The organism is Pseudomonas sp. PVC-3-1 (genome assembly GCF_057444315.1).
In genome coordinates, this window is sequence record NZ_CM172023.1 from 1825803 (window position 1) to 1881175 (window position 55373).

General features: G+C 66.6%; 53 protein-coding genes and 1 riboswitch (2 of these 54 cut by a window edge). Of the genes, 18 read left to right on the forward strand and 35 right to left on the reverse strand.

Annotation, left to right across the window (positions count from 1 at the left end):
* From prmA to AC2T4A_RS08455, 6 genes are all read right to left on the reverse strand, one after another.
* On the reverse strand, positions 1–326 hold the 5' end (the start) of the coding sequence (gene prmA / locus AC2T4A_RS08430) for a 50S ribosomal protein L11 methyltransferase (protein ID WP_416750292.1). It extends 553 nt beyond the left edge of the window; only the first 326 of its 879 coding nucleotides appear in the window; the start codon lies at positions 324–326; its stop codon lies off the left edge, out of view.
* A gap of 183 nt (positions 327–509) precedes the next feature.
* The gene (accC, locus tag AC2T4A_RS08435) at positions 510–1859 is read right to left on the reverse strand and encodes an acetyl-CoA carboxylase biotin carboxylase subunit (protein ID WP_045216407.1); all 1350 of its coding nucleotides are present in this window, start codon (positions 1857–1859) and stop codon (positions 510–512) included.
* A 17-nt stretch (positions 1860–1876) separates the two neighbouring features.
* Positions 1877–2344, reverse strand: coding sequence for an acetyl-CoA carboxylase biotin carboxyl carrier protein (gene accB, locus AC2T4A_RS08440; protein ID WP_045216410.1), 468 nt, complete (start codon positions 2342–2344; stop codon positions 1877–1879).
* 24 nt (positions 2345–2368) lie between these two features.
* Positions 2369–2812, reverse strand: a complete 444-nt coding sequence (gene aroQ / locus AC2T4A_RS08445) for a type II 3-dehydroquinate dehydratase (protein WP_015479055.1) — start codon at positions 2810–2812, stop codon at positions 2369–2371.
* Positions 2813–3218: 406 nt separating this feature from the next.
* Positions 3219–5072 (reverse strand): protein-disulfide reductase DsbD, encoded by a 1854-nt coding sequence (locus AC2T4A_RS08450; protein WP_478379296.1) that lies wholly within the window; start codon positions 5070–5072, stop codon positions 3219–3221.
* Between the two features lie 161 nt (positions 5073–5233).
* The gene (locus AC2T4A_RS08455; protein ID WP_486743085.1) at positions 5234–6142 is read right to left on the reverse strand and encodes a LysR family transcriptional regulator; all 909 of its coding nucleotides are present in this window, start codon (positions 6140–6142) and stop codon (positions 5234–5236) included.
* A 115-nt stretch (positions 6143–6257) separates the two neighbouring features.
* Here AC2T4A_RS08455 and AC2T4A_RS08460 point away from each other — a divergent pair, with 115 nt between their 5' ends.
* Together AC2T4A_RS08460 and speB are read left to right on the forward strand one after the other, a co-directional pair.
* Entirely contained in the window at positions 6258–7349 is a 1092-nt protein-coding gene (locus tag AC2T4A_RS08460) for a polyamine ABC transporter substrate-binding protein (protein WP_486743086.1), read from the forward strand.
* 200 nt (positions 7350–7549) lie between these two features.
* Entirely contained in the window at positions 7550–8512 is a 963-nt protein-coding gene (gene speB, locus AC2T4A_RS08465) for an agmatinase (RefSeq protein ID WP_486743087.1), read from the forward strand.
* Positions 8513–8722: 210 nt separating this feature from the next.
* On the opposite strand, the gene AC2T4A_RS08470 is transcribed toward speB, so the two are convergent.
* Together AC2T4A_RS08470 and AC2T4A_RS08475 are read right to left on the reverse strand one after the other, a co-directional pair.
* Entirely contained in the window at positions 8723–9487 is a 765-nt protein-coding gene (locus AC2T4A_RS08470) for a substrate-binding periplasmic protein (RefSeq protein WP_486743088.1), read from the reverse strand.
* Positions 9488–9592: 105 nt separating this feature from the next.
* Positions 9593–10675 (reverse strand): endonuclease/exonuclease/phosphatase family protein, encoded by a 1083-nt coding sequence (locus AC2T4A_RS08475; protein ID WP_416750278.1) that lies wholly within the window; start codon positions 10673–10675, stop codon positions 9593–9595.
* Positions 10676–10828: 153 nt separating this feature from the next.
* Between AC2T4A_RS08475 and AC2T4A_RS08480 the strand changes: the two genes are divergently transcribed.
* Entirely contained in the window at positions 10829–11665 is an 837-nt protein-coding gene (locus AC2T4A_RS08480) for an SDR family oxidoreductase (RefSeq protein WP_478379242.1), read from the forward strand.
* Between the two features lie 120 nt (positions 11666–11785).
* On the opposite strand, the gene AC2T4A_RS08485 is transcribed toward AC2T4A_RS08480, so the two are convergent.
* Positions 11786–12217 carry a VOC family protein gene (locus tag AC2T4A_RS08485; RefSeq protein ID WP_486743089.1) on the reverse strand — a complete coding sequence of 144 codons (432 nt, stop codon included), beginning with the start codon at positions 12215–12217 and terminating at the stop codon, positions 11786–11788.
* A gap of 88 nt (positions 12218–12305) precedes the next feature.
* A complete protein-coding gene (locus tag AC2T4A_RS08490) occupies positions 12306–12956 on the reverse strand; it encodes a YciC family protein (protein WP_416750272.1) in 651 nt (216 codons plus the stop codon).
* 159 nt (positions 12957–13115) lie between these two features.
* Here AC2T4A_RS08490 and AC2T4A_RS08495 point away from each other — a divergent pair, with 159 nt between their 5' ends.
* The 9 genes from AC2T4A_RS08495 (at position 13116) to AC2T4A_RS08535 (ending at position 22927) form a co-directional block, all read left to right on the forward strand.
* Entirely contained in the window at positions 13116–13859 is a 744-nt protein-coding gene (locus AC2T4A_RS08495) for a DUF2076 domain-containing protein (protein ID WP_486743090.1), read from the forward strand.
* Positions 13860–13935: 76 nt separating this feature from the next.
* Positions 13936–14412, forward strand: coding sequence for a LabA-like NYN domain-containing protein (locus tag AC2T4A_RS08500; protein ID WP_416750267.1), 477 nt, complete (start codon positions 13936–13938; stop codon positions 14410–14412).
* A 50-nt stretch (positions 14413–14462) separates the two neighbouring features.
* Entirely contained in the window at positions 14463–15845 is a 1383-nt protein-coding gene (gene rhlE1 / locus AC2T4A_RS08505) for an RNA helicase RhlE1 (protein WP_416750265.1), read from the forward strand.
* Positions 15846–16014: 169 nt separating this feature from the next.
* A complete protein-coding gene (locus AC2T4A_RS08510; protein WP_478379245.1) occupies positions 16015–16833 on the forward strand; it encodes a helix-turn-helix transcriptional regulator in 819 nt (272 codons plus the stop codon).
* Positions 16834–17251: 418 nt separating this feature from the next.
* Positions 17252–18367, forward strand: a complete 1116-nt coding sequence (locus tag AC2T4A_RS08515; protein WP_416750363.1) for an ABC transporter ATP-binding protein — start codon at positions 17252–17254, stop codon at positions 18365–18367.
* 60 nt (positions 18368–18427) lie between these two features.
* A complete protein-coding gene (locus tag AC2T4A_RS08520; protein WP_486743091.1) occupies positions 18428–19570 on the forward strand; it encodes an ABC transporter substrate-binding protein in 1143 nt (380 codons plus the stop codon).
* A 127-nt stretch (positions 19571–19697) separates the two neighbouring features.
* Entirely contained in the window at positions 19698–20609 is a 912-nt protein-coding gene (locus tag AC2T4A_RS08525; protein WP_486743092.1) for an ABC transporter permease, read from the forward strand.
* A 1-nt stretch (position 20610) separates the two neighbouring features.
* Positions 20611–21429 (forward strand): ABC transporter permease, encoded by an 819-nt coding sequence (locus AC2T4A_RS08530; protein WP_138212064.1) that lies wholly within the window; start codon positions 20611–20613, stop codon positions 21427–21429.
* Positions 21430–21454: 25 nt separating this feature from the next.
* Positions 21455–22927, forward strand: coding sequence for an aldehyde dehydrogenase family protein (locus AC2T4A_RS08535; RefSeq protein ID WP_486743093.1), 1473 nt, complete (start codon positions 21455–21457; stop codon positions 22925–22927).
* Between the two features lie 135 nt (positions 22928–23062).
* Here the strand turns inward: AC2T4A_RS08535 and AC2T4A_RS08540 are convergent, their stop codons facing one another.
* From AC2T4A_RS08540 to AC2T4A_RS08550, 3 genes are all read right to left on the reverse strand, one after another.
* Complete coding sequence (locus AC2T4A_RS08540) at positions 23063–23431, reverse strand: VOC family protein (RefSeq protein ID WP_486743094.1); 369 nt, start codon at positions 23429–23431, stop codon at positions 23063–23065.
* 88 nt (positions 23432–23519) lie between these two features.
* The gene (locus tag AC2T4A_RS08545) at positions 23520–24125 is read right to left on the reverse strand and encodes a GNAT family N-acetyltransferase (RefSeq protein WP_486743095.1); all 606 of its coding nucleotides are present in this window, start codon (positions 24123–24125) and stop codon (positions 23520–23522) included.
* A gap of 60 nt (positions 24126–24185) precedes the next feature.
* The gene (locus AC2T4A_RS08550; RefSeq protein ID WP_486743662.1) at positions 24186–25361 is read right to left on the reverse strand and encodes a TIGR03862 family flavoprotein; all 1176 of its coding nucleotides are present in this window, start codon (positions 25359–25361) and stop codon (positions 24186–24188) included.
* Between the two features lie 449 nt (positions 25362–25810).
* Here AC2T4A_RS08550 and AC2T4A_RS08555 point away from each other — a divergent pair, with 449 nt between their 5' ends.
* Positions 25811–26239: a hypothetical protein gene (locus AC2T4A_RS08555; protein WP_478379248.1), complete on the forward strand. Its 429-nt coding sequence runs from the start codon at positions 25811–25813 to the stop codon at positions 26237–26239.
* Here AC2T4A_RS08555 and AC2T4A_RS08560 read toward each other — a convergent pair.
* Together AC2T4A_RS08560 and AC2T4A_RS08565 are read right to left on the reverse strand one after the other, a co-directional pair.
* Positions 26224–27147 carry a histone deacetylase family protein gene (locus AC2T4A_RS08560; RefSeq protein WP_486743096.1) on the reverse strand — a complete coding sequence of 308 codons (924 nt, stop codon included), beginning with the start codon at positions 27145–27147 and terminating at the stop codon, positions 26224–26226. The two genes, AC2T4A_RS08555 and AC2T4A_RS08560, sit on opposite strands and share 16 nt — an antisense overlap.
* A 65-nt stretch (positions 27148–27212) precedes the next feature.
* Positions 27213–28418 carry an MFS transporter gene (locus AC2T4A_RS08565; protein ID WP_478379250.1) on the reverse strand — a complete coding sequence of 402 codons (1206 nt, stop codon included), beginning with the start codon at positions 28416–28418 and terminating at the stop codon, positions 27213–27215.
* Positions 28419–28628: 210 nt separating this feature from the next.
* On the opposite strand from AC2T4A_RS08565, the gene AC2T4A_RS08570 reads away from it, so the two are divergent.
* Genes AC2T4A_RS08570 through AC2T4A_RS08585 form a run of 4 tightly spaced genes read left to right on the forward strand, consistent with a single transcriptional unit; the run spans position 28629 to position 32275 of the window.
* Positions 28629–29171: a GNAT family N-acetyltransferase gene (locus AC2T4A_RS08570; protein ID WP_486743097.1), complete on the forward strand. Its 543-nt coding sequence runs from the start codon at positions 28629–28631 to the stop codon at positions 29169–29171.
* On the forward strand, positions 29168–30784 hold the full coding sequence (locus tag AC2T4A_RS08575; protein WP_486743098.1) for a SagB/ThcOx family dehydrogenase: 1617 nt from the start codon (positions 29168–29170) through the stop codon (positions 30782–30784). The genes AC2T4A_RS08570 and AC2T4A_RS08575 overlap by 4 nt, the downstream gene beginning before the upstream one ends.
* 13 nt (positions 30785–30797) lie before the next feature.
* Entirely contained in the window at positions 30798–31667 is an 870-nt protein-coding gene (gene tesB, locus AC2T4A_RS08580; RefSeq protein WP_416750240.1) for an acyl-CoA thioesterase II, read from the forward strand.
* A complete protein-coding gene (locus tag AC2T4A_RS08585) occupies positions 31664–32275 on the forward strand; it encodes an HAD family hydrolase (RefSeq protein ID WP_486743099.1) in 612 nt (203 codons plus the stop codon). The genes tesB and AC2T4A_RS08585 overlap by 4 nt, the downstream gene beginning before the upstream one ends.
* Before the next feature lie 282 nt (positions 32276–32557).
* On the opposite strand, the gene AC2T4A_RS08590 is transcribed toward AC2T4A_RS08585, so the two are convergent.
* A complete protein-coding gene (locus tag AC2T4A_RS08590; RefSeq protein ID WP_478379253.1) occupies positions 32558–34414 on the reverse strand; it encodes a TonB-dependent receptor domain-containing protein in 1857 nt (618 codons plus the stop codon).
* A 90-nt stretch (positions 34415–34504) separates the two neighbouring features.
* A riboswitch (cobalamin riboswitch) is annotated at positions 34505–34823 on the reverse strand.
* Between the two features lie 37 nt (positions 34824–34860).
* Positions 34861–36771 (reverse strand): 1-deoxy-D-xylulose-5-phosphate synthase, encoded by a 1911-nt coding sequence (dxs, locus tag AC2T4A_RS08595; protein WP_416750234.1) that lies wholly within the window; start codon positions 36769–36771, stop codon positions 34861–34863.
* Positions 36772–37017: 246 nt separating this feature from the next.
* Here dxs and AC2T4A_RS08600 point away from each other — a divergent pair, with 246 nt between their 5' ends.
* Positions 37018–38022, forward strand: a complete 1005-nt coding sequence (locus AC2T4A_RS08600) for an Ldh family oxidoreductase (protein ID WP_486743100.1) — start codon at positions 37018–37020, stop codon at positions 38020–38022.
* A gap of 176 nt (positions 38023–38198) precedes the next feature.
* Here the strand turns inward: AC2T4A_RS08600 and AC2T4A_RS08605 are convergent, their stop codons facing one another.
* From AC2T4A_RS08605 to ppa, 18 genes are all read right to left on the reverse strand, one after another.
* The gene (locus tag AC2T4A_RS08605; RefSeq protein ID WP_416750230.1) at positions 38199–39776 is read right to left on the reverse strand and encodes an aldehyde dehydrogenase (NADP(+)); all 1578 of its coding nucleotides are present in this window, start codon (positions 39774–39776) and stop codon (positions 38199–38201) included.
* 277 nt (positions 39777–40053) lie between these two features.
* The gene (locus tag AC2T4A_RS08610) at positions 40054–40971 is read right to left on the reverse strand and encodes a dihydrodipicolinate synthase family protein (protein ID WP_015475498.1); all 918 of its coding nucleotides are present in this window, start codon (positions 40969–40971) and stop codon (positions 40054–40056) included.
* A 105-nt stretch (positions 40972–41076) separates the two neighbouring features.
* On the reverse strand, positions 41077–42108 hold the full coding sequence (locus AC2T4A_RS08615) for a trans-3-hydroxy-L-proline dehydratase (protein WP_486743101.1): 1032 nt from the start codon (positions 42106–42108) through the stop codon (positions 41077–41079).
* Between the two features lie 177 nt (positions 42109–42285).
* Positions 42286–43008, reverse strand: coding sequence for an amino acid ABC transporter ATP-binding protein (locus tag AC2T4A_RS08620; RefSeq protein WP_045216990.1), 723 nt, complete (start codon positions 43006–43008; stop codon positions 42286–42288).
* Entirely contained in the window at positions 43001–43651 is a 651-nt protein-coding gene (locus AC2T4A_RS08625) for an amino acid ABC transporter permease (protein ID WP_416750225.1), read from the reverse strand. Before AC2T4A_RS08625 ends, AC2T4A_RS08620 begins: the two co-directional genes overlap by 8 nt.
* A gap of 11 nt (positions 43652–43662) precedes the next feature.
* Entirely contained in the window at positions 43663–44328 is a 666-nt protein-coding gene (locus AC2T4A_RS08630) for an amino acid ABC transporter permease (RefSeq protein ID WP_024764661.1), read from the reverse strand.
* The gene (lhpI, locus tag AC2T4A_RS08635) at positions 44328–46046 is read right to left on the reverse strand and encodes a cis-3-hydroxy-L-proline dehydratase (protein WP_486743102.1); all 1719 of its coding nucleotides are present in this window, start codon (positions 46044–46046) and stop codon (positions 44328–44330) included. Before lhpI ends, AC2T4A_RS08630 begins: the two co-directional genes overlap by 1 nt.
* A 70-nt stretch (positions 46047–46116) precedes the next feature.
* Complete coding sequence (locus AC2T4A_RS08640; protein WP_486743103.1) at positions 46117–46923, reverse strand: ABC transporter substrate-binding protein; 807 nt, start codon at positions 46921–46923, stop codon at positions 46117–46119.
* A gap of 414 nt (positions 46924–47337) precedes the next feature.
* Complete coding sequence (locus tag AC2T4A_RS08645; protein ID WP_486743104.1) at positions 47338–48117, reverse strand: AraC family transcriptional regulator; 780 nt, start codon at positions 48115–48117, stop codon at positions 47338–47340.
* Between the two features lie 199 nt (positions 48118–48316).
* Positions 48317–49564 carry an FAD-dependent oxidoreductase gene (locus AC2T4A_RS08650; RefSeq protein ID WP_486743105.1) on the reverse strand — a complete coding sequence of 416 codons (1248 nt, stop codon included), beginning with the start codon at positions 49562–49564 and terminating at the stop codon, positions 48317–48319.
* Positions 49561–49797 carry a 2Fe-2S iron-sulfur cluster-binding protein gene (locus AC2T4A_RS08655; RefSeq protein ID WP_416750217.1) on the reverse strand — a complete coding sequence of 79 codons (237 nt, stop codon included), beginning with the start codon at positions 49795–49797 and terminating at the stop codon, positions 49561–49563. Before AC2T4A_RS08655 ends, AC2T4A_RS08650 begins: the two co-directional genes overlap by 4 nt.
* Positions 49790–50902: an NAD(P)/FAD-dependent oxidoreductase gene (locus tag AC2T4A_RS08660; RefSeq protein WP_486743106.1), complete on the reverse strand. Its 1113-nt coding sequence runs from the start codon at positions 50900–50902 to the stop codon at positions 49790–49792. Before AC2T4A_RS08660 ends, AC2T4A_RS08655 begins: the two co-directional genes overlap by 8 nt.
* A complete protein-coding gene (locus AC2T4A_RS08665; RefSeq protein WP_478379263.1) occupies positions 50899–51843 on the reverse strand; it encodes a 4-hydroxyproline epimerase in 945 nt (314 codons plus the stop codon). Before AC2T4A_RS08665 ends, AC2T4A_RS08660 begins: the two co-directional genes overlap by 4 nt.
* A 112-nt stretch (positions 51844–51955) precedes the next feature.
* A complete protein-coding gene (locus AC2T4A_RS08670) occupies positions 51956–52630 on the reverse strand; it encodes a GntR family transcriptional regulator (protein WP_416750211.1) in 675 nt (224 codons plus the stop codon).
* 131 nt (positions 52631–52761) lie between these two features.
* Entirely contained in the window at positions 52762–53649 is an 888-nt protein-coding gene (ispA, locus tag AC2T4A_RS08675) for a (2E,6E)-farnesyl diphosphate synthase (RefSeq protein ID WP_416750209.1), read from the reverse strand.
* Entirely contained in the window at positions 53646–53891 is a 246-nt protein-coding gene (locus AC2T4A_RS08680) for an exodeoxyribonuclease VII small subunit (protein ID WP_024764669.1), read from the reverse strand. The genes ispA and AC2T4A_RS08680 overlap by 4 nt, the downstream gene beginning before the upstream one ends.
* Before the next feature lie 127 nt (positions 53892–54018).
* Positions 54019–54648, reverse strand: coding sequence for an START domain-containing protein (locus tag AC2T4A_RS08685; RefSeq protein WP_486743107.1), 630 nt, complete (start codon positions 54646–54648; stop codon positions 54019–54021).
* Between the two features lie 324 nt (positions 54649–54972).
* Positions 54973–55373, reverse strand: partial view of an inorganic diphosphatase gene (ppa, locus tag AC2T4A_RS08690; RefSeq protein ID WP_017521720.1) — the 3' portion only. 130 nt of this gene lie beyond the right edge of the window; 401 of the gene's 531 nt are visible here — the last part of the coding sequence; its start codon lies off the right edge, out of view — the gene reads right to left on this strand; the stop codon is at positions 54973–54975.

Here is a 55373-nt window from a genome sequence, read left to right on the forward strand (position 1 = left end):
CGGCCAAAGCGCATTGGCTTGAAGTTGTCCATCCAGCTGCGCTCCCAGTCCTGGTCCTCGATGCGCTCGATCTGGTGCTCCGGCAGTGCGCCGCCGGTGAGCAGGGACAGGTGGGCGACCAGGGCGGTCTCGTCAGTGTCGGCCTCGAACAGCGCGAGCAGGTGGGTGTGGCTCCACAGCGGAGTGGTGCCCAGGTCCGGCTCGAAGATCGGCTGGTCTTCGGCGTCCATGAAGGTCACGGAGACGGCGCCGACTTCCAGCAGCGCATCTTCATAGGTTTCCGCCTGATCCGGGGTGATGGCGAGTCGGACTTGGAGCCAGGGCATGGGGCGGGACCTCGATAGTGCTGGGATGCTGCTGGAAAAGACAACGGACCGCCTGGGCGGCCCGCCGATAAAGGCGGCAAGCTTACTGCACGGCACCTTGCCATGCCAGCGTGCAGGGGGCGCAAAGCACAAGGGCCGCCCGGAGGCAGCCCTTGTGGTGGAGCGAGGCGGAGCGGAACAGGCTTAGTGCTTGTCCATGCCCAGCTTCTTCTCCAGGTAGTGGATGTTCACACCGCCTTTGCAGAACTCCTTGTCGCGGACCAGCTCCTTGTGCAGCTCGGTGTTGGTCTTGATGCCATCGACGATCAGCTCGTCCAGCGCGTTACGCATGCGCGCCATGGCTTCATCGCGGTCCTTGCCGTAGGTGATAATCTTGCCCACCAGCGAGTCGTAGTTCGGCGGTACGGCGTAGCCGCTGTACAGGTGCGAATCCACACGCACGCCGTTGCCGCCCGGTGCGTGGAAGTGCTTCACCTTGCCGGGGCTGGGCATGAAGGTCTTCGGGTCTTCGGCGTTGATCCGGCATTCCAGCGCATGGCCACGGATGACCACGTCTTCCTGCTTGATCGACAGCTTGTTGCCCGAGGCGATGCTGAGCATCTCCTTGACGATATCGATACCGGTGACCATCTCCGACACCGGATGCTCCACCTGGACGCGGGTGTTCATCTCGATGAAGTAGAAGCGGCCGTTCTCGTAGAGAAACTCGAAGGTGCCGGCGCCACGGTAGCCAATTTCCACGCAGGCCTGGACGCAGCGGGCCAGCACTTCGGCGCGGGCCTTCTCGTCGATGCCCGGGGCTGGAGCTTCTTCCAACACCTTCTGGTGACGACGCTGCAGGGAGCAGTCGCGGTCGCCCAGGTGGATGGCGTTGCCCTGGCCGTCGGAGAGGACCTGAACTTCCACGTGACGCGGGTTGGTCAGGAACTTCTCCAGGTAGACCATCGAGTTGCCGAAGGCCGCGCCCGCTTCGGTGCGGGTCAGCTTGGCGGACTTGATCAGGTCTTCCTCTTTATGCACGACGCGCATGCCGCGACCACCACCGCCACCGGCAGCCTTGATGATCACCGGGTAGCCAACCTCGCGGGCAATCGCCAGCGCGGTCTCTTCGTCTTCGGGCAGCGGGCCGTCGGAGCCCGGTACGGTCGGCACGCCGGCTTTCTTCATGGCGTCCTTGGCGGACACCTTGTCACCCATCAGGCGGATGACGTCGGCGCTCGGGCCGATGAAGGTGAAGCCCGAGCGCTCGACCTGCTCGGCGAAGTCGGCGTTCTCGGCGAGGAAGCCGTAGCCGGGGTGGATACCCACGGCACCGGTGACCTCGGCCGCGGCGATGATCGCCGGGATGTGCAGGTAGGACTGCGCAGCCGGGGCCGGACCGATGCAGACCGCTTCGTCGGCCAGCGACAGGTGCATCAGCTCACGGTCGGCGGTCGAGTGCACGGCCACCGTCTTGATGCCCAGCTCCTTGCATGCGCGCAGGATGCGCAGCGCAATTTCGCCGCGGTTGGCGATCAGTACTTTTTCCAACATCGCAGGCTCCCCGCGCTTTAAACGATGGTGAACAGGGGCTGGTCGAACTCGACCGGCTGACCGTTCTCCACGAGGATCTGACCGATCACGCCGCTGGTCTCGGCCTCGATGTGGTTCATCATCTTCATGGCTTCGACGATGCAGAGGATGTCGCCTTTCTTCACGCTCTGGCCGACTTCGACGAAGTTGGCGGAGGTCGGCGAGGCGGCGCGGTAGAAGGTACCGACCATCGGCGAGCGCACGGCGCCAGCGAGGTTCTGGGCAGCCGGGGCGGCTTCAGCGGCCGGGGCGGCAGTGGCAGCGGCGGCGACCGGAGCAGCGGCCGGGGCCGGAGCGTAGGCCGGAGCGGCAGCGTAGATCGGCTGGGCGGCGGTCTTGCTGTGACGGCTGATGCGTACGGACTCTTCGCCCTCTTTGATCTCCAGTTCGTCGATACCGGATTCTTCGAGCAGTTCGATCAGTTTCTTGACTTTACGGATGTCCATCAGTGTTCGCTCTCCCAGGTGAGGTCACGGGCGTTCAAGTTGTTCAAGGGCGGATTCCAGGGCCAGGCGGTAGCCTGTGGCTCCCAGACCGCAGATCACCCCTACCGCCACGTCGGAAAAGTAGGAGTGATGCCGGAAAGGTTCACGTTTGTGCACGTTGGAGAGGTGCACTTCGATGAATGGGATGCTCACTGCGAGCAATGCGTCACGTAGAGCGACACTTGTATGCGTGAAAGCGGCCGGATTGATCAGGATGAAGTCCACGCCTTCGTTGCGTGCGGCGTGGATCCGGTCGATCAGTTCGTACTCGGCGTTGCTCTGCAGGTGCATCAGGTGGTGGCCGGCTTCGCGGGCGCGGCGCTCCAGGTCCTGGTTGATCTGCTCGAGGGTGACGGAGCCGTATTTGTCGGGCTCGCGGGTGCCCAGCAGGTTGAGGTTCGGCCCGTGCAGTACCAGTAAGGTCGCCATCTGGATGCTGTAGTCCTTGTTCTTGGCGGGAAAAGATAGGGCGGGACTATGCCGGAAAGCCGGCGTGACTGTCCAGTCATGCGGGTTTTGCCGTAGATGTCAGCATGTTGCCAGCTGATTACGGCAGAACCGTTGCAGTCAAACTGTGATCAGAACCGGCTTGCAACCTGCTGTGCGTCGGCATGGCCGCGTTAAAAACGGGGTCGGAAGCCGCTTGCGGCTAACGCACTTCAGTGCGGCCCCGAAGGGGCGAGTGCAGCGAGTCATGCTCATTTACTACTCGTAAACTCCGCTTCCTCGGCCGTTTTGACTCGCTACGCTCGCCCTTCGGGCCAGCCTTCGGCTGTTACTCCTGTTGGTCGTTGCGCCTTGCCCTGCTCTAGCTCGCGAGATTGCAAACAGGGTCTCAGGAGCGCGTTCCAGCCTGCTTCAGGCGGTCGGCGAGGGTGGCGGCGTCGGTTTCGCCGATGATGCGCAGGTCCGACCATTCGTCGCCTTTGGGCGAGAAGAACAGCAGCGCGGGTGGGCCGAACAGGTTGTAACGGTCGAGCAGGGCGCGCTGCTCCTCGGTGCTGGCGGTCATGTCGAAGCGCAGCAGGACGAAGCCGGGCAGTTGCGACTGGACTTCCGGCGCCGGCAGCACCTGGCGCTCGATGATCTTGCAGCTGATGCACCAGTCGGCGTACCAGTCCAGCAGCACCGGGCGGCCGGCGGCCTGGGCACTGGCCAGTGCGGCGTTGAGTTGCGCCGGGGTGGTGATGTTCTGCCAATCGCCAGGGGTGGCGCTCGGTGGGCCGGCGTGGCTGCTGACGCCGCTGCGGCCCAGCGGGTGCAGCGGGTCGGATTCGCCGCGCAGGGCGCCGGTCCAGGCGGCCACGGCGTAGACCAGCAGCATCAGGCCCAGCAGTTGGCCGAGTCGTTGCAGCGGCTGCTTCGGCCCCAGTTCCAGCGTGCCGATGGCCAGGGCGACGCCGCCAGCCAGGGTGCCCCAGAGGGTCAGGGCTACCGGCCCCGAGACCAGTCGCTCGAGCATCCAGATGGCTACTGCCAGCAGCATCACGCCGAAGACGTTGCGTACGCCGTTCATCCAGGCGCCGCTCTTGGGCAGCAGCGCGCCACCGCCGACGGCGAAGATCACCAGCGGCGTGCCCATGCCCAGGCCCAGGGAGAACAGCAGCAGGCCGCCGCCCACTGCGTCGCCGGTGCTGCTGATATAGAGCAGCAGGCCGGCCAGCGGAGCGGTGACGCAAGGCGACACCAGCAGGCTGGAGAGCACGCCCAGGGTCGCAGCGCCGGCGATCGAGCCGCCGCGGGTGTTGTTGGCCATGTTGTCCAGGCGCTCGCGCAGGAAGCCCGGCAGGCGCAGCTCGAATGCGCCGAACATGGCGATGGCGAAGACCACGAAGAAGGCCGCGAAGGGGATCAGTACCCAGGGCGACTGCAGCATCGCCTGCAGGTTGAGCTTGGCGCCGAACAGGCCCATCAGGGTGCCGAGCACCGCGTAGCAGGCGGCCATCGGCAGCACGTAGGCCAGCGACAACGCCAGGCCGCGCATGCCGCCCGGCCGGCCGCGCAGGACTACGCCGGAGAGGATTGGCAGCATCGGCAGCACGCAGGGGGTGAAGGTCAGCGCCAGGCCCAGCAGGAAGAAGATCACCAGCGCGCGGCCGAGCTTCTTGATCTTGCCCGGCTCGTGGTCGCCCAGCAGGCTGGCCAGCGGGTTGCTCGAAGCAGCGGCGGACTTGGCGGCAGAAGAGGGGGCGGGGCCCGCCACCACGCTGGCGGCCTGGCCGTCGGCGATCTGCAGGCGGGTGGTTTCCGGCGCGTAGCACAGTCCCTTGTCGGCGCAGCCCTGGTAGCTGACGACGAGGGTGAAGGGCTTGTGCTGCGGATTGACCAGGGGCACGTCGATGTCGGTGATGGCGTAATAGACGACGGTGTCGCCGAAGTAATCGTCGTGGTGCTGCTTGCCTGGCGGCAGCTTCACGTCGCCGACGCTCACGCCGCTGTCGGCGGGCTCGACCTTGAAGCTGAAACGATGCTGGTAGAGGTAGTAGCCATCGGCATTGATGAAGCGCAGCTTCACCTGCTGGCTGTCGCTGTCCTCGACGCTGACACGGAAGGCCTCGGCCACCGGCAGGAAGTCGCCCTTGGCCGGTTGCCCGACGGCGAAGCCGGCCTTGTCGGCGGGTTTGTCGAACAGGCCGGCGGAAGCGGGCAGGGCGACGAGGAGCAGGAGCAGGGTGAGCAGGCGGCGCATGGACATCTCGCGGACTACGTAATTGGCGGGCATATGGCTGGCGGGCATGATAGCGGAAAGCTTCCGACGCGGCCCGAGGCGTTGCCCGATGAGCTGTCACAAGAAGTGATAGACGCTGTGGGACTGCACCTGGGAGCCCCGGTTCCCGTTGCGCCGCTGCGTCAATCCGCCGCGTGCCGGCCGAAGGCTGCCAGCAGGTCGCTGACGAAGGCCTGCTCGGCGTCGCCGGGGTGGCGGCCGCGATGCCGGGTGAGGCTGAAGGCTACGTCGAAGCCCAGTTCGCCCGGCAGCAGTTCGCGCAACTGGCCGCGCTCGATCCACGGCTGGGCGACGTGCTTGGGCAGGTAGCCGATGTGCGCGCCGGAGAGGATGAATGCCAGGCTGCCGTCGACCTGCTCGCAGCGCGCGCTGCTGCGGCTGGTTTGCAGCGGCTCGTCGGCGGCGATGAAACGGTACGGGTGCAGCACCTGATCGGCGTCGGCCAGGGAGTCGCGACTCGGTTTCTTTTCCTTGAAGGCCGGATGACCGGCGCCGCAATACAGGCCCTGGGGTTCGACGAACAGGGTGTGATGCTCCAGCGCGGCCTGGGTGCCGGCGAAGTAGCCGACCGCCAGGTGCAGGCGATCCTGCAGCAGCAGGCGCTCCAACTCGGCGGGCGTCGCCGTGATCAGTTCCAGGTTGACCGCCTCGTTGCGTTGACGGAAACGCCGGATCGCCCCGGACAGCTGCGCCAACACTTCCACGTCCAGCCCTTCGGACAGACCGATGCGCACCTCGCCGAGCAACTTGTCGGCCACGCCCCGCGCCTCGTCGCGGAAATCCTCGATGGACAGGAACAGCCGCCGCGTCGCCTGCAACAGGTGCTCGCCCTTGGGTGTCAGGCGGAAGCCGCCCTTGCCGCGCTCGCACAGGCGGTAGCCCAGGCGCGTCTCCAGCTTGGCCATCTGGATGCTGATGCTCGGCTGGCTCAGGCCCAGCTCGCCCTGCGCCGCACTGAAGCCGCCGCACTCCACGACGGTGACGAACAGGCGCAGCAGTTGCAGGTCGAGGTCGCGCAATTGGGTGAGCAAAGTTGTCTCCAAACATTGTTCTGAAGAAATGCCAAAGTAATTAACTTTGTATTTTTACAAAGTAAAGCCCGCTCCATGCTCGCCCCATAACCACAACAACTTCGAGGCGATGATCATGCGTGTGTTCTTCCGGGCGACTCTCGCGATGCTGGCCGTGGCACTGGCCGTGCCCCTGCACGCACAGGAGCGGGTGCTCAACCTGTACAACTGGGCGGATTATGTCGGCGCGGATGCGCTGCAACGCTTCCAGAAGGAAACCGGCATCCGCGTCAAGTACGACACCTTCGACAGCGCCGAGGTGCTCGACAGCAAGCTGATGACCGGCCGCAGCGGCTACGACGTGGTGTTCCCGGCCAGTAGCGGGCTGGCTCGCGCGATTCAGGCCAAGGCCGTGCAGCCGGTCGACGAGGCGCAGTTGAAGAACTTCGCCAACCTCGATCCGGAACTGCTGGCCAAGCTCGCCGCCATCGATCCGGGCAACCGCTTCGGCGTGCCCTACACCTGGGGTACCGTGGGCCTGGCGATCAACAAGGACGAAGTGCTCAAGCGTATCCCCGACGCGCCGCTGGACAGCCTGGACCTGTTGTTCAAGCCCGAGTACGCCAGCCGCCTGGCCGATTGCGGCATCTCGCTGATCGACTCGCCCCAGGAGGTGATCAGCGTCGCGCTGAACTACCTGGGCAAGTCGCCGTACAGCACCGATGCGGCTGATCTCACCCTGGTTCGCGAGCTGCTGACCAAGCTACAACCCAACGTGCGCTACATCGCCAGCGGCAAGCACATCAATGACTTGGCCAATGGTTCGCTGTGCGTCGCCCTGACCTACACCGGCGATGCGCTGATGGGCGCCGCACAGGCCAAGCAGGCGAACAAGCCGTTCGAGGTGATCTACCGGATTCCCAAGGAAGGCACGCTGATCTGGTTCGACACCATGGCCATCCCGGTGGACGCCCCGCACCCGCAGGAGGCGCGCGCCTTCATCGACTTCATGCTGCGCCCGGAGTCCATCGCCGAGCTGACCAACACCCTGTACTTCGCCAATGCCAACCTGAAGGCGACGCCGCTGCTGAACGCCGATGTCGCCGGCGACCCGGACATCTACCCGGCGCCGGCCATGCGCCAGAAGCTGTTCGGCGAGCAATTGCTGACGCTCAAGCAGCAGCGCGACCGCACGCGACTGTGGTCGGCGTTCCGTACCCGTAGCTGATTCGCGTGCGCTTGCCCTCTCCCTAACCCTGGCTGCGCGCCCCGCTCCGAAGGGAGAGGGGACCGTTCGGTGCAGGTTGAAGCTGTAGCGTCAACCGGCACGGGCAGCTCCCTCTCCGTTCAGGGAGAGGGCGGGGGAGAGGGGGGCGCGCAGACACCGAACTATCAGAACAACACTACAAAGCCATTGATGAGGAAGCCATGGATCTCGCTAACGACAACGACCAGGCCATCACCCGCGACAGCCTTTATGGCACCGCTGCCGAATCCACCTACGCCGGCATCACCAGCTTCATGCGGCGCCGCTACAGTCGCGACCTGCGCGGCGTCGACCTAGTGGTCAGCGGCGTGCCCTTCGACACGGCCACCACCAACCGCCCCGGCAGCCGCTTCGGGCCGCGTGCGATCCGCGCCGCCTCGGTGCAGATGGCCTGGGCCCGGCACTTCCCCTGGGAGTTCGATCCCTTCGACCACCTGGCGGTAATCGACTACGGCGACTGCTCCTTCGACCACGGCGTGCCGCAGGAAACCCCGGAAGTCATCGAAGCCCACGCCGCGCGCATCCTCGATGCCGGCTGCGCGCTGCTGACCCTGGGCGGCGACCATTTCATCAGCTACCCGCTGCTCAAGGCCCACGCGAAGAAGCACGGCGCGCTGTCGCTGATCCACTTCGACGCCCACAGTGACACCTGGCCGGACGAGGACTGCCAGCGCATCGACCACGGGACCATGTTCTACCACGCGGCCCGCGAGGGGCTGGTCGACCCGTCGCGCTCAGTGCAGGTCGGCCTGCGTACCACCAATGACGACGTCATGGGCTTCCAGGTGCTGGACGCCCGCGAAGTACACCGCAACACGCCGCAAGCCATCGCCGAGCGCATCCGTGCGCGCGTGGGCGATAACCCGGTGTACCTGACCTTCGACATCGACTGCCTCGACCCGGCCTTCGCGCCCGGCACCGGCACGCCGGTGTGCGGTGGCCTGACTTCGCACCAGGCGCTGGAAATCCTCCGCGCGCTGCGCGGCATCAACCTGGTGGGGATGGACGTGGTGGAAGTGGCGCCGCCCTACGACAACGCCGAGATCACCGCCCTGGCCGGCGCGACCCTGGCGATGGAGATGGTTTGCCTGTATGCGGCGCGGCACAAGCTGGGCGAGCGCTGAGTTCGGCCTGAGCAGCGGAAGAGACGGAGGTCGAAGCTCGACCGGTGGGCTCCGCTGATCGCCGAATCGACGGTGCCGGCGAAGCCCCGCCGGAACTGCGGTTCGTGCGGGCTCCGGCTTTTGTAGGAGCGGATTTATCCGCGATGTTTTCGCGTGGCGACGAGTCGATCGCGGACATAGTCCGCTCCTACGCAATCCCATCTTCACGGCTCACGGCAATTTCATCTCGTAGCCCGCCGCCTGCAATTCGTCATAGGCATGATCCAGTTGCGCGCGCAGGCCTTCGGCATCGGGCGCGTGGCGAGAGACGATGAGCTTGGTCGGCACGCTGTACAGCTTGTCGAAGGCCAGCGGCGCCATGTTCAGCTCCCGGCGTGCCTGCTCCACCGGGGTCTGGTAGTCGATCAGGAAGTCTCCCCTACCGCGCTCGAGCATCTGCAGGGCGGCGGTGTGGGTGCTGGTGCGGTGCAGTTCCAGCTTGAGCGTCGGGTCGGCCAGCATCTCGGTTATCGGCCGCCAGTAGCTGTAGCCGCTGATCAGGATCATCCGGCTGCCGGTCAGTCCCTCGGGCATCTTCGGCGAGGATCGCGAAGCCAGGCGATACAGGTTCAGTTCGACATGCCCCAGCACGCGCTCGCACTCCAGCGTGCTGCCCTCCAACTCCTGCTTGCCCGGCGCACCGGCCCAGAGCTGCACGCTGCCATCCTGCAGGCCGAGGTACAGGCGGGCGCTGGGCAGCGGGCGGAAGTCGGCACGGTAGCCGGCCTTGAGCAGGATGCGCCGCACCATCTCGGCGCCGCTGCCGCGGGTGCTGCCATCCGGGGCGGTGTAGGTGTAGGGCGGGAATTCGTAGTAGCCCACTGTCAGCGCCGGTAGCGGATGCGGTAGGCGGTCGGCCAGGGTTGGGCGTTCGACGGCGCTGGCGCTGAAGCAGAGGAGAGCGAGGATCAACCCCGCGAGGCGGCTCAAATGCATGGATGGCCTGGAGTGCTCGTTATCGTTTTTGTTCGAAGCGAGCCGAGCATGCGTCCGTGGAATCGCAGTTGTCCAGTTTCCGCCGGTGGCGATGTGCCATAGCGCTCAGTGGGGCAGCAGGAAGCGCGCGGACAGCGGCAGGTGGTTGGAGATGCGCAGGGTGTCGTGGCTGCGCACACCGGCCTCCAGGCGGTTCAGGCTGGGGCTGTGGAACAGGTAATCCAGAGTGCGGTCGGGCTTGTGCACGCGGGGGTCGTTGGGGAAGTGGGTGTACCACTTCTCCTGGTCGGCGCCGCTGGACTCCTCCACCGCCGGCACGACGGGGAAGCGCGCTGCCAGCAGGTTCAGTTCGCTGTTGGCGCGGTAGGGCGCGCGCAGCACCTCCGGCAGGTAGGGATATTGGCCCAGCGGCAGCAGGCCGAGGTCGCCGCCCAGCAGCCAGGGGCGGCCGCTGGCCTGCAGGCTGTTCAGGTGGGCCTCGACGGCTTCGACCTGGCGCTGCGGCGTATCGTCGCCGTCGGGGCGCTCCAGGCGCGTGTTGATCACGCTGAGCTGGCCGCCGCCGCGGATCGGCAGGTCGCTCTGCAGCATCGCCGGCTGCGGGGCGAACAGGTGCAGCAGCGGGATGGACGAGCGCTGCGGCAGGGCGATGCGCTCGCCGCGGGTGATCTGGAAGCGGCTGAAGGTCACCAGCTTGCGCCCGGCGCTGCCGAACACGTGGGGATTGGGGTCGAAGCGCGCCTTCCAGTCGAAGGCGGCGGTGGAGCAGGGGTAGATATCGGTCAGGCGATCGCCGATCAGCGCCTGCTGGTCCTGTTTGCCAGTGGCGGCTGCGCCGTCGTCGACTTCCTGCAGCAGGACGATGTCCGGCGCCTCGTCGCGGATCACCCGCACCACTTCGTCGAGGCTATAGGCGATGTCCTCGGGGCTGGGGCTGTCGTCGGGGCCGGTGGTATCGGGCAGGTCGTCCCAGAAGATGTAGCGCTTGCCGGCCAGGTACTGGACGTTCCAGGTCATCACCTTCAGCGCCTGGCCCGGCTGCAGTTGCGGCGCGGGCGCGCGGCACTGCGCGGCGACAGCCTCGCGCTCGGCGGGGTGCCAGGCCAGCAGCCAGGCGGCAGCGGTGACGGCGAGCAGCAGGGCGATGAACAGCAGGAACAGGGCGCGGCGGCGAAGCGAGAGGCTCATGGGTGACCAGGGGCTATGCTTGTTGGGTCCAGAGGATAGTGGCTGTGACTTTGTATTTCACCTCTGTGTTTGATGTGGGAATTATCCTGAAACCTTGTGGGATGTAGTTCGCACGACGCTGCACTCGCGCCCTGCGGGCTTTGGGAGATCGCCATGCCCCGCACGCTCTTTTCGCATTCCGTCTACCGGCGCAAGGTCGTGCTGGTCAGCGGCGGCTGTTCCGGCATCGGCCGCGCCCTGGTGCTGCGCTTCGCCCAGGCGGGTGCCCATCCGGTAATCCTCGACCTCGACCAGGCGGGGCTGGACAGCCTGGTTCAGCACTTGCGCGAGCACCTGAACGTCGAGGCCCTCGGCCTGCGCTGCGACATCGCCGATGCCGAGGCGGTGCAGCGCGCGGTGGCGCTGGCGGTAGAGCGCTTCGGTGGCATCGACGTGCTGGTGAACAATGCCGGCATCACCCACCGCAGCCTGTTCATCGAGACGGAGCTGGCGGTGTTCCGGCGGGTAATGGCGGTGAATTTCTATGGCGCGCTGCACTGCACCCAGGCGGCGTTGCCCAGCCTGCTGGCGCGGCACGGGCAGATCGTCGTGCTCAGTTCGCTGACCGGCTTTGCCCCTTTGCTCTATCGCAGCGCCTACAACGCCAGCAAGCATGCGCTGCACGGGCTGTTCGATACGCTGCGCATGGAGTTGGACGGCACGGGGGTGGCGGTCACCCTGGCGTGCCCGGGTTTCACCGCTACCGATCTGCGCAAGAACGCGCTGGTGGGCGACGGTTCGGTGATCCGTCAGCCAGCCGTGGTGCTGGGCGCCGAGGTGGCATCGCCACGCGATGTGGCCGAGGCGATCTACCAGGGCGCGTTGCGCCGCCGGCGTTTGCTGGTGCTGTCCAACGTCAATTGGCGGGCGCGCCTGCTGGCGCGCTTCTTCCCGCGGCTGTTCGAGAAATTGCTGGTGCCGAAGATGTCGGGGCTCAAGCCCGGCCATTAGCTTCTCGTAGGAGCGAGCTTGCTCGCGAACCGCCCTGGCAGCGGAGCTGAGCAGGGTTCGCGAGCAAGCTCGCTCCTACAGGTTCCTTGCTGGCACGGCGCGCGGAGCCCGCTCTTGCGATCAATGCGAGTGCGTGTCGAACCCACCACCTGCCAGCGCCATGTCCCAGAACGATGCCTCGATCTTGTGCCCGTCCAGGTCGCGGATGAAGCAGCCGTAGTACGGATCGCCATAGAGCGGGCGCGGGCCGGGGGCGCCTTCGTCGGTGGCGCCGGCGGCTATCGCGGCGCGGTAGAAGGCGTCCACTTCCTCGCGGGAGTTGGCCATGAAGCCAAAGTGCGTGCCGTTGCCGACGCTGGCCGGGCGCCCGTCGATGGGCGTCTGCACCCAGAACTCTGGGAAGACGCGACCGTAGGCCACGGCGCCGGGGTGTTCCATGATCTGCTGGCAACCCAGCGTTGCCAGCACCTCGTCATAGAAGGCCTTGGCGCGCGGGTAGTCGTTGGTGCCGATGGAAATGTGTGAAAGGCAGCTGGGCGGGAAGTCGCTCACGGCGAGTCTCCATACTCGGGGAAAGGAGACTCCAGCGTAGAACCCCGGCCCGCGATGTGCCGGGGTATTTGTTGCGACTTGCTGCCGCTCAGGCGGCCTCGCGGCCGAGCAGGATGAAGATGCGGTAGGCGGCCACCGTCAGCAGCAACTGGAAGAACCCGCTCAGCGAGTGCAGCGCCACGCTGAGTACCGGCGCGTCCTGGCCGGCCTCGGTGATCCAGCCTTCGGCGATCCACACCGGCGCGAGGATGGCCAGGGAGGTCATCAGCAGCAGGAAGAAATGCCCGGTGGTCAGGGCGAAGCTTTCGCGCATCGCATCGATGGGCGCGCGGCCGCGCTGCACCAGGAGGAATTCGGCGAAGGCCAGCTTGATCATCACGAAGATGCCCGGCAGCACCATCAGGGACAGGCCGAGCACGATCAGCAGCGAGGTGATCGCCGAGAGCAGGGCAAAGGCGGGCCACAACCGCAGGGCCGCGCTCCACAACTCGCGCACGCTGCGCTCGACGCCTTCGCCGGCGTCGATCATGTAGAGGATCAGGCTGGCGGTGTAGATCGGGTAGAACACCAGGCCCGCGGCCATGCCCCAGGGCGCGAAGTTCTGCGAACCGGCAGCGACGTTGATCTGCTGCTGCACCAGCGTCTCGATGACGATCCAGGGCAGGCACAGCGGCACGAGGATGCCGAGGTGACGGGAGAAGAAGAACCAGGTGTCGCGGAGGATGGAAAGGGGATTCATCAGTAACCCGATACTGTCCGAGGGCTTCGACTCTAACTTAAGCAAACCCTCAGGTAGAAGGCGCAAGAATTCTGTGATCGGAACTTGTTTTTTTCCGACCCGATCCAATGTTTCGTAGCAGCGATCCGTTGTGAACCACCCGCTCAATCGAGGCCCGTCATGAATTCCGAAGAGCAATCCCTGATCGATGGTCTGTTCACCCGCCTGCGTGACGCCGAGGCGCAGACCGCCCCGCGCGACGCCCAGGCCGAGGCGCAGATCAACAAGCACCTGGTGCAACAGCCCGCCGCGCCGTATTACATGGCCCAGGCGATGCTGATCCAGGAGGCGGCGATCAAACGCCTGGACCAGCGCGTCAAGGAGCTGGAAGCGCAGCAGGCCAGGGCTCAGGAACAGCGCCCGAGCAGCGGCGGCTTCCTCGCCGGGCTGTTCGGTGGCGGCCAGAGTCAGGAGCAACGCCAGGCGCAACCGCAGCAGCGCCCGGACGGTTGGGGCCAGACACGCTTCTCGCAGCCTGCCGGCAACGCGACTTACGCCAATAGTCCTGGCGCCAGCAACCCCAACGACTTCCGCCCGGCACAGCCTGCGCAGGCCGCGCCCCAGGGCGGCGGCTTCCTGCGCGGGGCCTTGCAGACCGCAGCCGGTGTGGCCGGCGGCGTGATGGTGGCGAATGCGCTGACCAGCCTGTTCCACAGCAGCCAGCCGCAGGAAATCGTCGAGGTGATCCAGGAGCAGCCGGTGCAGCCTGAGCCTTCGAACTTTGGCGACTCGCCGTCGGACGACTCCTTCGGTGGCGACCGTTATGCCGACAACACATTCAGCGATGCCAATTACGATGATGGCGGCAGCTTCGGCGACGACTCCGGCTTCTTCGGCGGTGACGACGGCGACATGTTCAGCTGAGCCGCCCGCCGGGACTGGCGGGGGCGCGTCGCTGTGCCGATAATGCGCCCCCGCTGTTCGAGTCCCGGAGTCACCGTTGAAGACCATCGCCCTGTTCGCCGACGTGCAGAACCTCTACTACACCGTGCGTCAGGCCTACGGCTGCCACTTCAACTACGCCGCCCTGTGGGCCGAGCTGAGCGCCCAGGGCACCATCGTCCAGGCCTACGCCTACGCCATCGACCGGGGCGATGCCAGGCAGCAGCAGTTCCAGCAGATCCTGCGCAAGCTCGGCTTCACCGTGAGGCTCAAGCCCTACATCCAGCGCGCCGACGGCTCGGCCAAGGGTGACTGGGACGTGGGTATCACCATCGACATCCTCGACGCCGCGCCGAACGTGGACGAGATCGTCCTGGCCTCCGGCGATGGCGACTTCGACCTGCTGCTCGACCGCGTCCGTGCCGGCGGTACTGACGCCACCGCCTACGGCGTGCCGGGCCTTACCGCCCAGGCGTTGATCCGCGCAGCCAGCCGCTACGTGCCCATCGAAGGCGCGCTGCTGCTGCGTTCCTGACCCGTGCGGCTACAATGCCGCCCATTCTGATTCGTTTTCGCGAGCGCTCCATGACCTTCGCCACCCTCGGCCTGATCGATCCTCTCCTGCGCGCCCTCGACGGGCTCGGCTACCAGAACCCGACGGCGGTGCAGGCTCAGGCCATCCCGGCCGTGCTCAAAGGGCGCGACCTGCTGGCCGCCGCCCAGACCGGCACCGGCAAGACCGCCGGCTTCGCCCTGCCGTTGCTGCAGAAGCTGTTGCAGGAAGGCCCGCAGGTGGCAGCCAACTCGATCCGTGCGCTGGTGCTGGTGCCGACCCGCGAGCTGGCCGAGCAGGTGCACGAGAGCTTCCGCGCCTATGGCCAACACGTACCACTGCGTACCGCCGTGGCGTACGGCGGTGTCAGCATCAACCCGCAGATGATGAAGCTGCGCAAGGGCGTCGACGTACTGGTGGCCACGCCCGGTCGCCTGCTCGACCTGTACCGGCAGAACGCCCTGAAATTCACCCAGCTGCAGGTGCTGGTGCTGGACGAAGCCGACCGCATGCTCGACCTGGGCTTCGCCCGCGAACTGGACGAAGTCTTCGCCGCGTTGCCCCGGCGCCGGCAGACCCTGCTGTTCTCCGCGACCTTCTCCGACGCCATCCGCCAGATGGCCCGCGAGCTGCTGCGCGACCCGCTGACCATCGATGTGGCGCCGCGCAACACGGCAGCGAAGACGGTGAAGCAGCACCTGCTCACGGTGGACAAGAAGCGCAAGGCCGAGCTGTTCCTGCACCTGCTGCGCGAGCAGGGCTGGCGCCAGGCGCTGGTATTCGCCAAGACCCGCAAGGGCGTCGACGAACTGGTCGATGTGCTGCACAAGCAAGGCATTCGCGCTGATTCGATCCACGGTGACAAGCCGCAGCCATCGCGCCTGCGAGCGCTGGCGCGGTTCAAGGCCGGCGAGGTCGATTTCCTCGTCGCCACCGATGTTGCCGCCCGTGGACTGGACATCCAGGAGATGCCGCTGGTGGTCAACTTCGACCTGCCCATCGTTCCCGAGGACTACGTGCACCGCATCGGCCGGACCGGCCGCGCCGGCGCCAGCGGCCAGGCGATCTCGCTGGTCTGCGCCGATGAAGTTCAGCAACTGGCAGCCATCGAAACGTTGATCGGCCAGACTTTGCAGCGCCACGAGGAAGATGGCTTCGAGGCGGAACATCGGGTGCCCGTCACTGCCCCCGGCGGCCAGATCACGAAAAAGCCGAAGAAGCCCAAGCCACCCAAGGTGCCGGAAGGCAAACCGGGCAAGGTGCACCTGGGCTCGCTGCTGGACGACAAGCCGCAGGTCAAGGCGGTGCGCAAGGCGCCGGGCTTTGCCCTTGGTGGTAAACCAGCAGGTGGCAAGCCATCCTCCGGAAAACCCTCTGCTGGAAAGCCGGGTGGCAAGGGCGCTCGTCGTCCCTGAGCCGTTAAGGCGCGCGCCTGCTTCATCGCAGTGCGCGGCCGGGGCTTGAGTCGGGGCGCTCTCCAGGTGTGACGGGGCCTTGCGCGGTGTGGCGCAAAAGCTGCATTTCCGTGTGGAATCCCGAACGCCTATAGTGTGCACATCGCGCACACAACAAGAACGACAGCCCATGCGCCACAAGGAACTCAAAGCCTGGACCGGCGGAGTCGCCCATCTGCTCCCGCTGGCCCCCGGTCGTCCGCGCCTGCTCGGCCTCAGCCAATGGCTGCAACAGGTCTGTGCGGTGGATAACTTCGTGCTCTTCGTCTACGAAGGCAACCACCGTCCGCTGGACCTGTTCGACACCTTCCCGGCCGATGTCCGCCACGTCTACGTCGAGGATTACCAGGTCGGCCCCTACCTGCTCGATCCCTTCTACCTCGCTTGCATGCGCAACCAGGCTCCGGGCCTCTGGCGTCTGCGGCAGTTCGCGCCGGACCACTTCTATCTGGGCGAGTACTACCAGACGTATTACCAGCAGACCGGCCTGACCGAGGAGATCGCCTTCTTCATCGACCTGGCTGACGGCGCCACGGCGGTGCTCTCGCTGATGCGCAAGACTTCCAGCCCCGCCTACAGCCGCGACGAGATGCAGTTGCTGGAGTGCGCACGGCCGGTGGTCGAGCAGGTGGTGCGCGAGGCCTGGGAGCTGCGCCGCGCGCAACCGCGCCCGGCGCAGGACCTGGACTACCAGATCCGCGAGGCCTTCGACCAGTTCGGCGCCCAGCTGCTCACGCCCCGTGAGCAGGAGATCGTCCAGTTGCTGCTGCGCGGCCACTCCAGCGCCTCGGTGGCGGAGCAGCTGGATATCAGCCCCGGCACGGTGAAGATCCACCGCAAGAACATCTACGCCAAGCTCGGTATCGGCAGCCAGTCAGAGCTGCTCGGGCTGTTCATCCGCGAGTTGGCGGGGCGGGACGCGGCGGGTGGGATGCGCGCAGCGGGTTAGAAGCAGAATCCGCCTGTAGGGCGTACAACCGTTCGCGGTTGTACGCCGTTGCCTCCGGTTTCGTTGCTCGTGGCGGATAACGCCTGGGGCGTTATCCGCCCTACGTGACTGGCCAGTGCCGGAGCTGCCGGAGGATCTCTTTTGTAGGAGCGAGCTTGCTCGCGAACCGCCCAGCATCGGAGCTGCCGGGGAATCTCGTTCGCAAGCAAGCTCGCTCCTACAGTCCCCCTCAGCTGCGGACGACCAATGTGTGCCATGCCCGCGATCGCGCACATGGCACGCTCCTACAGGGAGAGCCCATTGCGCGAGTGCGTACTGAGAGTACCAATCCCGCCATCTATCCCCCGAGGGATATATACACCCCGAAAGCCCCGTTGCTAGCGTGAGCCCCAACAAGAACAAAGTGGAGCGCGCGGTGATGGAGAGCGGTCAGGACTTCGATATCGAATTCCGTAACGTGGTCAAGCGCTACGGCAGCGTGCCGGCAGTCAACGGGCTGAGCTTCAAGGTGAAGCGTGGCGCCTTCCATTCCTTCCTTGGCAGTTCCGGCTGCGGCAAGACCACCACCCTGCGGATGATCGCCGGCTTCGAGCAGCCCAGCGAAGGCGAGGTGCTGCTGGCCGGCCAGGCGGTGGCCGGGGTGCCGGCGCACCAGCGTGCAGTGAACATGGTGTTCCAGCACTACGCGTTGTTCCCGCACCTGACGGTGGCCGAGAACATCGCCTACGGCCTGCGCTACCGTACGCCGCGCCCGGACCGCGCGCAGCAGCGCCGCATGGCCGACGAGGCGCTGGAGATGGTGCGCCTGTCCGGCTTCGGCACGCGCAAGCCCCACGAGCTTTCCGGCGGCCAACAACAGCGCGTGGCGCTGGCCCGCGCGCTGGTCAACAAGCCCACCGTGCTGCTGCTCGACGAGCCGCTGGCGGCGCTGGACCGCAAGCTGCGCAAGGAGATGCAGTCGGAGTTGCTGCGCCTGCAGCGCGAGGTCGGCATCACCTTCGTGCTGGTCACCCATGACCAGGAAGAGGCGCTGTCGATGAGTGACAGCATCAGCATCATGAAGGACGGCCTGATCATCCAGACCGCCACCCCTGAGGCACTCTACGAGACCCCGGCGAGCCGCTATGTGGCGGACTTCATCGGCGAGTCCAACCTGTTCGCCGGCACCGTGCGCCGCCTTGATTCCGGCCGCGTGGTGCTGGGTACCCCGGCCGGGCTGGAACTGAGCAGCCCGCCGACGCCCACCGGCCCCGCGCTGGCGCCCCAGGCCGAGGGTTGCATCGCCGTGCGCCCCGAGCTGGTCGGCATCGCTGCCGCCGATTCGGAGCTGCAGCGCGAAGTGCGCCTGAAGGGGCGCGTCGAGGACCGCATCTACCTGGGCAATCTCACCGAATACCGTGTGCGCACCGACGCCTTCGGCATCGTTTGCGTGCGTGTGCCGCGCAAGGCCGGCGGCGAGGCTGAAGCCTTCGAGCATGGCGCGCCGGTGCAGGTCGGCTGGAACCAGGCCAGCGGCCTGGCCATGGCTCTTTGAACCGGGCTCAGCCCGACGATCCAACCATAACGACAATCAGCAGACAGGCGGGGAGTGACGATGGACAAGAAGAACTTCATCAAGACGATGCGCAGCTGGGAAAACGGCTCCATCACGCGGCGCGATTTCCTCGGCAAGACCGGTCTCGGGCTGGCGATGGCGGTGGTCGCCGCCAACACCCCTGGTCTGCTGACCGGCAAGGCCTACGCGGCCGAGGGCAGCAATATCGGTGACCGCCTGGCGCTGGCCACCTGGCCCAATTACCACAGCCAGGAAAACTTCGATGCCTTCGCCAAGGCCACCGGCGCGCGGGTCCAGATGAACGTATTCGGCTCCAACGAGGAGATGCTCGCCAAGCTGCAGGCCGGCGGCAGCGGCTGGGACGTCTTCGTGCCGACCAACTACACCATCAGTACCTACGTGCAGCTCGGGCTGATCGAACCGCTGGACCTCTCGCGCATCCCCAACTTCGACCCCAAGGCCTTCGAGGAGCGCTTCATGGCCCAGGGCACGGTGGACGGCAAGGTCTACGCGGTGCCGAAGAACTGGGGCACCACCGGCATCGTCTATGACGCCAGCCGCGTGAAGGGCAGCCCGGATTCCTGGAAGCAGTTCTGGGACCTGACTCTGACCAGCGCCTCGGGTCGCACCATCGTCCACGACTACCAGCTCACCGCCATCGGCAACGCGCTCAAGTACTACGGCTACAGCTTCAACTCGCTGGATCCGAAGGAGCTGGCCGAGGCCGAGAAGCTGCTGATCCAGGCCAAGCCGCACCTGTTCGCGATCAACTCCGACATCCAGCCCTCGCTGCGCAACGGCGACGCCTGGATGGCCATGGCCTGGACCGGCGACGCCTCGCAGCTGCACCGCGACAACCCGGACATGACCTTTGTGCTGGGCAAGGAAGGCGGCGAGATCTGGAGCGACTTCTTCGCCATTCCCAAGAGTGCCGAGCATCGGGATGCGGCCTACGCGTTCATCAACTACCTGCTCGACCCGCAGCACAACAAACTGGAGGTCCTCTCCCACGGCTACCCGAGCGGCGACAAGCGCGTCGATGCGCTGCTCTCCAAGGAGATGCTCGACGACCCGATCATGTACCCGGCGGCCGAGCGCCTGTCGCCGCTGGAGTTCGGCGCCGCGGCGACCCTCACCAGCCCGGCGCGCGCCGAACTGATGGCGCGGTTCAAGGCCGCCTGATCGGCTCTTCGTAGGAGCGAGCTCGCTCGCGAACCCGCCCAGCTTCACAGCTGCCGGTGAATCCGTTCGCGAGCAAGCTCGCTCCTACAAAAAAGGTCCGTGCAATCCCATGCGTAGGGAATCGAACATGAACATCGCTGTCAGCGCCCCGTTGCCGCAGACCCAGGCGACGCCCACGGCCTCGCGTGCGAAAAGCCTCGGCCGGCGCGTCACGCTCCTGCTGCTCCTGCCGTCCACCCTATGGTTCCTGCTATTGCTGCTGATGCCGCTGGTGATCATCCTGGTCTTCAGCTTCGGCGAGCGCAGCGCCGTGGGCGGCTACGGCGGCGGGCTCACGCTGGAGAACTACCTGAACCTCGGTTCCCGTGCCCAGGCCTTCTGGAACACCCTGACCCTGGCGCCGCTGGGCACCCTGGCCTGTCTGCTGGCGGCCTACCCGCTGGCCTATTTCCTCGCGGTTAAGGTGCGGCGCAACAAGTCGCTGCTGCTGACCCTGGTGATCGTGCCGTTCTGGACCAGCTTCCTGATCCGCACCTACGCCTGGATCTTCCTGCTCAGCGGCCGCGGCATCCCGGCGCTGCTGGAGACCTTCGGCATCGCCGACGTGCGGCTGATCAACACGCCCTACGCGGTGCTGATCGGCATCGTCTACGGCTACCTGCCGCTGATGGTGTTCCCCATCTACGTGACCCTGGAGAAGCTCGACAAGCGCCTGCTGGAAGCATCCGGCGACCTCGGCGCGAGCGCCTTCGAGACCTTCCGCCGGGTCACCCTGCCGCTCTCCGCGCCGGGCGTGATCACCGGGGTGATGCTGGTGTTCATCCTGCTCATGGGCGAGTTCCTGATCCCGGCGATCCTCGGCGGCGGCAAGGTGTTCTTCGTCGGCAACGCGCTGGTCGACCTGTTCCTGCAGTCGCGCAACTGGGCGTTCGGCAGCGCGGTGGCGATGACCCTGGTGGCGATGATGCTGGTGATCATCGGCGTCTACCTGAAGCTCGTGTCCCGCTACGGCGGCTCGCGCAACGACGGAGTGCTCTGACATGTGGCTGCGCAGTTACTCCACCTCGGTCTACCTGTTCCTCTACGCGCCCATCGCGCTGATCATGCTCTTCGCCTTCAACGCCGGGCGCAGCGGGCTGAGCTTCCAGTGCTGCTCGGTGCAGTGGTTCGGTCGCGCCTTCGACAACCCGTTCATCATGGAAGCCCTGGGCAACAGCGCGCTGATCGCCTTGTGCTCGGCGCTGATCGCCACCCTGTTCGGCACCCTCGCGGTGTTCGGCCTGCAGCGCGTGGGCAAACGCGTACGCCTGCTGTTCGATGCGCTCACCTACTGCGCGATCATCGTGCCGGGGATCGTCATCGGCATCGCCACGCTGATCGCCTTCATCACCCTGTTCGATGTGCTCAACCCGCTGCTGGCGCTGCTGGACATCGGCCTGCCGAAACTCAACATGGGCTTCGGCACCGTGGTCGCGGCGCACTCGCTGTTCACCATGGCGCTGGTGATGGTGATCGTCCGCACCCGCGTCGAAGCCATGGACAAGTCGCTGCTGGAAGCCTCCGCCGACCTCTACGCGCCGCCGTTGGACACCTTCTGGCGGGTGACCCTGCCGCAGATCGCCCCGGCCATCCTCGCCGGCTTCCTGTTGGCGTTCACCTTCAGCTTCGACGATTTCATCATCGCCTTCTTCGTCGCCGGCTCGGAAACCACGCTGCCGATCTACATCTTCTCGTCGATCCGCCGGGGCATCACGCCGGAGATCAACGCCATCTCCACGGTGATCATCTGCGCCTCGCTGGCGCTGCTGTTCACTTCCCGCTACCTGCAGAACCGCCGCACCGGCGTTCAGGCCGCCTGAGGGCCGACTTCTAGGAGACTCGAGGATGCGTGACCAGCTCTATATCAACGGGCAATGGGTCAGGCCGGACCTGGGTGGCAGTTTCACCAGCTTCGACCCGGCCACCGGCCAGGCACTGCGCGAAGTGCCGGCGGCCACCGAGGAAGACGTCGACCATGCGGTGCGTGCCGCGCGTACCGCGTTCAATCGCGGCTGGGGGCAGAGCCGTGGCAGCGAGCGCGCCGAGTGGCTGGAGGCGCTGGCCGGGGAGCTGGAACGCAACCAGGATTCGCTGGCAGAACTGGAAGTGCGCGACAACGGCAAGCCGCTGCCCGAGGCGCAGTGGGACGTGGCCGATGCCATCGGCTGCTTCCGCTACTACGCCGAGCTGGCGCGGGAGCTGGACGAGCGCCAGGACCAGACTCTGCCCCTGCCCGACGAGCGTTTTCGCTGTCGTATCCGCCAGGAGCCGGTGGGCGTGGCGGGGCAGATCATTCCCTGGAACTATCCGCTGCTGATGGCAGCCTGGAAGGTCGCGCCGGCCCTGGCGGCGGGCGCCACCTGTGTACTCAAACCATCGGAACTGACGCCGCTGAGCGCGCTGGAACTGGCCGCCGCGGCGGACGCCGTGGGCCTGCCGGCGGGCGTGCTGAATGTGTTGCCGGGCCTCGGCGCGGACGCCGGCGGGCCGCTCAGCCAGCATCCGGGCGTGGACAAGCTGGCCTTCACCGGCAGCGTGCCGACCGGCTCGCGGATCATGTCGGCGGCGGCACAGGACATCAAGAACGTCAGCCTGGAGCTGGGCGGAAAATCGGCGTTCATCGTCTTCGACGACAGCGATGTCGAGGCGGCGGTGGAGTGGATCCTGTTCGGTATCTTCTGGAACCAGGGCCAGGTGTGCAGCGCCACCTCGCGCCTGCTGGTGCAGGAGGGCATCGCCCCGCGCCTGATCGAGCGGCTGGTGGAAGCGACCCGCGCCATCACCATCGGCAACGGCCTGCAGCCGGGCGTGCTGCTCGGCCCGCTGGTCAGCCAGGGGCAGCACGAGAAGGTGCTCGGTTTCGTCGACAAGGGCCGCGCCGGTGGCGCCCGGCTTCTTACCGGCGGAAAGCGCCCGGCGGGGCTGGAGCAGGGTTGGTTCATGGAGCCGGCGATCTTCGACGAGCCGACCGAGGACGCGCTGATCTGGCGCGAGGAAATCTTCGGCCCGGTACTCTGCGTGAAGCGCTTCAAGACCGAGGCCGAGGCCCTGCGCCTGGCCAACGACAGCCGCTTCGGCCTGGCCGGCGCGGTGATGTCGGGCGATCCACAGCGTGCCGCGCGGGTAGCCGATGGGCTGCGCGCAGGGATCGTCTGGGTCAACTGCTCGCAGCCCACCTTCACCCAGGCGCCGTGGGGCGGCATGAAACAGAGCGGCATTGGCCGCGAGCTGGGCGTGTGGGGACTGGAGAATTACCTGGAGGTGAAACAGGTGACCGAGTACGTCTCGGATCAGCCCTGGGGCTGGTACCTGAAGTAGCGGCATCAGTGTAGGAGCGAGCTTGCTCGCGAACAAAGGTTGGCCGGAAACACGGCGCGGCCTGAGACTCCATTCGCGAGCAAGGGCTAGGCGCCCCCCTCGATCCTACAAAAAGCCCAAAGTGCGGCGCACCATTCAGTCGAGGTTATGCCCGATCCGCCAGAGCACGCCGCTCGGGTCGTGCAGGGTGAAGTCGCGCATCTTCCACGGCTGGTCTTCCAGTGGCCCAAGGCGCACGGCGTAGCGCTCGGCGAGGCCGGAGTCGCGGACCTTCGCGTACCAGGCGTCGGCATCTTCCACCAGCAGGTGCAGCATCAGGTTCTCGGCGAATTCCTTGACGTAGTAGTTCTGCAGCAGGAAGGCGCAATGGTCGCCATGGTGGAAGTAGGCGAGCTCCTCGGAGTTCCACGGCGAGAGAAATCCCAGGTCCTTGTAGAACTGCTGGGAGAGCGCGAAATCGCGGGCGGGGACGAAGACTTTCAGTTCAACGCTGGCAGTGCTCATGGGCAACCTTCCTGGTTAATGCGTGAGCAGGCTTCACGACGGCAACGGAGCAGGCCGCCTCTGGCGGGCGGCTGGCCGCGAGTCTAACTCAGAGCTGGCGCTGCATGTAGCGATGGTTGGACACACCCGGCAGCGTCGAGATGCGCTCCACCTGCACGGCGAAGCCGAAGCGCTCGTACAGCGCCTGCGCCTTCGGATTGGCCATCGAAACATCCAGTGCTGCCATTGGCAGTCCGGCGTCACGACCGATCTTCAGCAAATGCTCGATCAGCTGGCTGCCCAGGCCTTCGCCGCGCAGCGTCGGCGTCACGCCCAGGTGCGCGAGGTACAGCGTCCTGCGCGGCGGCGGACAGATGATTCTCTCCAGCTGCAGGCCGCGGCGGATCACACCGGCGCAGCCCAGCCCGAAGTAGCCGATGATCTGCCGCGTGGCCGCCAGCATGTAGCCCAGGTTCACCTCGCCACCGAATACCGTACCGGCCGCCACCACCCGGCCATCCTGTTCGCCGACCCAGTGCTGGCGCCAGCCGAACTGCCCGCCACCCTGCACGAAGGCGTAGCGCAGGAAGTCTTGAGCGCTGTTGCGGCCGGGGCGGGCAAAGGCGTAGTCGAAGGCGTCGGGGCCGGAACTGTAGATCAGCGGGATGGCGGCATCGACGTCATCGGGGCGGGCGCGGCGGAAGGTCAGCGGCATGCAGGCGACTCCAGGATGGGAGTCGAGAATCTAGCACCATGGTTCCAGAAAGTGCAGCGTTCAGCCTTGGGTTTCGAGCCACTGCAGTGCGCCGAGCCCGGCGCCGCGGCCACTGGCAAAGCAGGCAGTGAGCAGGTAGCCGCCGGTGGGCGCTTCCCAGTCGAGCATCTCTCCGGCGCAGAACACGCCCGGCAGCGCCTTGAGCATCAGGCGCTCGTCTAGCGCCTCGAAGGTTACGCCACCGGCGCTGCTGATGGCTTCGTCCAGCGGGCGGGGGCGCACCACGGTCAGCGGGAGTGCCTTGATCAACTGGGCAAGGCGCTGTGGATCGGCGTAGTCGGCGGCTGTGGACAACTCGCGCAAGAGCCCGGCGCGTACGCCATCGAGCCCGAGGCGGCCGCGCAGATGGTTGGCCATGGACTTGGAACCGCGTGGCTGGGCGACGGCCTTGGCGACCTGCTCCAGGCTGCGGTTGGGCAGCAGGTCCAGGTGCACGGTGGCGCTGCCGGTCTGCTCGATGCGTTCACGGATACCGGATGACAGCGCGTAGACCAGGCTGCCTTCGATGCCGCCGGCGGTGACCACGAACTCGCCCTGGCGCGGCGTGCCGCCGGCCAGCGAGAGCGCCACCGGTTTGACCGGCGCGCCAGCGAACTTGTCGCGGAAGAACTCGCTCCAGCCTGCCACCTCGAAACCACAGTTGGCCGGGCGCAGGGGCGAGATATCCACAGCGCGCCCGGCCAGCAGCGGCACCCAGGCGCCGTCCGAGCCCAGGCGCTGCCAGCTGCCGCCACCGAGGGCCAGCACGGTGGCATCGGCCGTCAGGCTGCGCTGGCCTTCCGGCCCGTCGATCAGCAGCGCGCCCTCGGCGTCCCAGCCCAGCCAGCGGTGCCGGGTGTGGATGATCACACCGGCTTCGCGCAGGCGCTTGAGCCAGGCGCGCAGCAGCGGCGCGGCCTTCATGTCGGTGGGGAAGACGCGGCCGGAGGTGCCGACGAAGGTTTCGATACCCAGGCCGTGAATCCACGCGCACAGCGCCTGGTTGTCGAAGGCGTCGATCAGCGGCGCGAGGGTTTGCGCGCGCTGGCCATAGCGCGACAGGAAGGGTTCACGTTCCTCGGAGTGGGTGATGTTCATGCCGCCCACGCCGGCCAGCAGGAACTTGCGCCCGACCGAAGGCATGGCGTCGAACAACTCCACCTGCACGCCGGCGCCGGCCAGGACTTCGGCCGCCATCAGGCCGGCAGGACCGCCGCCGATGACGATGGCGGTGCGGGAGGCGAGCGGGCGGGAGTCGGTCATGCAAAGGGCCAGGCAAAGGAGTGCGGGAAAGGGCGCAATTCTAGCGCAGCGACACCGTGCGCCGGTTGCTCATTTTTTGTCCAGTTCTCCCGGAGCCTGAGGGGATACGCCTGGCAGGCGTTTTCCCGCAGCTTATCCACAGACCGCTCCACCGTTGCCGTGGAAAAAACTGGGGAGTGGGGAAGCTGTTTTCTGTCTCCTGAACGGTAGGGGTTGCGAGAATTCCTACAGGGGATCGGGATTGCGCCGATGTTGGTGCTTTTGTGAATCCATCAGCATGCGGGCCTCTTGCAACCTTGGTCCGACTGTCGATGAAAGTCCGTGATTATCTTCGCTCTCATGAGGCCCACCTGTGGGGGGAGGGCAGCGACACGCGTGTACGTGTGAATGGCCTCGACATTGTCATCCGTGCGCTCCCCAGCGAGGAAATCCGTACGCTGCTCAACGAAGCGGTGGCCCATATGGTGGTGCGCCTGAACAAGAACCTGCAGGGCTCGAAAGTGAAGTTCGAGCAGCGCGTGCTCGAGTTGCTGTCGATACAGATTGCGCTGCACAACCTCTATGTGTTCACCAACTGGAGCCGGCTGTTGCCGCGCTACCTGCAGTACGCGGGACCGCTGCGCGCGCAGGAGTTGTTGCAGCACCACGTGCCCGAACAGGTGATGCGCTTCTGCGAGAAGCACTACGCCATCGATTGTCGCCCACGCGCCGCCGCGCTGATGGGATTCTCCGAGCATGAGCTGGCCCGCTGGGAGCAGCAGCGCTTGCCCTCGCGCATGGACACCAACAACTCGCGTTACCGCTCCAGCTGAAACTCGCGCGCCACCCGTGCAGCGCTGTGGTGCAGGATGCCATGGCGGCGGGCCAGCGCGTGGCGGTCCTTGTCGTAGCCACCGCCGATCACGCCCACTACCGGGATGTCGCTGGACAGGCAGCGGCGGATGACGTGTTCGTCCCGCGCCGCCAGTCCCGCATCGGTGAGTTGCAGATAGCCCAGGGCATCGTCCTTGTGCACGTCCACGCCGGCGTCGTAGAGCACGATGTCCGGCTGGTACAGCGGCAGCAGATAGTCCAGCGCTTCCTGCACCACCTTCAGGTAGTCGACATCGCCCAGGTGCAGTGGCAGGGGAATGTCCCAGTCGCTCTGCGCCTTGCGCGCGGGAAAGTTCTTCTCGCAGTGCAGTGACACCGTCACGGCGTCCGGCACGTTCTCCAGGATGCGCGCGGTGCCGTCGCCCTGGTGCACGTCGCAGTCGAAGATCAGCACGCGGTTGGCCTTGCCGCTTTCCAGCAGGTAGAGGCTGATCACTGCCAGGTCGTTGAAGATGCAGAAGCCCGAGGCGTGGTCATGGTGCGCGTGGTGCGTTCCGCCGGCGAGGTGACAGGCCAGCCCATGTTCGAGCGCTAGTTCGGCCGTCAGCAGCGAGCCGCCGACCGCACGCACGGTGCGGCGGGCCAGGGCTTCGCTCCAGGGCAGGCCGAGGCGGCGCAGTTCTTCGCGACTCATCTCGCCGCTGCAATAGCGCTCAATGTAATCGCGGTCATGGGCCAGGGCGAGGATATCCACCGGGCAGAGTTCCGGACGCAGTAGCTCGGCGTCGCTCACCAGAGCGCTGTCCACCAGGTGATCGCGCAGCAGGCGGAACTTCTCCATGGGGAAGCGGTGGTTGTCCGGGAAGGGCGGACTGTAGTCGTCGTGGTAGACCAGGGGTATCGGCATGCAGGCAAGGGTACGCCGGGGGTGTGCACGGACGAAAGGGCCGGCGTTGCGCCGGCCCTGTTGGATCAGCCTTCGTTGGAGAGGGCGGTGTTGCGTTGTGCGCTTCGGCTGGTGACCACCGAGACCGACCACAGTACGAAGCCGCCGATGGCCAGCAGGCTGCCGACCCAGCCCGGCGAGGTCCAGCCGTAGCCCGCCGCCAGAGCCAGGCCGCCGAGGTACGGGCCCAGCGCGTTGGCGAAGTTGAACGCCGAGTGGTTCAGCGCCGCGGCCAGGCCCTGGGCGTCTTCGGCGACGTCCATCAGGCGGGTCTGCAGCACGGTGCCGAGGGCGCCGCCGAATCCAACGAAGAACACGCAGATCGAGATGGTCCAGATGTTCCCCGCGGTGAATGGGAAGATCGCCAGCACCACCGCACTCCATACCAGCAGGCCGCCGGCGGTGGGCATCACGGCGCGGTCGGCGAGCACCGGGATGAACAGGTTGCCCAGGGTCATGCCGATGCCGAACACCGCCATCACCAGCGGCACGATGCTCGGCGAGACGTGGGTGACGGCGCCGAGGATGTCGGCCAGGTAGGTGTACACCGCGAACAGGCCGCCGAAGCCGATGGCGCCGATGCCCAGGGTCAGCCAGACCTGGCCGCGCTTGAGTGCACCCAGCTCGCGCAGCGGACTGGAGTTCGGCTCGGCGGGCGAGTAGGGCGCCAGCAGGCGCACGCAGATCATGGTCAGCACGCCCAGCGCGGCAACCAGGGCGAAGCTCCAGCGCCAGCCCACGGCCTGGCTCAGCCAGTTGGCCAGCGGCACGCCGATGATGGTGGCGACGGTGAGGCCGAGGAACATCCGCCCGACCGCCACGGTGCGCCGGTGCGGCGGCACGATGGAGGCGGCGACCAGTGCGGCGATGCCGAAGTAGGCGCCGTGGGGCAGGCCGCTGATGAAGCGGAACAGCAGCATCCAGTGGTAGGTTGGCGCCAGGGCGCTGAGGCCGTTACCGACGGCGAACAGGGCCATCAGCAGCACCAGCAGGGTGCGCCGTGGCAGGCGCGCGCCGAGTACCGCCAGCAGCGGTGCACCGACGACCACGCCCAGGGCATAGGCGCTGATCACGTGGCCGGCGGTCGGGGCATCGATGCCCAGCGCGGGGGCGAAGTAGGGCAGCAGGCTCATGGTGGCGAATTCGGTGGTGCCGATGGCGAAGCCGCCGACAGCCAATGCGAAAAGCACCAGGGCCGTACTGCGTTGCAGTCCGGTGGTGGAGGTCGTCATGGGAGTTCCTTGGTCTTTTTTGAAGTGCGCCCGGGCGGCGCGGCTGTCTGCGTGAGCACGGTCAAGGCAGTGACCGACAGCGAAGGTAGGAGAAAAATACCAGATGAAGGCGCCTCTGTGCTGAATCGATTGCGCCTCGTCTGACGGAGTGCGTCCTACAGGCCCGTCGCCGGGTATCATGGTGACCTTTGATGAAGCGCGAAGATTCCCATGGATTTTCCCAGCCTGACTACCGAGCGCCTGCTGCTGCGGCCGTGGCGCCATGCCGACCTGGTGCCCTTCGCCGCGCTGAATGCCGACGCGCAGGTGATGCGGCATTTCCCCGCCTGCATGAGCCGCGAGGAGAGCGACCTGCTGGCCGCGCGCATCCTCCAGCATTTCGACGAGCACGGCTTTGGCCAGTGGGTCGTCGAGCGCCGCGAGGATGGCGCGTTCATCGGCGTGCTCGGGTTGGCGAGGGTGTCCTTCGAAGCAGCGTTCACCCCGGCGGTGGAGATCGGCTGGCGCTTCAATGTTGCCTACTGGCGCCAGGGCTATGCGCTGGAAGCGGCCCGCGCGGCGCTGGACTTTGCATTCGACCAGTTGAAGCTGGACGAGGTAGTGGCCTTCACCGTACCGGCCAACCTGCCGTCCCAGGGGCTGATGCAGCGCCTGGGGATGCTCCGCGATGAGGCTGGCGATTTCGAGCACCCGCGCCTGCCGGAAGGCCATCCATTGCGCCCGCATGTGCTCTATCGGGTTCGTCGGCCATGAAGGCCGAAGACGGCGTGCGCGCCTACCACGAGCTGAGCAGCCACCGCCCCGAGCGCTTCGCTCCCGGCCCCGGCCAACTCGACTGGGCGACCCAGCCGGCCGCCTTCCGCCGGTATGCCGGCGCACGCTGCATCGAACTGCTGCATCGGCCGCAGGAAGAGTCGCCAGGTTATGACGACGTGTTCGCCGGCCCCATCGGTCAGCCCGCGTCGCTGAGTCTGGCCAGCGTTTCGCAACTGCTCTATGACAGCCTGGCGATCTCGGCCTGGAAAGAGGCCGGCGGCAACCGCTGGGCGCTGCGGGTCAACCCGTCCAGCGGCAACCTGCACCCGACCGAGGCCTATCTGCTGCTGCCTGCCGGGGCTGTGGATAACGCTGCGCTGCTGGCGCACTACAGTGCCGACGAGCACGTGCTGGAGGTCCGCGCCGAGTTGCCGGTGCCGCTGGCGCACCAACTGAACGAGGTATTGCCCCCCGGCGGTTTTCTGCTGGCACTGGCGAGCATTCCCTGGCGCGAAGCCTGGAAGTACGGCGAACGCGCCTACCGCTACTGCAACCACGACCTCGGTCACGCGCTGGCTTGCCTGGGCATCGCCGCAGCGATCCAGGGCTGGGAAATGCGCCTGTTGCGCGGCATTGCCGAAGCTCGGCTGGATACGCTGATCGGCCTCGACCGCGACGGTTTCAGCGAACACGAGTTCGCCGATGCGCTGCTGTGGATCGGCCCGGCACAATCTGTCGAGTTCCCGTTAGCGGATACGCTGCTCAAGGCGATCTCCGAGCTGCCGTTGGCTGGCGTGCCCAATCGCCTGTCTCGCGAGTATCGCCACTGGCCGGAGCTGGAGCGGGTGCACTCGCTCTGCCGCGCACCCGTGCTGCCGCGTGGTGACTGGTCCGCGTCGCTAGCCGAAGCGGTTGTGGATAACCCCGGGTTGCCGCTGCGCCCGATCCTCCATCGCCGCCGCAGTGCGCAATCCATGGACGGCCGCAGCGGTATTCACGCCGAGTTGCTGTATGCCTGGTTGCGCCGCTTGATGCCCGAGCGCTCGCCGGTCCCGTTTGCTTGTACCGGCGAGCCGGCGCGCATCGACCTGTTGCTCTTCGTTCACCGCGTCCAGGGCCTGGAACCGGGCCTGTACTGGCTGGGCCGCAGCGGCCGCGAGGCCGGCGGACTGCGCGCAGATTATCTCTGGCAACCGGTGGAGGAGAGCGGCGTGCCGCTGTACCGCCTGCTGTCCGGCGATGCGCGCGGGTTGTCGGCGTTCCTGTCCTGTGGGCAGGACATCGCCAGCGACGGCTGCGTCGCCTTCGCCATGCTGGCCGATCTTGACGCTGCCCTTGCCCAAGGCGCCTGGACCTATCCGCGCCTGTACTGGGAAGCCGGCCAGATCGGCCAACTGCTCTATCTGGAAGCCGAGGCCGCGGGCGTTTCCGGCACCGGCATCGGCTGCTATTTCGACCCGGCACTGGACGAATTGCTCGGCGGTGGTCCGGACTGCCCGGTCAGCCTCTATCATTTCACCATCGGCCGCGCGGTCTGGGACGAACGGCTCACCAGCCTTCCCGCCTACAGCGCGCAGCGCCGACACCCACTTCAGCAAGACCGCAATTGAGGACACAACGCGCATGACCCAGATCCTGGACAACCTGGTGGCTCTGCTGAGCCTGGAACAGATCGAAGAGAACCTGTTCCGCGGCACGAGCCAGGACCTCGGGTTCCGCCAGCTGTACGGCGGACAGGTACTCGGCCAGGCGCTGTCGGCGGCCAGCCAGACCGTCGAGCCGGAGCGCCATGTGCACTCGATGCACGGCTACTTCCTGCGTCCGGGCGATGCCAGCAAGCCGGTCGTCTATCAGGTCGATCGCGTGCGCGATGGCGGCACCTTCAGCACCCGCCGCGTCACCGCGATCCAGAAGGGCCAGCCGATCTTCGCCCTGAGCACCTCGTTCCAGACCGACGAGGAAGGCTTCGAGCACCAGATCAGCATGCCCGACGTGGTCGGCCCGGAGAACCTGCCGACCGATCAGGAACTGAAGAAGCGCAGTGCCGCGCAGTTCCCCGAACGCATTCGCGACAAGCTGCTCTACCCCAAACCCATCGAAATCCGCCCGGTGACGGAGAACGACCCTTACGACCCCGAGGTCGGCGAGCCGATCAAGTACCTCTGGCTGCGCGCCGACGGCAAGCTGCCGGACGTGCCGGCGCTGCACAAGTACATCCTCGCCTACGCCTCGGACTTCGGCTTCCTCACCACCTCGCTGCTGCCCCACGGTCGCTCGGTCTGGCAGAAGGACATGCAGGTCGCCACCATCGACCATTCCGTGTGGTTCCACCGCGACCTGCGCGCGGACGAATGGCTGCTCTACGCCATCGACAGCCCCTGGGCCGGCAACGGTCGTGGCTTTGTGCGCGGCAGCATCTTCAACCGTGACGGCCAGCTGGTTGCTTCCTCCACCCAGGAAGGCCTGATCCGCCGCCGCGAGGACTGGGCATGAACCCAGCCACTAGCCTGGGCGAGATTCGCCACTGGGTGTTCGACATGGACGGCACCCTGACCCTGGCGGTGCACGACTTCCCGGCAATCAAGCGCGCGCTGGGGATTCCCCAGGAGCACGATATCCTCACCCACCTGGCCGCGCTGCCGGAGGACGAGGCGGCGGCCAAGCATGTCTGGCTGCTGGAGCACGAGCGTGAGCTGGCGGTGGCTTCGACTGCCGCGCCGGGCGCGGTGGAACTGGTGCGTGCGCTGCATGGCGCGGGATACCGACTGGGCATTCTGACGCGCAATGCCCATGAGCTGGCGCTGATCACGCTGGCTGCGATTGGCATTGGTGATTGCTTCCTGACCGAGGATGTTCTCGGCCGCGGCGAGGCCGATCCCAAGCCCAGCCCGGATGGCCTGCTGCGCTTCGCCGCGCGCTGGGACGTGGCGCCGCAGAAGATGCTGATGGTTGGCGATTACCGCTTCGACCTCGACTGTGCCCGTGCCGCCGGGGCGCACAGTGCTTTGGTCAACCTTGCAGAGAATCCCTGGCCGGAGCTGACGGACTGGCATGCGCAGGACTGCGCGGAGCTGGGGCGGATGGCGGGGGTTCTGGTTTAGTCCGCTGCCCTGCGGGTTCGCGAGCAAGCTCGCTCCTACGAAGAGCAAATCGGGAAGCTCAGGGATATCCCTGCACGCCAACCCTGTAGGAGCGAGCTTGCTCGCGATCTGCCTTCCGCTCCCGGTTCCCGGCCTCCTTGCAGGCTCAGCGCCCGCGCCTATAGGTCGGGTTTCGCGTAGGAGCGGACTCCGTCCGCGATCGGCATTCGAACACGCCAGAACATCGCGGATGAATCCGCTCCTACGCGCGAGCCAGGCCCCGGCGTGTTTCTCCAAAGTTCCCTACAGCTCCGGCGTCCAGGTCACCGCCAGCAGCGCGGTACGGCCCGGTTCGCGGTAGGGACGGGCTTCGCCCATGAAGTCCGTCGGGCTGGTCGGGCGCAGGTAGTCACCCAGGGTGTAGTCGCGGTCCAGGGCGTTATCCAGTTTCAGGTCGAAGCGGATTTCATCGCTGGCCAGCCAACTGGTGCGCAGGTCGAGCACGCCGTAGCCGGACAGTTCGCGGGTATTGGCCGCGTCGTCATAACGCTGGCTGACGGCGCGCCAGGTGCCGCCGACGCCGAAGGCGCCGAACTGCCGGTCCAGGTCCAGGCTCAGGGTGCGGCGCGCGCGGTAAGGCAGAGTGTGGCCGCTGTCGCGGTCGCGCGGGTCGATCAGACTCAGGCCGAGCGCGGCCTGCCAGCCCAGCACCTCGCGGGCGACGCTGGCTTCGAAGCCATCGATGCGCGCCTTGTTGATGTTCTCCGGCTGGTTGCTGGTGCTGTCCCAGGCGATCAGGTCGTCGATCTCGGTGCGGTACAGCGAGGCTTCCAGGTGCGTGCCTTCGATGTCCCCGCGCCATTGCAGTTCGTAGGTTTTCGAGGTCTCGGCCTTCAGGTCCGGGTTGCTCGCGCCGGGGTAGTAGAGGTCGCTGAAGGTCGGCGCGCGGAAGCCTTCGCCGTAGCTGGCAATCCAGGTCTGGCTTTCGCCCACCGGCAGGCTGAAGGCGGCGTTCCAGCTGTTCTGGCTGCCGTAGGCCTGGTTGTTGTCGTGGCGGATGCCCAGTTCGGTGCCGAAGCTGTCGCCCTTGAAGCTGTGCTGGGCAAAGAAGGCGCGGTTGCTGCGCTGGTCCTCTGCAAAGGCGGTGGTGCCATCGACCTTGTCTTCGTACCAGTCGGCGCCCAGGGCCAACTGGTTGGCTTCGTCCAGTTGCAGGCGGTTGATCCAGCTCGCCGAGTGGCGGGTGGTTTCCAGCGTGCCGTTGTTCCAGCTGTCGGCGGCGCCCACAGCCTTGTTGCGGTCGTAGCTGCGGCCCAGCTCCAGGCGGCTGTTCCACATCTTGGTGATCTGGCCGTCGAGGTAGGCGCTGTAGCTGCTGACGCGGAATTCGTCCTGCGGCGTACCGGGCTCGAAGTTGTAGGCGTCGTCGTATTCGTTCTTGCCGCGCTGGTCGTTGAGGTTCAGCCCGGCCTTCCAGTCATCGCTGAAGCGATGGTCCAGGTTCAGGTGCACGGCCTTGTTGCGCTGGGCGTCGTGGTCGTTGTCGGCGCCGACGTTGTCGCTGGTGCGGTCCCAGCCCTGGCTCTCGTCGAGGCTGCCACCGAGGTTGTAGCGGGTCTGCTCGTTGCCGCCGGAGAGGCTCAGGCTGCGCTCGAAGGTGCCGTGGCTGCCGGCGGCCAGGCGCACTTCCGGGTGCAGGCCGGCTTCGCCGCGGCGGGTGAAGATCTGGATGACCCCGCCGATGGCGTCGGCGCCATACAGCGCCGAGCGCGGGCCGCGGGTCACTTCGACGCGCTCGATGCTGTCGATGCTCAGGTAGTCCAGGCGGGCGATGCCGCTGCTGGCCGAGGCGACGCGCTGGCCGTCCACCAGCACCAGGGTCTGCGCGGTGCTGGTACCGCGCACGGAGTAGGACACCACGCCGCCGGAGCTGCCCATCTGTACGCCAGGCACGCGGGCGAGCAGGGCGGGCACGCTGCGCACCTGCAGGCGTTCGATGTCGGCGCGGGTGAACACGCTGTTGGCCGAGGTGGCTTCGGCGCGCGGCTGGGCCTGGCGGGCGGAGGTGATCACCTGGTCGGAGAGCGTGTAGATGTCGCCAGCGGCGAAGGCCATGCCGGGCAGCAGGCTGGTGGCCAGGGCGAGTCGGGTCAGTTTCATGGAACGTCCTCAAAAGCGGTCGGATGACTTTCGAGGAGGGCGTGGCAAGGGCGGCAGGCCGCACTTGACGGTGCGGCCCTCCGCAACACCTGTCGGGGCGTGTCGAGGGCGGTCTCCGGGCTGCCGACGTCACATCGCCGCCTTCCCACAAGAGCAGTGGCCATGGCGATGCTGCGAGTCGAACCGGCCCTGATCTGCTGCGCGTCGGCATAACTGCGTTGAAAGCAGAAGCGGAAGGCTCATTTGCTGTAGCAAACTCCGCTTCCACTTCTGCTTTCGCCTTGTTCTGCTCTAGCTCGCGAGATCAGGATCCGGTTCGGGAACGTGTCGGTTACCGTTGCGGGGGCAGCGCAGGTCTTTCACCTGCTTCCCGTTACCTCGAACGAAAACCGGCGCACCTTAGAGGGTGCGCCGGTGACTGGCAATACTCAGTGCGAGGGATGCGCTCAGCGGTTGCCGAGCGCTTCCAGCCGTGCCTTCACCGAGGCTTCGATGCCGGCGGCGTCCAGCCCGCACTCCGCGAGCATCTGTGCCGGTTTGGCGTGCTCGACATAGTAGTCCGGCAGGCCCAGGTGCAGGATTGGCTGCTGGAGGTTCTCGCGGGCGAGGAATTCGCTGACGGCGGCGCCGGCGCCACCCATCACCGAGTTTTCCTCGACGGTCACCAGCAGCTCGTGGCTGGCGGCCAGCTGGCGTACCAGCTCTTCGTCCAGCGGCTTGACGAAGCGCATGTCGGCGACGGTTGCGTCGAACTGCTCGGCCACTTTCAGCGCTTCGGCCAGTTGCACGCCGAACACCAGGAAGGCGACCTTGCCAGCCTTGCCTTCACGGCGCACCACGCCCTTGCCGATTTCCACCGGGGCCAGTTCGGCTTCGATGCTGGCGTTCGGGCCGGTACCGCGCGGGTAGCGCACCGCCGCCGGGCCTTCGAAGTGATGGCCGGTGGTGAGCAGCTTGCGCAATTCGTTCTCGTCGCTGGGGGTCATCACCAGCATGCCGGGGATGCAGCGCAGGTAGGAGAGGTCGAAGCTGCCGGCGTGGGTCGGGCCGTCTTCGCCGACCAGACCGGCGCGGTCGATGGCGAACAGCACATCGAGGTTCTGCACCGCGACGTCGTGGATCAGTTGGTCGTAGCCGCGCTGCAGGAAGGTGGAGTAGATCGCCACCACCGGTTTGGCGCCATCGCAGGCCATGCCGGCCGCCAGGGTCACGGCGTGCTGCTCGGCGATGGCGACGTCGAAGTAGCGGTCCGGGAACCTGTCGGCGAAGGCGACCAGGTCGGAGCCTTCCTTCATTGCCGGGGTGATGCCGACCAGGCGCGGGTCTTGCGCGGCCATGTCGCATAGCCACTGGCCAAATACGCTGGAGTACTTCGGCCCGCCGGTCTTCTTCGGCACGGCGTGGGCGGGGGCGCCTTCGGGTTCGAGCTTGGTGATGGCGTGGTAGCCGATCGGGTCGATCTCGGCCGGGCCGAAGCCCTTGCCCTTCTTGGTCACCACGTGGAGGAACTGCGGGCCCTTGAGGTCACGCATGTTGCGCAGGGTGGCGATCAGGGTGGGCAGGTCGTGGCCGTCGATGGGGCCGATGTAGTTCCAGCCCAGCTCCTCGAACAGGGTGCCGGGGACCAGCATGCCCTTGGCGTATTCCTCGGTGCGGCGGGCGATCTCCCAGGCGCCGGGCAGGCGCGAGAGCACCTTCTTGCTGCCTTCGCGCATGCTGCTGTAGGTGCGGCTGGAGAGGATCTTGGCCAGGTAGTTGGACAGGCCGCCGACGTTGTTGGAGATCGACATGTCGTTGTCGTTGAGGATCACCAGCATGTCGGCCTTTACTTCCGACGCGTGGTTGAGCGCCTCGAAGGCCATGCCGGCGGTCAGCGCGCCGTCTCCGATCACTGCCACCGACTTGCGACTGGAGCCCTGCATGCGCGCGGCGATGGCCATGCCGAGGGCCGCGCTGATGGAGGTGCTGGAGTGGCCGACGCCGAAGGTGTCGTACTCGCTCTCCGAGCGGCGCGGGAAGGCGGCCAGGCCGTCCTTCTGGCGCAGGCTGCCCATGCGTTCGCGGCGGCCGGTGAGGATCTTGTGCGGGTAGGCCTGGTGGCCGACGTCCCACACCAGACGGTCGTCCGGGGTGTCGAAGACGTAGTGCAGGGCCACCGTCAGTTCGATGACGCCCAGGCCTGCGCCGAAGTGGCCGCCGGTCTGGCCGACGCTGTACAGCAGGTACTGGCGCAGTTCGTCAGCGAGGGTCAGCAGCTCCGTCTCGCCCAGCCGACGCAGCTCGACCGGCGTGCTGGCGCGGTCGAGCAGGGGCGTGGCAGGGCGCGCGCGGGGAATCTCGTGAAACGTCGTGGGCATCAGGCTGATCGTTATGAGAAGGCAAAGATGCGGAAGTTTACCCGAAGCTCAGGATTGGCCCAAGCAACGTGGGGCCAATCCTTCGGACGACCGGATAGTCGGAAATGGTGCGGCAGGCTGTGCCGAAATCGTCGTCGCTGCCGACGATTGCACGCAAGCGGGCCTTGGCGCGAGCATCCACTGTAGACACGATCACCGACCGGCGGCGGATTGCCGCAGTCTTTTGTAGCAACCGAGGAGGATGGCGTGACCCGACTGAGCCTGGAAGAACTGCGCGAACTGTCCGAAGCGATCCTGCGTCGCCACGGTTTCAGCGAGCCCCACGTGCAGGGCGTGACCGAGACGGTGCTGGCCGGCGAGCGTGATGGCTGTACCTCCCACGGGGTGTGGCGGTTGCTTGGCTGCATCCACACGGCGCGCGCCGGCAAGGTTTCGCTCGATGCCGTGCCGGAGCTGTCGGAACCGGCCCCGGCGCTGGTGCGGGTGGACGCCAAGGGCGGTTTCTCGCAGTGCGCGTTCGATCTCGGGCTGCCGAAACTGGTGGAGAAGGCTCGCAGCCAGGGCATCGCCGCGATGGCGGTCAACCATTGCGTACACTTTTCCGCGCTGTGGGTGGAGATCGAGCGGATCGTCGCCCATGGCCTGGTAGCCCTGGCCGTTACGCCGGCCCAGGCCTATGTGGCGCCGGCCGGCGGGACGCGGCCATTGTTCGGCACCAACCCCATCGCTTTCGGCTGGCCGCGTGTGGGCCAGAACCCCTACGTCTTCGACTTTGCCACCACGGTGGTGGCGCGCGGGGAAATCCAGTTGCACGAGCGCGAGGGCAAGGCGATCCCGCTGGGCTGGGGCATCGATGCGCAGGGCAATCCCAGTACGGATGCGAGCGCCGTGCTCGACGGCGCCATGCTGACCTTCGGCGGGCACAAGGGCTCGGCGCTGGCGACCATGGTCGAGCTGATCGCCGGGCCGTTGATCGGCGACCTGACCAGTGCCGAATCCACGGTGTTCGATGAGGGCACGAAATCCTCGCCCCATCACGGCGAGTTGCTGATCGCCATCGACCCGGCGCGCTTCCTCGGTGCGGAGGCTGCGCAGCATCTGGCGCGGGCCGAGACCTTGTTCGAGTCCATCGTCGACATGGGCGCGCGTTTGCCATCGCAGCGGCGTTTCGCGGCGCGCGAACGCAGTGTGAGCGAGGGCGTGGAGATCAGCGATTCGCTGTATGCCGATTTGCGCAGGCTGCTCGCATAGCGAGCCGCCCATGTAGGAGCGAGCTTGCTCGCGAACAGCTTGGCTCCGCTGCTGGGGCGGTTCGCGAGCAAGCTCGCTCCTACGAAAAGCACCGCATAAAAAAGCCCCGGCGCAAGGCCGGGGCTGAGCATCGGCGCGGGACTGGCCGACAGTTCACTCCCGCGCCGACGAACCCTTCAGCGAGTCACCGCGTTGCGCGTCGTCTCGCCATCCACCAGCCGCGCGATACCCAGCGGGTTGGCGTCCTTCAGCGCTTCGGGCAGTAGCGCATCCGGGTAGTTCTGGTAGCACACCGGGCGCAGGAAGCGGTCGATGGCCAGGCTACCGACGGACGTGCCACGCGCGTCGGAGGTCGCCGGATAGGGGCCGCCGTGAACCATGGCGTCGCAGACTTCCACGCCGGTCGGATAGCCGTTGATCAGCAGGCGACCGGCCTTGCGCTCCAGCACCGGCACCAGGGCGGCGAAGCGTGCGAGGTCGTCCGGTTCGGCGATCAGTGTGGCGGTGAGCTGGCCGTGCAGGCCGTCCAGCGCGCGGCGCAGTTCGGCTTCATCGGCCACTTCGACGACGATGGTGGTCGGACCGAAGACTTCTTCCTGCAGCAGTTCCTCGCCTTCCAGCAGCAGGCTGGCGTTGGCCTGCAACAGTTGCGGGAACGCCTGCGCGCCTTCCTGCGGCTGCCCGGCGAGATGACGCAGGCCGGGGTGGGTGAGCAGCCTGGCGATGCCCTTCTCGTAGCTTTTCAGGGTGCCGGCGTTGAGCATGGTCTGCGCCGGGCGCTGGCCGATCTCGGCGATCAGGTTGGCGGTGAACAGGCTGAAGGCCGGCGAAGCGATACCGATTACAAGGCCGGGGTTGGTGCAGAACTGGCCGCAACCCATGACCACGGAATCGACCAGCTCGCGGGCGACTTTCTCACCGCGTGCTTGCAGTGCGGCGGGCAGGACCAGAACCGGGTTGATGCTGCTCATCTCGGCGAAAACCGGGATCGGCTGCGGGCGCGCCGCCGCCAGGTCGCACAGTGCTCGACCGCCCTTGAGCGAGCCGGTGAAGCCGACCGCCTGGATCGCCGGGTGCTTGACCAGCGGCTCACCGACGCCGGCGCCGTAGATCATGTTGAACACGCCGGCCGGCATGCCGGTGGATTCGGCCGCGCGGACGATCGCTTCGCCGACGAGTTCGGCAGTCGCCATGTGGCCGCTATGGGCTTTCACCACGACGGGGCATCCGGCGGCGAGGGCGGCGGCGGTGTCGCCGCCGGCGGTGGAGAAGGCCAGCGGGAAGTTGCTGGCGCCGAACACGGCCACTGGGCCGACGCCGGTGCGGTACTGGCGCAGGTCCGGGCGTGGCAGTGGTTGGCGCTCGGGCAGCGCGCGGTCGATGCGCGCACCGAGGAAGTCGCCGAGCCGCAGTACCTTGGCGAACAGTCGCATCTGGTTCGCGGTGCGGCCGCGTTCGCCCTGGATACGGGCGGCGGGCAGCGCGGTCTCGCGGCAGACGGTGGCGATGAAGTCGTCGCCGAGGGCTTCGAGTTCGCTGGCGATGGCGTCGAGGAATTGCGCGCGGCGTTCCGGCGACAGCGCGTTATAGGCCGGGAAGGCGGCTTCGGCGGCGCGGGCGGCGGCGTCGACTTCGGCTTCGGTGGCCTGGAGGAATTCGCGGGGCAGGGCTTCGCCGGTGCTGGCGTCAAGGCTCTGCAGGCGGGTGGTGCCGGCGCCGACGCGCTGGCCGGCGATGAAGTTCTGAGCGGTCATGGGTGGGCTCTCTGGTGCTGGATTTCGGTGCGGCGAAGAGCCCCTCTCCCCAGCCCTCTCCCTGAAGGGAGAGGGAGTGTCCGAGTGGCTCGGGTAGCGGTGCTCTTCTGATGCCTGGGTTGCAGGCAGAGCACGTTGTTTTTCTTCACGCCGAACCAGTCCCCCTCTCCCTTCGGAGCGAGGCGCGTAGCTAGGGTTAGGGAGAGAGAATCGAGCATGCGAGTGAACGAGGGAGTTCCGGTCCGCACGGACGACCTCTCTTTCCTCTGGTCGCCACTCAGAGTCCGACGTCAGGCAGCTTCGGCCGATTCGCCAGCGCCTTGGCCATGATCGTCTCCACGTGCTCGCGATCCGCGCCTTGCAGCGCCAGGCGCGGCGGGCGGGTGAGGGCGGTGCCGCGGCCGGCGATCTCTTCGCACAGCTTGATGCACTGCACCAGGTCCGGACGGGCGTCGAGGTGGAGGATCGGCATCAGCCATTCGTAGATCGGCATGGCTTCTTCATAACGGCCGGCCTTGCACAGGCGGAAGATGGTCTCGCCTTCCTGCGGGAAAACGTTGGACATGCCGGAGATCCAGCCTTCCGCGCCCACGGCAATGCTTTCCAGCACCACGTCATCGAGGCCGGCGAAGAGGATGAAGCGGTTGCCCACTTCATTGCGTACGTCGATGAAGCGGCGGGTGTCGCCGGAGCTGTCCTTGAAGCAGACGATGTTCTCGCAGTCGGCCAGGGAAATGAGGATGTCCGGGGTGACGTCGTTCTTGTAGATCGGCGGGTTGTTGTAGACCATCACCGGCAGGTCGGTGCTGGTGGCCACGCTGCGGAAGTGCGCGGCGGTCTCGTGGGGCTTGGAGGAGTAGACCAGCGCGGGCATCACCATGATGCCGTCGACGCCGACCTTCTGCACGGCCTTGGCCACTTGCGAGGCGCCGTGGCTGGTGAACTCTGCGATGCCGCAGATCACCGGCACGCGGCCGCCGGAGGCGTCCTTGGCGACTTCGGTGACGGCCATCTTCTCCTCGATGGACAGCGAGGTGTTCTCGCCCACGCTGCCGCACACCACCAGGCCCGACACGCCGTCGCGCACCAGGTTGGAGATCACCTTGTGGGTAGCTTCCAGGTTGACCGAGAAATCGTCGTTGAACTGAGTGGTCACCGCGGGGAACACGCCACTCCAATTGACCTTCTTGCTCATGTTTTTCTCCAATTGTCGTATTTCGTATACGAAAGTTCTGGGAGGCTTCCCTGAATTTTCGTCGTCGGGTGCCGCTACGCGGCGAATCAGGGTTGAAAGGGAAAATCAGTAACCGTTCGGCCAGGTATCCGAGAGCCGATAGCCTTCGGGCCAGGGATCGCTCGGGTCGAGCAGGTGCTGGTGAGTACCGGTGATCCAGGCACGACCGGAAATGCACGGATGGATGGCTGGCTTGTCGCCGACGCTGGTGAGGCCGTCGATGCGGCAGTGGAATCTGGAATCGATGATCGAGTGGCCGACGAAGCGCTCGCCGTCCTTCAGCTGGCCCTTGGCATGCAGCACCGCCATGCGCGCCGAGCAGCCGGTGCCGCAGGGCGAGCGGTCGATCTTGCCGGGCCGGATGACCACCGCGTTGCGGCCGTGCAGCACGCCGTCGATGCGCTCTACCGGCGCGGTCAGCTGGCAGAAGGAGATGTGTGCCCAGTCGTGGTTTTCCGGGTGCTTGAAGCCCAGTTGCTGGTTCGCTGCGCGGGTGATCTTCAGGCCGGTGGCGACCAGGTCGGCGGCCTCCGAGGCGTGCAGGGTAAAGCCCAGTGCGTGGGCATCGGCGAGCACGAAGCTGTCGCCGCCGTAGGCGGTATCCACCTGCAGCGAACCGAGGCCTTCCACTTCGATCCAGGCATCGAGCTTGTCGGCGAAGGAGGGCAGGTTGCGCACTTCCACGCGCTGCACCTTGCCGTCCTTGCAGTCGGCCACGGCTTCGATAAGGCCGCCCGGCGCTTCCAGGGTCAGGCGCGTCTGCGGCTCCTGCATCGGCAGGATGCCGCTGTCGAGCAGCACGGTGCTGACGCACAGCGAGTTGGAGCCGGACATCGGCGGAACGTCCGCCGGCTCCATGATGATCCAGGCCATCTGCGCGCGCGGGTCTTTCGGCGGTACCAGCAGGTTCACATGGCGGAACACACCGCCGCGCGGCTCGTTGAGGACGAAGTTGCGCAGGGTGTTGTCGCTGGCGATGAAGCGCGACTGCGCCCACACGGTGTCGCCCGGCGGCGGGGCGACGCCGCCGACGATGACGTCGCCGACTTCGCCTTCGGCGTGGCAGCTGACGACGTGGATGATCTTGCTTGAACGCATTGCTCTCTCCTGATTCTCTAGCGGCCCGTTTTCCCTCTCCCCAGCCCTCTCCCTGAAGGGAGAGGGAGCCGTCCGTGCCGGCTGACGCCAAGGCATCAACCTGCTCCGTTCAGTCCCCTCTCCCGCATGCGGGAGAGGGTTAGGGAGAGGGGCTCTTGTCTCTAGTTCATCAACGGCCTAGTTCACCGACCTCAGGAACTCCGCCGTCTCCGCCCGCTGCGGATTGACGATCACCTGGTCCGGCGTGCCGATCTCGTGCACCAGCCCTTCGCGGAAGAACGCCACGCGGTCGGACACATCGCGGGCGAAGCGGATTTCGTGGGTCACCAGCACCATGGTCATGCCCTCTTCGGCGAGCAGGCGCATGGTGTCGAGCACTTCGCCCACCAGTTGCGGGTCGAGCGCCGAGGTGGCTTCGTCGAACAGCATGTAGTCCGGCGACATGGCCAGCGCGCGGGCAATTGCCATGCGCTGCTGCTGCCCGCCGGAAAGCTTCTGCGGGAACACCTTGAGCTTGTCGCCCAGGCCGACGTGCTTGAGCTGCTTGACCGCCATCGCCTCGGCCTCTTCCCTGGACAGGCCGAGCACCTTGCGCGGGGCGAGCATGACGTTCTCCAGCACGGTGAGGTGCGGGAAGGCGTTCCACTGCTGGAAGACGATGCCGATCTTCTGCCGCAGCTTGTTCAGGTCGGTGGTCTTGGCGTGGACCTCGATGCCGTCGACGCGGATCTTGCCGCGCTGGATCGGCTCCAGGCCGTTGATGCACATCAGCAGGGTGGACTTGCCCGAGCCCGAGCCGCCGATGATCGAGACCACCTCGCCCTTCTTCACGGTCAGGCTGACGCCCTTGACCACTTCGAGATCGCCGTAGGCTTTGTGCACGTTGTCGATTTCAATCATTTTCCTGCCACCTTTGTTCCAGCCGGGCACCGAGGCGCGCCACGACCCAACTCATGAGGTAATAGATGACCCCGGCGATGCACAGCACCAGCAGGGGTTCCTGGATGCGCGTGACGATGGTCTGCGAGGCGCGGAGCAGTTCGACGATGCCGATCCACATGACCAGCGCGGTGTCCTTCATCACCCCCAGCACCAGGTTCAGCCAGCCGGGGAAGGCCACCCGTGCCGCCAGCGGCAGCACGATGTAGCGCAGGTCCTGCCAGTAGGTCAGGCCCAGCGAGCGGCTGGCGCGGCGGATGTTCGGGCCGACGGCGAGGATGCCGCTGCGGATGATCTCGGTGCAGAACGCCGCCGCGTAGACGCCCAGCACCAGGCAGCCGACGGTGAAGGCGCTCCAGTTCAGGCCGACGATGCTTTTCAGCGAGTTGAACAGCACGAACTGGATCAGCAGCGGCACGCTTCTGAAGATGTCGAGGAACCAGCCGACCGGCATCGTGGCGCGCGGCAGGGTGGCGCGCAGCCAGCCCAGCACGATGCCGGCGAGGGTGCCGATGAGCATGGCGCCGACGGTCAGCTTGACGGTGACCCAGGCCCCTTGCAGCAGGAACATCAGGTCATTGACGGTGAAGCTCGTGGAAAACATGCGTGCTTCTCCTAGTAGCGGAACAGTCGCCAGCTCAACAGGCGGGCGACCACCACGATGACCTTGGCGATGAGGTAATAGAGCACCGCGGCCAGGGCGAAGTACTCGAAGGTGCGGAAGGTGCGCACGTTGAAGTCCTGGGTCACGCCGGTGAGGTCGTTGTTCAGGCCCACCACTACGCCCAGCGAGGTCATCAGCACCGCCCAGACCATTTGATTTGTGAGCGGGTAATAGACGATGCGCAGCAACTGCGGAACGATGATCATCCGGTACGCCTGGAAGGCGCTCATGCCCAGCGAGCGCGCGGCGCGCATCTGGGTGTCCGGCACGGCCTTGAGGCCGCCGCGGAAGTTCTCCGCGAGGTAGCCGGCGTTGTTGAAGGTGATCCCCGCCAGCAACGCCACCCAGGAGCTGACGTGCAGGCCGAAGGAACCCAGGCCGAAGTACAGGATGTAGATCTGGAACAGCGACGGGGTGTTGCGGGCAATCGATACCCAGGTGTCGGCGAAACCCTTGAGCAGCGGGTTCTTCATCTGCCGCATGACGGTGAGCAGCAGCGCGATGAGAACGCCGAGGATCATCGACAGCGCGGCGGTTTCCAGGGTCACCCAGGCGCCGCCGAGCATGTCCGGCAGGGCCTTGAAGGCGGAGCGCCAATGGAAGCTGTAGTTGAACATCAGCGCACCCCCTCGCTCAGCCAGCGCGGTACGCCACCGTCACCGCGCCCGCTGCAGGCAGCGTCGACGCACGCGGCGAGGCTGCCGAAATGCACCTGGCGCCCGGCCAGGCCCGGACCGTAGTGGGCGTACTTCGCCGAGTTGGTCATCAGTGTGGTGCAGGCCGGCGGGATCACCGGCTCGCCGATCATGCACCAGCAGGTGTCGTTGAGCAGTTGCGCGCCGAAGTCCTCCAGCACCTTCACGTCACCGGCGGCGCGGGCCTTTTCCTGCACGGCGCGGCCGAGGGCGATGACCAGTGCAACGCCCGGATGCTTGCGGCGCCCGGCCACCAGCTTGGCCAGCTCGGCACATTCGCTGGCGGAGAAGTGCGGGTTGCCCAGGGACACAAGTTGCACGCCGGGTTCGCTGGCGTGGTCCAGCTCGCGCCATGAGGCGATGAGATCCGCCGGGGTGACGCGCAGGTGTTCCTGCGCTGCCTTGCCGCCCAGGGCGGTGCTGGCGTCCGGCGCTTCCGGCGTGACCCCGGCGATGTGGAACATCGGCGCGGCGGAGGTGGTGGCGAAGGCCGCGCCGAAGGCTTTCAGCGCATCGCTGTCCGGGGCCAGCGGCTGCAAGCCGTCGACCACCGGGATGCGCGAGCCGCACAGCTCGCCGATGTGGTAGCCGAGCAGCGGGAAGATCGACTCATCATGGGCGGCCGGCAGTTCGACATCGATCCGCAGCACGGCCAGCCGACCTTCGTCGCGGTGGCTGCCGACGTTCGGCGCGCGGCCGGTGAGGGCGATGCAGATGTCGAGGTAATCCGGGTATTTCAGGGTCCGCGCGCCGAGCACGCTGTTGGCATAAACAACGGCGTTGGACTCAGCCCACACGACCTGCTCGCCGAGGCTCGGCTTGCTGTCCAGCAGGTAGGGCGCGCAGGTGTAGCTCATCTGCGCGCCCATCTCCATGTAGGCATCGCCCAGCGCGGCAGCGGGCTCGCCGAAAGCCTTGTCGACGCCCAGCTCGCGCCAGCGGCGGTGGTCCACGGAGATGGAATTGAGAGTGGTCGGCACCTTCACCTTGCCGCCCCAGTCCGCCAGCTGGCGGGCGAAGCGCAGGCTGGCGGGGCCGGTATAGATGCAACCGTCGATGTGCGCCTGGGCGATATCCAGCAGGTCCTTCGCGCCTTGCAGCGCAGCCATGCGCAGGACGATCTGCATGGCAGCCTGGGCGGCCTTGCCGTGCTTACCGTCGAGCAGTTCGTGGTCGCCGGCGGTGAGTGCCAAGCCTTCCGGCAACGGGCCGGCGTCGCTGGCCATCACGCCCTGCCAGCCATCGGCAGGGCGCTCGGCGCTGAGTGTCACGGTGTCGCCTTCGATGCGGGCCCAGCCGCCCGCGGACAACTGCGCGAAACCTTCACGCCCCAGGCACAGTACCGGGATGGAGCAGCTGAACAACGCCTGCGCCACCAGTACGCCGAGGGTGAGGATTTCGTCCGGCTCGGCCAGCAGCAGGGCTGCCGGCGCGTGGCCGTTGAGCAGTATTTCCAGCATCACGCTGCTGCCCGTGCAGGAGCCGCGTCCGCTGGGAATCGCCAGCACCCGGCCGGGCAGGAAGCTGCCCGACAGCGGATGGTGGCGGTCGATGACCTCGCCGCTGAAGGGCTCGACGCCACCCCAGAAGCTCAGCCCGGTGTCGGCGGTCAGTAGCGCCCCTTCGGCGCTACCCCCCATCAGGACCCGCCCTGTCAGGCGTAGGTCCCGCACCCTTGAAGCCTGCATCGAAGACATGTTGCGCCCGCCGTCAGTAGTACACGTGGGGAACGGTGAGGTCGACCGGGGTGCCGCCGACCCACTTCTCGTACAGCTCGGCGTAGCGGCCGGTGCGGACCTGCTGGTTGACGAAGAGGTTGAGGTAGTGGATCAGGCCGTACTCGTTGCGCGCAGCGGCCAGCGACACGTAGTCGATCACATAGGGCGCGTTGCCGACGACCTTCAGCCCCTTGTACTTGCCGGACTTGAGGGTGGAGGCGGCGACGGTGTTGGTGACCACGGTGGCGTCGATGTGACCCTGAGCGACGGCGAGGATGGTGTCGTTCTGGCTCTGGTAGGCGCGGAAGGAGCCCTTGCCGCCCCATTTCTTCACGTCCTTCTCCAGCGCGATGGCTTCATAGGTGCCGCTGGTATTGCCCACCGGGCGGTCCTTGATGTCCTCGTACTTGTTGATGCCGGTGTCTTCGCGGGTCAGCACCACCATCTGGAAGGCGAAGTAGGGGATGGTCATGGCGACCGTCTTGGCGCGCTCCAGGGTGTCGGAGGTGGAGGCGACGATCACATCGGCGCGGCCGGAAACCAGCGCGGGGATACGATCCGGGAAGGGCGTCTCGACGACTTCGGCGGTAACACCAAGGACCTTCGCCAAGTCGTTGCAGTAGTCGACGTCAAAGCCGACCGGGTTGTTCTGCGCATCGCGCGAGCCCATGGGCGGGAAGTCCAGGGTCACGGCGCAGCGCAGCTTGCCGGATTCGATGATGTCGTCGAGCTTGTCGGCCTGGGCCTGGCCGACGAGAAACACAGCGGTGAGGGCTAGAGCAATTCGGGTGAATTTCATGGGGGCCTCTCTGAGTCAGTGTTGTGCAGCGATTTTTGTATTATGGATTTCGTATACGATATTTCTTAGAGCAAGGCATGTGCCAAAAACCATCCGGACGTGACTCATGGGTCGCAGGGCCCGGAGTTGGGGGGATTGGTTGCAGGGCCCCTTCCGAAACAACTGTAGGCGCGGTCCGGTCGCTGTTACCAAATGAAGCAGGAGCGTGTTTCGCTGCCCCGTATGGGAGCACTCAGGTGTCGCAGGTTGGTTGGGGTGGGGGTGGTTCGCGAGCAAGCTCGCTCCTACGAAGAGCAGCCGTGCGGGCCTCCTGTAGGAGCGAGCTTGCTCGCGAACCGCCCAGGCAACTCGCAGGAGGCTCAGGCCCGTAGGGCGGATAAAGCGGCACGCTTTATCCGCCCTACGGGTGTCCTGTCAGCTGGGTGCGGATTGCGACTCGCGATACTGCGTCGGCGACAGCCCGGTCAGCGCGCGGAACTGCCGACTGAAGGCGCTGTGATCGGTGTAACCGCAGCGCAGGGCGATCTCGGTGATCGGCAGGTCCTCGCCGAGCAGGCGGGTGGCCGCGCCCAGGCGCGCCTTGTGGATCATCTGCCGTGGCGTGAGCTGGAAGATGCGCTTGCAGTGACGTTCCAGTTGCGCGACGGACAGCCCGGCCAGCTCGGTCAGCTCGGCGAGATTGATCGGCTTGTCGAAGTGTTCGCGGATGTAGGCGTCCACCGTCGCCAGGCGCTGGTACGCCGGATGCGTGGACTGTGCCGCCTGCAGGTCGCTGGAAATCCCCGCCATGCCGATCACCGCGCCGTCGACATCACGCAATGCCAGTTTGTGGGTCAGGCACCAGCCGGGTTGCCGGCCGGGGTAGAGATGTAGCTCCAGCTGGTCGCTGAGCTGGCCGCCGGTTTCCAGCACGCGGCGATCCTGCTCGGTGTAGATCGGGCCGAAGCGCGACGGGAAGACCTCCTCGGCGGTGCGCCCGAGCAGCTCGCGGGCATCTTTCACTCCGCAACGCCGCGCCAGGGTCTGGTTGACCAGCACGTAGCGCGCCGCGGTGTCCTTGATGAAGAACACCACGCCAGGCATGGCATCGAGCAGCGGGGAAATCTGCGCAAGGGTCTGCAGCAGGCTGTCCAGGTCGCGGGCGCCCTGGGGAATCAGGTCGTGCATCGGGAGGCGAGTCGGCTGTCGGAACATGGCAGAAGGTAGGGTGCAAGGTGGCGAGATGGTCGGGCGCTGTCAACTCGCAGGGCGCGCAATGCCTCTGGCGAATCAGTCAGTGGGGCAATGCTGGCGGATAAAGCGTGCCGCCTTATGCGCCCTGCGGGGCGATGTGTGAGGCGGACGCAGGGCGCATAACGCCTCAAGCGTTATCCGCCATTCGTGGCCTGTGTCTTCAGTCTTCGCCGAGCTGCAGCAAGGTTTCCACCCGCGCCGGGCTGAAGGGCGGGCGCGGCGCTGGCGGTTGCCAACCGAACAACTGCTTGGCCGCCGCGCCGCACACGCGGCCCTGGCAGGCGCCCATGCCGCAGCGGCTGGCGAGCTTGGCGGCGGTCCAGTCCGGCTTGCCGGCCAGGGCCGAGTAGGGCACGTCTTCGCAGCGGCAGACGAGGGTGTCCGGTTGGGCGAGTTGGTTCAGGCGCGGGTCGAGGGCGAAGTCCTTCTTCAGTGCGGCGGCGAAGCCCCGCCAACGCTGGCGCTGCGACCAGAGCTCACGGGCGCGGTCGTGCTCACCCGCGGCGGCGTGGCCGGCGATGCGGCCTTCCACCAGCGCTTTCTCCGAACCGCCGAAGCCGGTGCATTCACCCGCGGCGTAGATACCGTCGCGGCTGCTCGCCTGCCAGGCATCGACGCGGATCGCACCGTCGTCGACGACACAACCCAGTGCCTGGCCGAGTTGCACGTTGGGGATCAGGCCGAAGCCGCAGGCCAGCCGGTCGCATTCGATTTCCTTCAGCTTGCCGCCCTGGCTGATTCGCACGCCTTCCAGGTGATCTGTCCCCAGTGCGGCGACTACATGGCTGTCGGCACGGTAGGCCGGGTCGTACAGGCCGAACGAATGCAACAGCTTGTTCGGCCAGCGCGGCAGCTTCAGCGCGAAGCTGGCCAAGGCAGACCACGAGGCCTGTTCGGCGATGCGGAGGATTTTTGCGCCATTGGCGCGGGCGGTCGCGGCGCTGGCGAGCAGCAGCGGCCCGCTACCGGCGATCACCACGCGCTGGCCGTCCACCGGCACGCCGCCTTTCACCAGCGCCTGCAGTCCGCCTGCGCCGGTGACGCCGGGCAGCGTCCAGCCGGGGAAGGGCAGCAGCAGCTCACGGGCGCCAGTACAGAGGATCAGCTTGCGGTAATCCAGCCGCCAGCCGCGTTCGAAGTCTTCCAGCAGCAGGCCGCGTTCACCGGCCAGGGCCACCACGCGGGTGCCACTGTGAATCCTGATAGTGGCGCAGGCGGCCACCTTTTCGCGCAGTTCCAGAGCGGCGTGCGGCAGGTGCGCATTGGGCCCGTCGCGCCAGATCTGCCCGCCGGGCAGCGGGTTGTCATCGAGGATGACGATGCTGGCGCCGCTGGGCGCGGCGGCCAGGGCGGCAGACAGCCCGGCCGGCCCGGCGCCGATGATGACGATATCGGCCGTTTCGCTCATGGGCGCGTCTCCACCTGCATGCCGTCGCGGCACAGGGTCTGGCAGGCCAGGCGGCGCTGGCCGTCGATGGTCACCCGGCACTCCTGGCAGACGCCCATGCCGCACAGCGGCGCGCGGCGCTGGCCGCTGACCGAGGTGCGCGAGGTGCCGTCGCCACCCAGGGCGAGCGCGGCGGCAACCGTGGTGCCGGCGGCGACGCGCAGCGCGCGCCCGTCGAGGAACAGGTCAGGCATGGGCAGTGGCTCCGAGGAAGCGGCGCGGGGAATAGGGTTCGGCCGGCAGCGGCAGCGGTTCATCGCAGAGCTGCGCGGCGAGCAGGTCGGCGGTGCCTGGCGCAGTGGTCACGCCCAGGCCTTCGTGGCCGACCGCGAGCCACAGACCGGGACGCTGCGGGTGCTCACCCACCAGCGGCATGCCGTCCGGGCTGGCCGCGCGGAAGCCCGCCCAACTGCGGATCACGTTGAGGTTGGCCAGGCCGGGCATGTAGTCCACGGCGCGGCGCAGCATCTTCGCCAGCATCCAGCCTTCCACCTGTGGGTCGGTGGTGCCGAACTGCCGCGAGGCGCCAATGAACAGCTGCCCGGTCGGACGCGGCTGGATGTTGCAGGCCACCGAGGGGCCGCTGGCGTTGTGCGCGCTGGTGACATAACCCAACTCCACCAGCGTGCGACGCACCTTGCCGGGGTAGCGGTCGGTGATCAGCAGATGGCCTTTTTTCGGCTCGATGGGCAAGTCGACACAGAGCTGCGTAGCCTGGATGCCATTGGCCAGGACGATGGCCTTGGCGCTCAGCCACTGGCCGTTGTCCAGGCGCACGCGGGGTTCGTCGATTTCCACCACTTTCGCCTGACGCTGGCGGATCGGTTTCAGCGCCGACTCCAGCAGCCATGCGGCGGCGCGCGGGGCGTAGAGAATGCCGTCACCGGTGATCTCCAACCCGCCATGCAGGTCGCTGCGCAGCTCGGGTTCTTCCTGCTGCAGTTCCGCGCTGTTCAACAGTCTTGCGGCGACGCCATGCTCGCGCAGCACGGCGAACTTGCGTTCGGCTTCGGCCATCTCTTCGTCATTGGCCGCCAACCACATCGTGCCGTTGCTGCGGTAGGCGCACTCGGCAGGCATGTCGTGGCCCCACTCGCGCCAGCGCTGCAGCGAGTAGTTGCTCAGCGCCAGTTCGGCGGCGTTGTCATCGAGCACCAGCAGATGGCCCATTCCCACGGCAGTGGCGCCGGGCAGGCACGCGTCCAGCACCAGCACGTCCAGCCCGCGACGGGCGAGGGCGTGAGCGCAGGCGGCGCCGACTATACCGGCGCCGATGACGATGATGTCCGCATCGCTCACGGGCGGATGCCCCAGGCGAAGGGATCGTCTTCTTCCAGCAGCAGGGTGGCTTCGGCGCTGATGTTGGCGCGGCCGCGAATGGTCGGAATGATGCGCCCCTCGGATGGTTCGCCGGCCCACTCGAAGCGGCCCTCGAACTGGCTGCCGATCACGCTGGCCTGGCGCCAGGTGTCACCGGCGGCGAGCTTGCCGTCGGCCGCCAGGCACGCCAGCTTGGCGCTGGTGCCGGTGCCGCAGGGCGAGCGGTCGTAGGCCTTGCCGGGGCAGAGCACGTAGTTGCGGCTGTCCGCGTCGGGATCGTCGGCGAACAGTTCGATATGGTCGATCAGCCCGCCGTCTTCGCCACGGATGCCCTGGTCTTCCAGCGCCTTCTGTACGGCAACGGTATAGGCGGTCAGTTCATCGAGATTGTCGCCGGCGACACGCAGGCCGTGATCGGAAATCAGGAAGAACCAGTTGCCGCCCCAGGCGATATCGCCGTGCACCAGCCCATGGCCGGGCACTTGCACCGGCACCTGCTTGCGGTAGCGGTAGGCGGGTACGTTGCGCACGCTTACGGAGCGGTCATCATGCAGGGTCGCTTCGACGGTGCCCACCGGTGTCTCGATCTTGTGAGTACCGGGACCGATGCGCCCCAGGTGCGCCAGCGAAACGACCAGGCCGATGGTGCCGTGGCCGCACATACCCAGGTAGCCGGTGTTATTGAAGAAGATCACCCCGGCGCAGGCGCTCGGGTCCACCGGCTCGCAGAGCAGCGCGCCGACCAGCACATCACTGCCGCGTGGCTCCAGCACCGTCGCGGCGCGCCAGCCGTCGTGCTCCTTGGCCAGCAGCGCGCGGCGCTCGGCCATGCTGCCATTGCCCAGATCGGGAAAGCCGTCGAGCACCAGGCGCGTGGGCTCGCCGCCGGTGTGGGAATCGAGAACCTGGATGCGTTTCATGCTGCCCCCTGGGGTGTCTTGTTGTAGACCCTAGGGTGGCGCGGTGCGGGAAGCGGGGCTTGAGGGTTTTCCGCCGGGCCGATGATGAAATCGGCACAGCGGAGCGTTTTGCTCAGCTCGGCGTGGGCCGGTTCGGCAGGTGCTCATAGAGCGTGCGGCAGACGCCGTTGATGTGTTCTTCCAGCAGTTGCGCGGCGCGGTCGGCGTCGCCCGCGCGGCAGGCGTCGAGGATGTCGTGATGCTCGTGATCCGCGCGCTCCTTGCCGTCGGACATGCTCATCTGCAGGCGCAGGTAGCGTTCCACCTTGTCGTGGATCGAGCGGATCAGTCCGACCAGATACGGCCGCTGCGCTGGCTCGTAGAGGCAGGCGTGCAGCTCCCAGTTCAGCTCGGCCCAGCGGCCGATGTCATCCTCGCCGACGAACTCGGCACAGATGCTCTCGGCGCGGGCGAAGGTTTCGTCGCTCATGTTGGGAATCGCCAGGCGCAGCGCCTGGACTTCCAGGACTACGCGCACCTCGAACATCTGCGCCAGTTCCGGCTCGGAAATCTTCGTCACCAGCGCACCCTTGTTGCGCTGGAATTCCACCAGACCCTCGGCCTCCAGGCGCTTGAGCGCCTCGCGCACGGGGATCTTGCTGACGTTGAAGATCTGCGCGATATCGTCCTGGCGAATCGGCTCGTTTTCCGCCATCTGGCCGGAAATGATCGCTTCGCGCAGGTGCTTGGCGATGGTCTCCGAAGCGGAGGGAACGATACCCAGGTTGGGGGCGTTGCGTAGCGGCACGATGCAGTCCGGTCAGGTGGCTTGTGTCGGATATGGTATACGAAATCCCTGCGGTGCAGTGAAGCACCGGCCAGCGCTCATCGCAATGGGTTTACCAGCGGATTTGCACACGCAATGCGCGTGCCGGGCAATCAGTTGCGGCGTTCGACGATGTAGCGCGCCAGGGCGCGCAGCGGCTCGGCGTTGTCGCCGAAACCCTCCAGCGCCGCCAGCGCCTGGTCGCGCAGGGCCAGGGCGTAGGCCTTGGCGGCATCGAGGCCGAGCAGGGCGGGGTAGGTCGGCTTGTCGTGCGCCTGGTCCTTGCCCTGGGTCTTGCCGAGGGTGGCGGTGTCGCTTTCCACGTCGAGGATGTCGTCCTGCACCTGGAATGCCAGGCCCACGGCCTCGGCATAGCGGCGCAGGGCGTCCAGCGCCTCGGCCGTAGCGTGGCCGCTGGCCAGGGCACCCAGCTGAACGCTGGCCTCGATCAGAGCGCCGGTCTTGTGCCGGTGCATGGTTTCCAGCGCGGCCTGGTCGATCTTGCGGCCCACCGACTCCAGATCGATCGCCTGCCCGCCAACCATGCCGGCCGAACCGGCGGCGCGGGTCAGGGCCAGCAGCATGTCCAGGCGGGTCTGGGCATCCTGCGGATTGAGCTGGGCGTTACCGATCACCTCGAATGCCAGTGCCTGCAGGCCGTCACCGGCGAGGATCGCGCAGGCTTCGTCGTAGGCAATGTGGGTGGTCGGCTGGCCGCGACGCAGGTCGTCGTCGTCCATCGCCGGCAAGTCGTCGTGCACCAGGGAATAGGCGTGGATCAGCTCCACCGCGCAGGCTGCGCCATCGGCGCGTTCGGGCTCGCCACCCAGCGCTTCGCAGGCGGCGTAGGCCAGTAGCGGGCGTACCCGCTTGCCGCCGTTGACCACGCTGTAGCGCATGGCGGCATAGATGCGGGTGAGTTCTTCACGGGGAGCGACGAAGAGTTTTTCCAGCGCAGCATCGACACGCGCCTGACAGCGCGCCTGGTAGGCCGAGATCATGCGTCTTCGCCTTCCGGGTCGAAGGGCGCTTCGCTCAGCTCGCCGTCGCGTTCCAGCAGGATCTGCACCTTCTGCTCCGCCTGGGTCAGTGCCGCCTGGCAGTCACGGGTCAGGCGGATGCCCTGCTCGAAGGCACCCAGCGAATCCTCCAGCGACAACTCGCCGCTTTCCAGGCGCTCCACCAGCGTTTGCAGCTCGGCGAGGGACTGTTCGAAGTCGAGGGAAGCTTTCTTGCGGGCCATGCGGACATCTCGGCGGGGGTATTCGGAAACCTCGCGACACTAGCAGAGACGGGCTTTGCGGGCAAATCTTCGGTCAGGGCGCAGGCGACTGCGCAAGGGCTGCCAGCGGTGATTTACTACCGGCTTTCTAATAGCCGCCGTCACGGACGCCCTGGTGCTCCGCCACCACTTTCAGCATGCGCAGCGACTCGAAGGGTGCGTCGACCACGAACTGGTTTGCCAGCCAGGACGGCACGCTGCCGCCCGGCTCGCCGCGCATTTCGTAGGTGACCTCGGTGAGCTTCGGGCCCTTGGGGACCATCTGCCAGGTGCCGGAGACGCTGGGCACGCGGATGCGGTCCTTCACCGGCGGGACGTAGTCCGGAGCGGCCTGCAGGTGGCGGATCATGCCGCCGTCGGGAGTTTCCTCGGTGCTCACCTTCAGCACCAGGTCACGCGGGGCGGCGGGCCAGGGGAGTTTGGTATCGAGATAGACCCAGATGGCTTCGTCGCTGTACTTGAGCAGGCGCATCTGCGCGCAGGCATAGAGCCACGCGCAGGAGACGCGCAGGTTTTCCTGCAGGTGACCGAGCGTGGCGACGTCGGCCTTCACCAGGGTTACGCCGCGAAAGCTCTTGTAGTGTGAGCCGGGCACTTCGCTCAGGTAGACGCGCACGCCGTCCTGGTCCTTGGCAAGCTTCCAGTCCGCGGCTTGCGCATGGGCAAGTGCAGGCGCGGTCAGCAGCAAGGCGAGCAGGAGAGATGACGAGCATTTCATGGCAGCGGACCGGCGGGGGAATAGTCCGATCTTATGCCCGGCCCGTGACAATGGCGCATTGGCCGGCGAGCGGTCTGGAGGGGGACTATGCCGGTTGCATGGAGGCAAATCGCGGGCATTAAAAAAGCCGGCTTGTGGCCGGCTTTCAGGGGGTGGTCCAACCTTACTTCTGGTAGGGCGGGCCGCCTTGATTCTGTGGCGATGCAGTGAGCTGCTCGCGGGGCGCAGATGGTAGCAAAGTCGGGACGAAAAGCCTAATCCCGGTCATAAAAAAAGCCCCGCCAAGGCGGGGCTTCTTCGTGGCGCGGATACTCCGCGCGACCATCACTTGGCCTGGAAGGCGGCGACGGCCTTGGTGATGTAGTCGTGAGCCTGGGCGGCGTCGCCCCAGCCTTCGACCTTCACCCACTTGCCCTTCTCGAGATCCTTGTAGTTCTCGAAGAAGTGCTTGATCTGCTCCAGCAGCAGGGCCGGCAGGTCGGTGTATTCCTTCACGTCCTTGTACAGGACGGTCAGCTTGTCGTGCGGTACGGCGATCAGCTTGGCGTCGCCGCCGGCTTCGTCGCTCATGTTCAGCACGCCAACGGGACGCGCGCGGATAACCGAGCCCGGAGCGACCGGATACGGGGTCACGACCAGCACGTCCAGGGGGTCACCGTCGTCGGCCAGGGTGTTCGGGATGAAGCCGTAGTTGGCCGGGTAGAACATCGGGGTGGCCATGAAAC

Bases quoted from the DNA above. Each gene is read 5' to 3' on its own strand.
- accC (WP_045216407.1), bottom strand. From the start codon at position 1,859: ATGTTGGAAAAAGTACTGATCGCCAACCGCGGCGAAATTGCGCTGCGC.
- accB (WP_045216410.1), bottom strand. From the start codon at position 2,344: ATGGACATCCGTAAAGTCAAGAAACTGATCGAACTGCTCGAAGAATCC.
- aroQ (WP_015479055.1), bottom strand. From the start codon at position 2,812: ATGGCGACCTTACTGGTACTGCACGGGCCGAACCTCAACCTGCTGGGC.
- AC2T4A_RS08450 (WP_478379296.1), bottom strand. From the start codon at position 5,072: ATGCGCCGCCTGCTCACCCTGCTCCTGCTCCTCGTCGCCCTGCCCGCT.
- AC2T4A_RS08460 (WP_486743086.1), top strand. From the start codon at position 6,258: ATGCGTGTGTTCTTCCGGGCGACTCTCGCGATGCTGGCCGTGGCACTG.
- speB (WP_486743087.1), top strand. From the start codon at position 7,550: ATGGATCTCGCTAACGACAACGACCAGGCCATCACCCGCGACAGCCTT.
- AC2T4A_RS08470 (WP_486743088.1), bottom strand. From the start codon at position 9,487: ATGCATTTGAGCCGCCTCGCGGGGTTGATCCTCGCTCTCCTCTGCTTC.
- AC2T4A_RS08475 (WP_416750278.1), bottom strand. From the start codon at position 10,675: ATGAGCCTCTCGCTTCGCCGCCGCGCCCTGTTCCTGCTGTTCATCGCC.
- AC2T4A_RS08480 (WP_478379242.1), top strand. From the start codon at position 10,829: ATGCCCCGCACGCTCTTTTCGCATTCCGTCTACCGGCGCAAGGTCGTG.
- AC2T4A_RS08490 (WP_416750272.1), bottom strand. From the start codon at position 12,956: ATGAATCCCCTTTCCATCCTCCGCGACACCTGGTTCTTCTTCTCCCGT.
- AC2T4A_RS08495 (WP_486743090.1), top strand. From the start codon at position 13,116: ATGAATTCCGAAGAGCAATCCCTGATCGATGGTCTGTTCACCCGCCTG.
- rhlE1 (WP_416750265.1), top strand. From the start codon at position 14,463: ATGACCTTCGCCACCCTCGGCCTGATCGATCCTCTCCTGCGCGCCCTC.
- AC2T4A_RS08510 (WP_478379245.1), top strand. From the start codon at position 16,015: ATGCGCCACAAGGAACTCAAAGCCTGGACCGGCGGAGTCGCCCATCTG.
- AC2T4A_RS08515 (WP_416750363.1), top strand. From the start codon at position 17,252: ATGGAGAGCGGTCAGGACTTCGATATCGAATTCCGTAACGTGGTCAAG.
- AC2T4A_RS08520 (WP_486743091.1), top strand. From the start codon at position 18,428: ATGGACAAGAAGAACTTCATCAAGACGATGCGCAGCTGGGAAAACGGC.
- AC2T4A_RS08525 (WP_486743092.1), top strand. From the start codon at position 19,698: ATGAACATCGCTGTCAGCGCCCCGTTGCCGCAGACCCAGGCGACGCCC.
- AC2T4A_RS08530 (WP_138212064.1), top strand. From the start codon at position 20,611: ATGTGGCTGCGCAGTTACTCCACCTCGGTCTACCTGTTCCTCTACGCG.
- AC2T4A_RS08535 (WP_486743093.1), top strand. From the start codon at position 21,455: ATGCGTGACCAGCTCTATATCAACGGGCAATGGGTCAGGCCGGACCTG.
- AC2T4A_RS08540 (WP_486743094.1), bottom strand. From the start codon at position 23,431: ATGAGCACTGCCAGCGTTGAACTGAAAGTCTTCGTCCCCGCCCGCGAT.
- AC2T4A_RS08545 (WP_486743095.1), bottom strand. From the start codon at position 24,125: ATGCCGCTGACCTTCCGCCGCGCCCGCCCCGATGACGTCGATGCCGCC.
- AC2T4A_RS08550 (WP_486743662.1), bottom strand. From the start codon at position 25,361: ATGGCGGCCGAAGTCCTGGCCGGCGCCGGCGTGCAGGTGGAGTTGTTC.
- AC2T4A_RS08560 (WP_486743096.1), bottom strand. From the start codon at position 27,147: ATGCCGATACCCCTGGTCTACCACGACGACTACAGTCCGCCCTTCCCG.
- AC2T4A_RS08565 (WP_478379250.1), bottom strand. From the start codon at position 28,418: ATGACGACCTCCACCACCGGACTGCAACGCAGTACGGCCCTGGTGCTT.
- AC2T4A_RS08570 (WP_486743097.1), top strand. From the start codon at position 28,629: ATGGATTTTCCCAGCCTGACTACCGAGCGCCTGCTGCTGCGGCCGTGG.
- AC2T4A_RS08575 (WP_486743098.1), top strand. From the start codon at position 29,168: ATGAAGGCCGAAGACGGCGTGCGCGCCTACCACGAGCTGAGCAGCCAC.
- tesB (WP_416750240.1), top strand. From the start codon at position 30,798: ATGACCCAGATCCTGGACAACCTGGTGGCTCTGCTGAGCCTGGAACAG.
- AC2T4A_RS08585 (WP_486743099.1), top strand. From the start codon at position 31,664: ATGAACCCAGCCACTAGCCTGGGCGAGATTCGCCACTGGGTGTTCGAC.
- AC2T4A_RS08590 (WP_478379253.1), bottom strand. From the start codon at position 34,414: ATGAAACTGACCCGACTCGCCCTGGCCACCAGCCTGCTGCCCGGCATG.
- dxs (WP_416750234.1), bottom strand. From the start codon at position 36,771: ATGCCCACGACGTTTCACGAGATTCCCCGCGCGCGCCCTGCCACGCCC.
- AC2T4A_RS08605 (WP_416750230.1), bottom strand. From the start codon at position 39,776: ATGACCGCTCAGAACTTCATCGCCGGCCAGCGCGTCGGCGCCGGCACC.
- AC2T4A_RS08610 (WP_015475498.1), bottom strand. From the start codon at position 40,971: ATGAGCAAGAAGGTCAATTGGAGTGGCGTGTTCCCCGCGGTGACCACT.
- AC2T4A_RS08615 (WP_486743101.1), bottom strand. From the start codon at position 42,108: ATGCGTTCAAGCAAGATCATCCACGTCGTCAGCTGCCACGCCGAAGGC.
- AC2T4A_RS08620 (WP_045216990.1), bottom strand. From the start codon at position 43,008: ATGATTGAAATCGACAACGTGCACAAAGCCTACGGCGATCTCGAAGTG.
- AC2T4A_RS08625 (WP_416750225.1), bottom strand. From the start codon at position 43,651: ATGTTTTCCACGAGCTTCACCGTCAATGACCTGATGTTCCTGCTGCAA.
- AC2T4A_RS08630 (WP_024764661.1), bottom strand. From the start codon at position 44,328: ATGTTCAACTACAGCTTCCATTGGCGCTCCGCCTTCAAGGCCCTGCCG.
- lhpI (WP_486743102.1), bottom strand. From the start codon at position 46,046: ATGGGGGGTAGCGCCGAAGGGGCGCTACTGACCGCCGACACCGGGCTG.
- AC2T4A_RS08640 (WP_486743103.1), bottom strand. From the start codon at position 46,923: ATGAAATTCACCCGAATTGCTCTAGCCCTCACCGCTGTGTTTCTCGTC.
- AC2T4A_RS08645 (WP_486743104.1), bottom strand. From the start codon at position 48,117: ATGTTCCGACAGCCGACTCGCCTCCCGATGCACGACCTGATTCCCCAG.
- AC2T4A_RS08650 (WP_486743105.1), bottom strand. From the start codon at position 49,564: ATGAGCGAAACGGCCGATATCGTCATCATCGGCGCCGGGCCGGCCGGG.
- AC2T4A_RS08655 (WP_416750217.1), bottom strand. From the start codon at position 49,797: ATGCCTGACCTGTTCCTCGACGGGCGCGCGCTGCGCGTCGCCGCCGGC.
- AC2T4A_RS08665 (WP_478379263.1), bottom strand. From the start codon at position 51,843: ATGAAACGCATCCAGGTTCTCGATTCCCACACCGGCGGCGAGCCCACG.
- ispA (WP_416750209.1), bottom strand. From the start codon at position 53,649: ATGATCTCGGCCTACCAGGCGCGCTGTCAGGCGCGTGTCGATGCTGCG.
- AC2T4A_RS08680 (WP_024764669.1), bottom strand. From the start codon at position 53,891: ATGGCCCGCAAGAAAGCTTCCCTCGACTTCGAACAGTCCCTCGCCGAG.
- AC2T4A_RS08685 (WP_486743107.1), bottom strand. From the start codon at position 54,648: ATGAAATGCTCGTCATCTCTCCTGCTCGCCTTGCTGCTGACCGCGCCT.